At 50.7% G+C, this 57,671-nt stretch carries 47 protein-coding genes and 1 tRNA gene (2 of these 48 only partly in view); 30 read left to right on the top strand and 18 right to left on the bottom strand.

Going from position 1 to position 57,671, the window contains the following annotated elements; translation table 11 throughout:
* From HF324_RS30195 to HF324_RS30180, 4 genes are all read left to right on the top strand, one after another.
* Window positions 1-592 carry the 3' portion of a heme exporter protein CcmB gene (locus HF324_RS30195; protein ID WP_168807186.1) on the top strand. The gene continues 71 nt to the left of window position 1, outside the view, so 592 of the gene's 663 nt are visible here — the last part of the coding sequence; its start codon lies beyond the left edge, outside the window; its stop codon occupies window positions 590-592.
* 145 nt (window positions 593-737) lie between these two features.
* The gene (ccsA, locus tag HF324_RS30190; RefSeq protein WP_168807184.1) at window positions 738-1,400 is read left to right on the top strand and encodes a cytochrome c biogenesis protein CcsA; all 663 of its coding nucleotides are present in this window, start codon (window positions 738-740) and stop codon (window positions 1,398-1,400) included.
* On the top strand, window positions 1,397-1,630 hold the full coding sequence (locus HF324_RS30185) for a CcmD family protein (protein ID WP_168807175.1): 234 nt from the start codon (window positions 1,397-1,399) through the stop codon (window positions 1,628-1,630). The genes ccsA and HF324_RS30185 overlap by 4 nt, the downstream gene beginning before the upstream one ends.
* A gap of 40 nt (window positions 1,631-1,670) precedes the next feature.
* The gene (locus HF324_RS30180) at window positions 1,671-3,089 is read left to right on the top strand and encodes a Glu/Leu/Phe/Val family dehydrogenase (protein WP_168807173.1); all 1,419 of its coding nucleotides are present in this window, start codon (window positions 1,671-1,673) and stop codon (window positions 3,087-3,089) included.
* Between the two features lie 139 nt (window positions 3,090-3,228).
* Here the strand turns inward: HF324_RS30180 and HF324_RS30175 are convergent, their stop codons facing one another.
* On the bottom strand, window positions 3,229-3,675 hold the full coding sequence (locus tag HF324_RS30175; protein ID WP_168807171.1) for a type I restriction enzyme HsdR N-terminal domain-containing protein: 447 nt from the start codon (window positions 3,673-3,675) through the stop codon (window positions 3,229-3,231).
* Window positions 3,676-3,760: 85 nt separating this feature from the next.
* On the opposite strand from HF324_RS30175, the gene HF324_RS30170 reads away from it, so the two are divergent.
* From HF324_RS30170 to HF324_RS30155, 4 genes are all read left to right on the top strand, one after another.
* Window positions 3,761-4,531: an AMP nucleosidase gene (locus HF324_RS30170; RefSeq protein WP_168807169.1), complete on the top strand. Its 771-nt coding sequence runs from the start codon at window positions 3,761-3,763 to the stop codon at window positions 4,529-4,531.
* A 20-nt stretch (window positions 4,532-4,551) separates the two neighbouring features.
* Complete coding sequence (locus HF324_RS30165) at window positions 4,552-6,300, top strand: ABC transporter ATP-binding protein (protein ID WP_168807167.1); 1,749 nt, start codon at window positions 4,552-4,554, stop codon at window positions 6,298-6,300.
* Window positions 6,301-6,402: 102 nt separating this feature from the next.
* Window positions 6,403-7,452, top strand: coding sequence for a tRNA preQ1(34) S-adenosylmethionine ribosyltransferase-isomerase QueA (queA, locus tag HF324_RS30160; RefSeq protein ID WP_078666859.1), 1,050 nt, complete (start codon window positions 6,403-6,405; stop codon window positions 7,450-7,452).
* Between the two features lie 128 nt (window positions 7,453-7,580).
* Window positions 7,581-8,261, top strand: coding sequence for a 2-C-methyl-D-erythritol 4-phosphate cytidylyltransferase (locus HF324_RS30155; RefSeq protein ID WP_168807165.1), 681 nt, complete (start codon window positions 7,581-7,583; stop codon window positions 8,259-8,261).
* Between the two features lie 154 nt (window positions 8,262-8,415).
* Here HF324_RS30155 and HF324_RS30150 read toward each other — a convergent pair whose 3' ends face one another.
* Both HF324_RS30150 and radC read right to left on the bottom strand, forming a co-directional pair.
* Complete coding sequence (locus HF324_RS30150; protein ID WP_168807163.1) at window positions 8,416-9,399, bottom strand: Gfo/Idh/MocA family protein; 984 nt, start codon at window positions 9,397-9,399, stop codon at window positions 8,416-8,418.
* Between the two features lie 55 nt (window positions 9,400-9,454).
* Window positions 9,455-10,162, bottom strand: coding sequence for a RadC family protein (radC, locus tag HF324_RS30145; protein ID WP_168807161.1), 708 nt, complete (start codon window positions 10,160-10,162; stop codon window positions 9,455-9,457).
* Window positions 10,163-10,376: 214 nt separating this feature from the next.
* On the opposite strand from radC, the gene HF324_RS30140 reads away from it, so the two are divergent.
* The 4 genes from HF324_RS30140 (at window position 10,377) to HF324_RS30125 (ending at window position 13,272) form a co-directional block, all read left to right on the top strand.
* Complete coding sequence (locus tag HF324_RS30140; protein WP_078666863.1) at window positions 10,377-11,333, top strand: ribose-phosphate pyrophosphokinase; 957 nt, start codon at window positions 10,377-10,379, stop codon at window positions 11,331-11,333.
* 37 nt (window positions 11,334-11,370) lie between these two features.
* On the top strand, window positions 11,371-11,961 hold the full coding sequence (locus HF324_RS30135) for a 50S ribosomal protein L25 (protein ID WP_168807159.1): 591 nt from the start codon (window positions 11,371-11,373) through the stop codon (window positions 11,959-11,961).
* 65 nt (window positions 11,962-12,026) lie between these two features.
* Entirely contained in the window at window positions 12,027-12,602 is a 576-nt protein-coding gene (gene pth / locus HF324_RS30130; RefSeq protein WP_168807157.1) for an aminoacyl-tRNA hydrolase, read from the top strand.
* 58 nt (window positions 12,603-12,660) lie between these two features.
* Complete coding sequence (locus tag HF324_RS30125; protein WP_168807155.1) at window positions 12,661-13,272, top strand: fumarylacetoacetate hydrolase family protein; 612 nt, start codon at window positions 12,661-12,663, stop codon at window positions 13,270-13,272.
* A gap of 113 nt (window positions 13,273-13,385) precedes the next feature.
* On the opposite strand, the gene HF324_RS30120 is transcribed toward HF324_RS30125, so the two are convergent.
* Entirely contained in the window at window positions 13,386-13,829 is a 444-nt protein-coding gene (locus HF324_RS30120) for a MarR family winged helix-turn-helix transcriptional regulator (protein WP_168807153.1), read from the bottom strand.
* Window positions 13,830-13,910: 81 nt separating this feature from the next.
* On the opposite strand from HF324_RS30120, the gene HF324_RS30115 reads away from it, so the two are divergent.
* Entirely contained in the window at window positions 13,911-16,037 is a 2,127-nt protein-coding gene (locus tag HF324_RS30115) for an alpha-ketoacid dehydrogenase subunit alpha/beta (protein WP_258539331.1), read from the top strand.
* An 83-nt stretch (window positions 16,038-16,120) separates the two neighbouring features.
* Here the strand turns inward: HF324_RS30115 and HF324_RS30110 are convergent, their stop codons facing one another.
* From HF324_RS30110 to HF324_RS30080, 7 genes are all read right to left on the bottom strand, one after another.
* Window positions 16,121-17,410 (bottom strand): DUF4302 domain-containing protein, encoded by a 1,290-nt coding sequence (locus HF324_RS30110; protein ID WP_168807151.1) that lies wholly within the window; start codon window positions 17,408-17,410, stop codon window positions 16,121-16,123.
* 23 nt (window positions 17,411-17,433) lie between these two features.
* On the bottom strand, window positions 17,434-18,747 hold the full coding sequence (locus tag HF324_RS30105) for a DUF4302 domain-containing protein (RefSeq protein WP_168807149.1): 1,314 nt from the start codon (window positions 18,745-18,747) through the stop codon (window positions 17,434-17,436).
* A gap of 36 nt (window positions 18,748-18,783) precedes the next feature.
* Complete coding sequence (locus HF324_RS30100) at window positions 18,784-19,638, bottom strand: zinc-binding metallopeptidase (RefSeq protein ID WP_168807147.1); 855 nt, start codon at window positions 19,636-19,638, stop codon at window positions 18,784-18,786.
* 21 nt (window positions 19,639-19,659) lie between these two features.
* Window positions 19,660-21,117 (bottom strand): RagB/SusD family nutrient uptake outer membrane protein, encoded by a 1,458-nt coding sequence (locus HF324_RS30095; RefSeq protein WP_168807145.1) that lies wholly within the window; start codon window positions 21,115-21,117, stop codon window positions 19,660-19,662.
* A 22-nt stretch (window positions 21,118-21,139) separates the two neighbouring features.
* Window positions 21,140-24,667 carry a SusC/RagA family TonB-linked outer membrane protein gene (locus HF324_RS30090; RefSeq protein WP_246269655.1) on the bottom strand — a complete coding sequence of 1,176 codons (3,528 nt, stop codon included), beginning with the start codon at window positions 24,665-24,667 and terminating at the stop codon, window positions 21,140-21,142.
* Between the two features lie 247 nt (window positions 24,668-24,914).
* On the bottom strand, window positions 24,915-25,892 hold the full coding sequence (locus HF324_RS30085) for a FecR family protein (RefSeq protein ID WP_168807141.1): 978 nt from the start codon (window positions 25,890-25,892) through the stop codon (window positions 24,915-24,917).
* A 116-nt stretch (window positions 25,893-26,008) separates the two neighbouring features.
* The gene (locus HF324_RS30080) at window positions 26,009-26,647 is read right to left on the bottom strand and encodes an RNA polymerase sigma-70 factor (protein ID WP_168807139.1); all 639 of its coding nucleotides are present in this window, start codon (window positions 26,645-26,647) and stop codon (window positions 26,009-26,011) included.
* Between the two features lie 629 nt (window positions 26,648-27,276).
* Between HF324_RS30080 and HF324_RS30075 the strand changes: the two genes are divergently transcribed.
* The 3 genes from HF324_RS30075 (at window position 27,277) to HF324_RS30065 (ending at window position 32,715) form a co-directional block, all read left to right on the top strand.
* Window positions 27,277-27,552 (top strand): hypothetical protein, encoded by a 276-nt coding sequence (locus HF324_RS30075; protein ID WP_168861521.1) that lies wholly within the window; start codon window positions 27,277-27,279, stop codon window positions 27,550-27,552.
* 407 nt (window positions 27,553-27,959) lie between these two features.
* Window positions 27,960-31,118 carry a SusC/RagA family TonB-linked outer membrane protein gene (locus HF324_RS30070; protein ID WP_168861520.1) on the top strand — a complete coding sequence of 1,053 codons (3,159 nt, stop codon included), beginning with the start codon at window positions 27,960-27,962 and terminating at the stop codon, window positions 31,116-31,118.
* Between the two features lie 28 nt (window positions 31,119-31,146).
* Window positions 31,147-32,715 carry a RagB/SusD family nutrient uptake outer membrane protein gene (locus HF324_RS30065; RefSeq protein ID WP_168807133.1) on the top strand — a complete coding sequence of 523 codons (1,569 nt, stop codon included), beginning with the start codon at window positions 31,147-31,149 and terminating at the stop codon, window positions 32,713-32,715.
* Between the two features lie 138 nt (window positions 32,716-32,853).
* On the opposite strand, the gene HF324_RS30060 is transcribed toward HF324_RS30065, so the two are convergent.
* On the bottom strand, window positions 32,854-33,414 hold the full coding sequence (locus HF324_RS30060) for an RNA polymerase sigma-70 factor (RefSeq protein ID WP_168807130.1): 561 nt from the start codon (window positions 33,412-33,414) through the stop codon (window positions 32,854-32,856).
* Window positions 33,415-33,561: 147 nt separating this feature from the next.
* On the bottom strand, window positions 33,562-33,765 hold the full coding sequence (locus tag HF324_RS30055; protein WP_168861519.1) for a hypothetical protein: 204 nt from the start codon (window positions 33,763-33,765) through the stop codon (window positions 33,562-33,564).
* A gap of 161 nt (window positions 33,766-33,926) precedes the next feature.
* Here HF324_RS30055 and HF324_RS30050 point away from each other — a divergent pair, with 161 nt between their 5' ends.
* The 4 genes from HF324_RS30050 (at window position 33,927) to HF324_RS30035 (ending at window position 43,035) form a co-directional block, all read left to right on the top strand.
* Window positions 33,927-34,973: a FecR family protein gene (locus tag HF324_RS30050; protein ID WP_168861518.1), complete on the top strand. Its 1,047-nt coding sequence runs from the start codon at window positions 33,927-33,929 to the stop codon at window positions 34,971-34,973.
* A gap of 254 nt (window positions 34,974-35,227) precedes the next feature.
* On the top strand, window positions 35,228-38,629 hold the full coding sequence (locus HF324_RS30045; protein WP_220101251.1) for a SusC/RagA family TonB-linked outer membrane protein: 3,402 nt from the start codon (window positions 35,228-35,230) through the stop codon (window positions 38,627-38,629).
* A gap of 20 nt (window positions 38,630-38,649) precedes the next feature.
* Window positions 38,650-40,446: a RagB/SusD family nutrient uptake outer membrane protein gene (locus tag HF324_RS30040; RefSeq protein ID WP_168807124.1), complete on the top strand. Its 1,797-nt coding sequence runs from the start codon at window positions 38,650-38,652 to the stop codon at window positions 40,444-40,446.
* 132 nt (window positions 40,447-40,578) lie between these two features.
* On the top strand, window positions 40,579-43,035 hold the full coding sequence (locus tag HF324_RS30035) for an outer membrane protein assembly factor BamB family protein (RefSeq protein ID WP_168807122.1): 2,457 nt from the start codon (window positions 40,579-40,581) through the stop codon (window positions 43,033-43,035).
* Between the two features lie 179 nt (window positions 43,036-43,214).
* On the opposite strand, the gene yiaA is transcribed toward HF324_RS30035, so the two are convergent.
* From yiaA to HF324_RS30020, 3 genes are all read right to left on the bottom strand, one after another.
* Window positions 43,215-43,628 carry an inner membrane protein YiaA gene (gene yiaA / locus HF324_RS30030; protein WP_168807120.1) on the bottom strand — a complete coding sequence of 138 codons (414 nt, stop codon included), beginning with the start codon at window positions 43,626-43,628 and terminating at the stop codon, window positions 43,215-43,217.
* 173 nt (window positions 43,629-43,801) lie between these two features.
* Window positions 43,802-43,873, bottom strand: a tRNA-Met gene (locus HF324_RS30025).
* A 236-nt stretch (window positions 43,874-44,109) separates the two neighbouring features.
* Complete coding sequence (locus HF324_RS30020; protein WP_168807118.1) at window positions 44,110-44,877, bottom strand: NIPSNAP family protein; 768 nt, start codon at window positions 44,875-44,877, stop codon at window positions 44,110-44,112.
* 109 nt (window positions 44,878-44,986) lie between these two features.
* On the opposite strand from HF324_RS30020, the gene HF324_RS30015 reads away from it, so the two are divergent.
* A complete protein-coding gene (locus HF324_RS30015) occupies window positions 44,987-46,102 on the top strand; it encodes a suppressor of fused domain protein (RefSeq protein WP_168807116.1) in 1,116 nt (371 codons plus the stop codon).
* On the opposite strand, the gene HF324_RS30010 is transcribed toward HF324_RS30015, so the two are convergent.
* The gene (locus tag HF324_RS30010; RefSeq protein ID WP_168861517.1) at window positions 46,099-48,003 is read right to left on the bottom strand and encodes a hypothetical protein; all 1,905 of its coding nucleotides are present in this window, start codon (window positions 48,001-48,003) and stop codon (window positions 46,099-46,101) included. The two genes, HF324_RS30015 and HF324_RS30010, sit on opposite strands and share 4 nt — an antisense overlap.
* Before the next feature lie 504 nt (window positions 48,004-48,507).
* On the opposite strand from HF324_RS30010, the gene HF324_RS30005 reads away from it, so the two are divergent.
* The 8 genes from HF324_RS30005 (at window position 48,508) to HF324_RS29970 (ending at window position 56,806) form a co-directional block, all read left to right on the top strand.
* Window positions 48,508-49,101 carry a hypothetical protein gene (locus HF324_RS30005; protein WP_168807112.1) on the top strand — a complete coding sequence of 198 codons (594 nt, stop codon included), beginning with the start codon at window positions 48,508-48,510 and terminating at the stop codon, window positions 49,099-49,101.
* Between the two features lie 192 nt (window positions 49,102-49,293).
* Window positions 49,294-52,011 carry a COG1470 family protein gene (locus HF324_RS30000; RefSeq protein ID WP_168861516.1) on the top strand — a complete coding sequence of 906 codons (2,718 nt, stop codon included), beginning with the start codon at window positions 49,294-49,296 and terminating at the stop codon, window positions 52,009-52,011.
* Window positions 52,012-52,296: 285 nt separating this feature from the next.
* Window positions 52,297-52,974 (top strand): Crp/Fnr family transcriptional regulator, encoded by a 678-nt coding sequence (locus HF324_RS29995; protein WP_168807108.1) that lies wholly within the window; start codon window positions 52,297-52,299, stop codon window positions 52,972-52,974.
* Window positions 52,975-53,001: 27 nt separating this feature from the next.
* Window positions 53,002-53,916: a hypothetical protein gene (locus HF324_RS29990; RefSeq protein ID WP_168861515.1), complete on the top strand. Its 915-nt coding sequence runs from the start codon at window positions 53,002-53,004 to the stop codon at window positions 53,914-53,916.
* Between the two features lie 280 nt (window positions 53,917-54,196).
* On the top strand, window positions 54,197-54,931 hold the full coding sequence (locus HF324_RS29985) for a hypothetical protein (RefSeq protein WP_168861514.1): 735 nt from the start codon (window positions 54,197-54,199) through the stop codon (window positions 54,929-54,931).
* Window positions 54,928-55,767: an SUMF1/EgtB/PvdO family nonheme iron enzyme gene (locus HF324_RS29980; protein ID WP_168861513.1), complete on the top strand. Its 840-nt coding sequence runs from the start codon at window positions 54,928-54,930 to the stop codon at window positions 55,765-55,767. The genes HF324_RS29985 and HF324_RS29980 overlap by 4 nt, the downstream gene beginning before the upstream one ends.
* A gap of 50 nt (window positions 55,768-55,817) precedes the next feature.
* Window positions 55,818-56,291 carry an N-acetyltransferase gene (locus tag HF324_RS29975; RefSeq protein ID WP_168861512.1) on the top strand — a complete coding sequence of 158 codons (474 nt, stop codon included), beginning with the start codon at window positions 55,818-55,820 and terminating at the stop codon, window positions 56,289-56,291.
* Window positions 56,282-56,806 carry a helix-turn-helix domain-containing protein gene (locus tag HF324_RS29970; protein ID WP_168861511.1) on the top strand — a complete coding sequence of 175 codons (525 nt, stop codon included), beginning with the start codon at window positions 56,282-56,284 and terminating at the stop codon, window positions 56,804-56,806. The genes HF324_RS29975 and HF324_RS29970 overlap by 10 nt, the downstream gene beginning before the upstream one ends.
* A 143-nt stretch (window positions 56,807-56,949) precedes the next feature.
* Here HF324_RS29970 and HF324_RS29965 read toward each other — a convergent pair whose 3' ends face one another.
* Window positions 56,950-57,321, bottom strand: coding sequence for a winged helix-turn-helix transcriptional regulator (locus tag HF324_RS29965; protein ID WP_168807100.1), 372 nt, complete (start codon window positions 57,319-57,321; stop codon window positions 56,950-56,952).
* 204 nt (window positions 57,322-57,525) lie between these two features.
* On the opposite strand from HF324_RS29965, the gene HF324_RS29960 reads away from it, so the two are divergent.
* Window positions 57,526-57,671, top strand: the 5' end (the start) of a protein-coding gene (locus HF324_RS29960) for a hypothetical protein (protein ID WP_168859586.1). 1,150 nt of this gene lie beyond the right edge of the window; the window shows 146 of its 1,296 coding nt (coding positions 1-146); the start codon lies at window positions 57,526-57,528; its stop codon lies beyond the right edge, outside the window.

Genomic DNA, 57,671 nt, shown 5'->3' with positions numbered 1-57,671 from the left:
CGCTTTTTACGGCGTGCTGCTGTACATCATCTCCACTGTTTTTGTGATCAACCTGATGATGGGTAAACCGGACGACAAATTATGGAACGCCCTTTTCTGGGTGATACAGTTGTTTGTGGCGGTCAACGCCATTGCCAAAAGTTTTATGCAGGAGAACAGGGGGCGGTTGTTATATTTCTATTCGCTGGTGCCTCCGCGGGTGTTCATCGCGGCCAAACTGATCTATAATGTTATCCTGATGACCCTCATGAGCCTGATAGCGCTGGTATGCAGCTTTACGTTCCTGGGCAACCCGCTTCATAACACCGGGTATTTTGTCGGGATCGTGCTGCTGGGCGGTACGAGCCTCAGCCTGTTGTTTACCGTGCTGGCGGCCATTGCGGCACAGGCCAACCATAATGCGGCGCTGATGGCGGTGATGGGTTTCCCGCTGATGATGCCCATGCTGATGCTGCTGGCCAACGTGTCTTTATCGGCTTTTGTAACGGTATACCAGCCGGGACTGCCCAAGATGTTCCTGCTGCTGGGCGGGATGGACTTACTGACCATCGCCCTCACCATGGTGCTCTTCCCGTTTCTGTGGAAGGACTGATTTTCGAAATATCGAATATTTCTGCTACTTATATAAACGGATTTTAACGGGTAATTCAGGATTTTGGATAAACTTAAAATCGCGTAAAATCTTTGCGATTAAGGATAAAACGTGTAGGTTTGCCCCGGAATATAGCTGTTAAAAAATGGCCAGACATTGGTGGAAAGCATTAGCGATACTGCTTCTGATTTATGTAATTATCGCCGGGTTCACTATCAGGATACCAATCATAGGAACCAATGGACAATCATCCCGTGGATTGTTTTTTCATGTGCCAATGTGGATATGTATGTATACCATGTTCACCATCTCCGTTGTCAATTCTCTCCTTTACCTGTCCAAATATGATCTGAAAAGAGATGTATATGCCTCCAGTGCTGCACGGGTAGGCGCCTTTTTTGGCGTGTTGGGTTTTGCCACCGGTTCCCTCTGGGCTACCTATACCTGGGGCGGCACGCTGACAGACGATCCCAAACAGATATGCACGGCCATCGCCATCCTCATCTATATGGCATACCTGGTACTGCGCATCTCTATCCATGATATTGATAAAAGGGCCCGTATCTCCGCGGTGTTCAACATTTTCGCTTTTGCCCTGCTCATCCCGCTGACGTATATCATCCCCCGCATGGTGGACTCCCTTCACCCGGGAAGCGCCTCTACGCCGGGATTTGCTTCAAAAGATACGGATGGCGGTATGAAACTGGTGCTGTACCCTGCCTTTATTGGCTGGACCCTCCTGAGCGTATGGATCTACAGCCTGCTGGTCCGCTATAAAAAACTTGAGCTTAAAAATATTTTTAAATGATCAATAAAGCGTTTTCATTTTGCCTGACACTCACCCTCCTGCTGGTGTCTGTACTGGCAAATGCACAACAACAGGATACAGAGAAAGGGGCCTTAAACGAGTTCTTCCGCAGCAATGACAAGATATATGTGATCGTAGGCGTTTTAGTGATCATCTTCCTGGGTATTGTACTCTTCCTCATTAACCTGGACAGAAAGATCAGCAAGCTGGAGCAGCGGGACAAAAAATAATCCGTGATAATCTAATCGTTATACCAAAACAATACATATTATGTCGCAAGATCAGCATTATAGCTTTTTCCAGAGCGTGGAAAGAAGTTTCGACAAAGCCGCGGTATTCACCAAGTGGGACAAGGGTATTCTGGAACAGATCAAGGCTTGTAACGCCGTTTACCAGATCAAATTTCCGGTAAGAATCGGCGATGGTGTTCAGGTAATTGAAGCTTACCGCGTACAACACTCTCATCACAAACTGCCTTGTAAAGGTGGTATCCGCTTCAGCGATGAAGTAAACCAGGATGAGGTGATGGCGCTGGCTTCCCTGATGACCTACAAATGCGCGATCGTAAACGTTCCTTTCGGCGGCGCTAAAGGCGGTATCAAAATCAACCCCCGCAACTATACTCCCTTCCAGCTGGAAGCAATTACCCGCCGTTATACTGCGGAACTGGTAAAGAAAAACTTTATCGGCCCCGGTACAGACGTTCCGGCTCCTGACTATGGAACCGGCGAAAGGGAAATGAGCTGGATACTGGACACCTACATGAGCCTCCGTCCGGGTGAAATCGACGGTTATGGCTGCGTTACCGGTAAACCGGTATCTCAGGGCGGCGTACGCGGACGTACCGAAGCTACCGGCCTCGGTGTGTTCTACGGCCTGCGCGAACTGTGCAACATCAAGGAAGACATGGAACGCCTCGGCCTCTCTACCGGCCTCGAAGGTAAACGCGTAGTGGTACAGGGTATGGGTAACGTAGGTTATCATGCTGCCAAGTACTTCCACGAAGCCGGCGCTAAAGTGATCTGCCTCATCGAATGGGATGGCGCCATCTTCAACGAAAATGGCCTCGATCCTGATGCTGTACTGAAACACAAAAAAGAAACCGGTTCTATCATCAACTTCCCCGGCTCTGCCAACCTGAATAAAAATACAGACGGCCTGGAACTGGAATGCGAAATCCTGATCCCTGCAGCCCTGGAAAATGTGATCGACAAACATAATGCGCCCAATGTAAAGGCCAAAATCATCGGTGAAGCCGCTAACGGCCCGCTTACCCCGGAAGCCGATGAGATCCTGAACAAAAAAGGCGTGATCGTAGTGCCCGATATGTTCCTGAATGCCGGTGGTGTAACCGTTTCCTACTTCGAATGGCTGAAAAACCTCAGCCACGTGCGTTACGGCCGTCTGGGCAAACGCTTCGATGAAAACATGAATATCCACATTCTGCAGACCATCGAAGACCTGACCGGTAAAAAAGTATCCGACAAAGAAAGAAAATTCATCGCTCACGGTGCAGACGAAGTAGACCTGGTTTACTCCGGCCTGGAAGAAACCATGCACGCCGCCCTCCACGAAGTGCGCGACGTGATGATGGCCAACCCGCAGATACATGACATGCGTACTGCCGCCTATGTGGTAGCCATCAACAAAGTAGGCGCCGCTTACGAGCAGCTGGGCATCTTCCCTTGATGATTTTGATATTTTGATATTTTGAAATTTAGATATTTAAAAAGCAGCGGAGATTGTAATGATTTCCGCTGCTTTTTTTATTGGCTCCCGCCAACTAAACACTCCAACTAAATACCCCAATACCCAAATATCCAAATTTCTAAATTTCAAAATGCGGAAGCGCGGTGAGGAACAGCCATTGTTTAGAGGCCACGTTGTGCGTGCAGCAAAAGGTATGCGTGCCGTTGGTCATCACGAGGTAGGTAGCCGGGATCACCATATGGTAACGGATAATCTGTTCCAGCGTTTGCTGGCTGATGGGCACATTCATTTCCTTGCACTCCACCAGCATCCAGGGCTCCATGCGGCGGTTGTACACCACAATATCGAACCGCTTTTTCAGTTCCCCGAGCATGATCTCCCGCTCAATCCCTATCAGTGAAGCCGGATAACCCAGGGTTTTGACGAGGTAGTTGAGGAAATTTTGCCGTACCCATTCCTCCGGGGTAAGCCGCACGAATTTTTTCCGGTAGCGGTCAAAAATCAACGCTTTGTCCTGCTCCCGGCTGATCCTGAAATCCGGTGGTGGAAAGTTAATGGTGATCAATACTTTGTCATTTATGCCGGCACGAAGATAGGGGGATAATATGGAGAATAGCGAACAAAACCCTATATTTGCTTGTCAAAAGGCTATGAAGACAAAAGAAGAAATTGTAGCTAATTGGCTTCCCCGCTACACTGGTGAAAAGCTGGACCGCTTCGGGTCGCACATCCTCCTCACCAATTTCAGTAACTACCTTACCATGTTTGCCGAATGGAACAACGTTGAAGTGATCGGCGCAGGTAAACCTATGCAGTGCGCTACTGCCGGCGATATCACCATCATCAATTTCGGTATGGGCAGCCCTGGCGCCGCCACCGTGATGGACCTGCTCAGCGCTATTCACCCCAAAGCTGTTTTGTTCCTGGGCAAATGCGGCGGCCTGAAAAAGAAAAACGCCATCGGCGACCTGATACTACCGATAGCGGCTATACGGGGCGAAGGTACCTCCAACGACTATTTTCCGCCTGAAGTGCCTGCCCTGCCTGCGTTTGCGCTGCAGAAAGCAATCTCCACCACCATCCGGGAACTGGGTTATGACTACTGGACCGGTACCTGCTACACCACTAACCGCCGGGTGTGGGAACACGACGCAGAATTCAAACAATACCTTGAACGCGTTAGAGCCATGGCGGTAGACATGGAAACAGCCACCATTTTCTCCGTAGGCTTTTTTAACAAGATCCCTACCGGAGCACTGCTCCTGGTATCTGACCAGCCGATGGTCCCTGAAGGCGTAAAAACAGAGGAGAGCGATAAGAAAGTGACCACCAAATTTGTGGAACGTCATCTTCAGATCGGTATAGAATCCCTGCAGAAGCTGATCGACAGCCACCAGACCGTGAAACACCTGCGTTTTTAGAATTGTTGTATCTTCCGGGCATGCATGCTACACGCCTGGAGATACAAGACATGGAAGTGACCTTCCATGCACATGATACCACTGTCAGGGCTGTCAACCACCTGAACCTGTCTGTCGGCAGGGGAGAGATCATCGGAGTGGTGGGAGAATCCGGTTCCGGTAAATCGGTGACCTCCCTCTCCGTGATGCGCCTGATCCAGGCGCCCGGAAAGATTTCCCACGGAAAAATCCTCTACCACCATGCCAACGGCCAGGTGACAGACCTGGTGCAGCTCTCCGAAACGGCCATGAGGGCTTACCGTGGCAATGAAATTGCCATGATCTTCCAGGAGCCTATGACCTCCCTCAATCCATTACATACCTGTGGCGCCCAGGTCACAGAAGCTATCCGCCTGCATAAAGGCATTTCGCTGAAAGAAGCCCGTGAACAGGCGAAAGCATTGTTTGCCCGGGTAAAGCTGCCCGATCCCGCTGTTATTATGGACCGTTACCCGCATGAACTGTCAGGCGGACAAAAACAACGCGTCATGATAGCCATGGCCATTTCCTGTGAACCCCGCCTGCTGATTGCCGACGAGCCCACTACCGCCTTGGATGTGACTGTACAGAAAGCTATACTGGAGCTGCTGAAAGAACTGCAGCAGCAGATGGATATGAGCGTACTGTTCATTACGCACGACCTGGGCGTGGTGGCGGAACTGGCAGAACGGGTGGTGGTGATGTACAAAGGGAATATCGTGGAGCAGGGACCGGTACAACAGGTGTTTCTGCATCCGCAGCATCCTTATACAAAAGGACTGCTGGCCTGCCGGCCGCCGTTGGACAGGCGCCTGTCGAGATTGCCGGTTACCCGGGACTTTATGGAGACCGACGCGCAGGGAAATATACAGGAGAAGGCGGGCGCAGTAGCGGAGGTGGTCAACCGGCTGGTGATCAGTGACGGTGAATTAAAGGCCCGGCAGGCGAAGCTGGCTGCCAGTCCGCCGTTGCTGGAAGTACACGGGCTGCAGACCTGGTTTCCCGTAAAGAAAAGCATTACCGGCAAAGTGCTGCAATGGTACAAAGCGGTAGACGATGTGAGTTTTACCGTTGTGCAGGGAGAAACGCTGGGGCTGGTGGGTGAGTCCGGCTGTGGCAAGACAACATTGGGAAGATCTCTTTTAAGGTTGATAGAACCAACCGGGGGGAGTATTGTTTATAAAGGGCAGGACCTGCGTAGCCTGTCACCCGCCGGTATGCGGGCGCTGCGGAAAGATATGCAGCTTATTTTCCAGGACCCTTATGCCTCCCTGAACCCCCGTAAGTCTGTCGGCGCGGCCATTCTGGAGCCCATGCAGGTGCACGGCCTGTACGGCAACGAGCGGAGGCAGCGGGAGAAAGTGCTGGAATTGCTGGAGAAGGTAAACCTGTCGCCGGAGCATTTCAACCGTTACCCGCATGAGTTTTCCGGCGGACAACGGCAGCGGGTGGTGATTGCCCGGGCGCTGGCGGTAGATCCTTCCTTTATCATCTGTGACGAGTCAGTGGCGGCGCTGGATGTCAGCGTACAGGCGCAGGTACTGAACCTGCTGATCCGGTTGCGGGAGGAGTTTGGCTTCAGCTGTATTTTTATCTCGCATGACCTGTCGGTGGTGCGTTTTATCAGCGACCGGATGATGGTGATGCAGAAGGGCAGGATGGTGGAGACAGGACCGGCCGACGAGGTGTATGGTCATCCGCAGCATCCTTACACCCGGCAGTTAATTGCTGCCATACCGAAAGGATTGTAATGCATATATAGCTGATTATTATATTAATAGCTCATTTTTTGATGGAATAGGTAATAATCAGTACCTTTGCACCCACTAAAAAATTCTTATTCATACCGTAATATGAAACTATCACAGTTCAAATTCGATCTCCCTTTAAACCTGATCGCACAGCACCCTTCCAAGACAAGAGATGAATCACGCTTAATGGTGGTAAATCGCACTACCGGAAAAATTGAACACAAGGTATTCAAGGATATCCTGGGTTATTTCAATGACAAGGATGTGATGATTGTCAACAACACCAAAGTGTTTCCGGCAAGGTTGTATGGCCGTAAGGAGAAGACAGGAGCAAAAATTGAGGTTTTCCTGCTGCGTGAGCTGAACAAGCAAAATCGCCTGTGGGACGTAATTGTTGACCCGGCACGTAAAATCCGCGTAGGCAACAAATTGTATTTTGGTGACGATGAGTCACTGGTGGCAGAAGTAATTGATAATACTACTTCCAGAGGCCGTACCATCCGTTTCTTATTTGAGGGTAACGACGAGGAGTTCAAACAGGTGCTGGACACGCTGGGTGAAACGCCGCTGCCTAAGTATATTAAGCGTAAACCGGAAGAAGAAGACAAAGAGCGTTATCAAACCGTGTACGCCAAGTATGAAGGCGCCGTAGCGGCACCTACTGCTGGTCTGCACTTCAGCCGCGAGCTGATCAAACGCCTGGAGATCAAAGGGGTGAAATTTGCAGAAGTAACGCTGCACACCGGTTTGGGCACTTTCCGTCCGATAGAGGTGGAAGATCTGAGCAAACACAAAATGGATGCTGAGTATTTCCACATCGAGGAGCATGCGGTAAAAGTGGTGAACAAAGCGAAGGAAGAAAACCGCAGGATCTGCGCCATTGGTACTACTTCCGTGCGTGCCGTGGAGTCTTCCGTTACTGCGCAGAACCACCTGAAAGCGGCAGAAGGCTGGACCAACACCTTTATCCACCCGCCGTATGATTTCGCTATTCCGAATGCGCTGGTGACTAACTTCCACCTGCCCAAAACCAGCTTGCTGATCATGGTTTGCGCCTTTGCAGGTTATGATCTGATCATGGAAGCTTATCAGCAGGCCATCAAGGAAAAATACCGTTTCTTCAGCTATGGCGACGCTATGTTGATTATCTGATAAGAGAATTACGAATTACGAGTTACGAATTACGAATTGAGGGCTTACTATCGGAGAGGTTATCAGAGTAAACCTTCGGTAAGTAAGCCCTCAATTCGTAATTCGTAACTCGTAATTCGTAATTGTTTATGGGCAATAGAAAAAAAACAGCCATCATTGTTGCAGGCGGCTCCGGTTCCAGGATGCAGAGCGCCATACCCAAACAGTTTATGGACCTTGCGGGTAAACCGGTGCTATACCATACCATTGCCGCTTTCACCACTGCGTATCCGGAGATGGAGATTGTGCTGGTGCTGCCGGAGCAGCATATCAGTTACGCCAACAACCTCCTGCAGGCTTTTGATAATATTCCGGCTATTACGCTGGTGAAGGGCGGGGAAACCCGTTTCCATTCTGTAAAGAACGGGCTGCAGCAGGTACAGGGCGACGCGGTGGTGTTTGTGCATGACGGGGTGCGGCCGCTGGTGTCGCCGGCGTTGGTCCGTACCTGTTATGAAGCTACGTTAAGCCATGGCAGCGCTATTCCGGTGATAGATATGAAAGACAGTATCCGTGAGGTAACAGGAGAGCAGAACAGGGCGGTGGACCGGGAGCGTTTCCGGATTATCCAGACGCCGCAGACCTTTTTGTCGGAGCTGATATTGCCGGCATTTGAATTGCCGTATGATCCGTTGTTTACCGATGAAGCTACCGTGGTGGAGCGCTTGGGCCACCCGGTGCACCTGGTGCAGGGGGAGGAATCCAACCTGAAGATCACGAAGCCGCTGGACCTGGTGATGGCAAAGGCTTTCTTGGATTTACGCGGGTGATTTTCACGCAAAGGCGCTAAGCAGCAAAGGCGCAAAGGATATTAAGCGAGCTAAAAAGCAAAGGAGCGAAGATTACAAGATCTCCGCTCCTTTGCTTTTCTTATTTATCTTAAAAAATCTTTGCGCCTTTGCTGCTTTGCGCCTTTGCGTGAAACTAGGCTTTTGCTGTTTCGTTCAGGCTTTTATTGATCTTTTGCAGGATCTGATGGGCCACGTCGAGTGCCTGCAGGCCATCGATGGCGTTTACGGCCACGGGTTTATTATGCAGGATGGCGTCGCGGAACAGTTCCAGTTCCATCCGGATGGCGTTGGATTGTTTTACTTCCGGGTTATCGATAGCGATGGTTTTTTTGCCGCTGTTGGTTTCGATATCGAGGGTGAAGAGGCCTTCGTCTTCCGGTGTTTTCAGCTTGATAATTTCTGATTTTTTATCGAGGAAGTCGATACCGATGTAGGCATCTTTCTGGAAGAGGCGCATTTTGCGCATCTTTTTCAGGGAGATGCGGCTGGAGGTCAGGTTGGCCACGCAGCCGTTGTGGAATTCGATGCGGACGTTGGCGATATCGGGAGTATCGCTCATCACGGCCACGCCGCTGGCGGATATGCGGCTGACGGTGGATTTAACGATGCTGAGCACGATGTCGATATCGTGGATCATGAGGTCGAGGATCACGCTGACGTCGGTACCGCGCGGGTTGAATTCGGCGAGGCGGTGTACTTCGATGAACATGGGCTTCAGGTCATAACCTTTTAAGGCGAGGAAGGCCGGGTTGAAGCGTTCCACATGGCCCACCTGGAATTTGATATTGGCCTCATCCACCAGTTTTACCAGTGTTTTGGCTTCTTCCATGGTGTTGGTCATGGGTTTCTCCACGAAGATGTGTTTACCGTTACGGATGGCCAGTTCACATAATTTATAATGGAGGGTGGTAGGCGCTACGATGTCGATGGCGTCTACGGCCAGTATCAGTTCTTCGGCTGTGGTGTACCGGGGAATGTTGTATTGTTCTGCCACGCTGGCGGCGTTGGCGTCGCTGGGGTCATAGAAGCCTGTAACTTCCACGTCTTTCATGGTTGAAAGCTGGGAGAGGTGAATTTTACCGAGATGTCCTACCCCGAAGATTCCTATTTTGAGCATATTGGATCGTAATAAATAAATGCGAAAGTAAATACATTTGGTTATTTTTTGATTTTTATATCATGCCTTCTTCCACGAGGCTGCAGTAGCCTGTTTCAGACACGATAATATGGTCCAGTACGTCAATGTCGAAGAGCTGGCCTTGTTCCTTTATTTTCAGGGTGATGCGGATATCGGCCTGGCTGGGGCGCAGGCTGCCGGAGGGGTGATTATGGCAGAGCAGCAGTTTGCAGGCGCCGGCTTCGAGTGCGTCGCGGAAGATAAGGCGGGTATCCACTACGGTGCTGGTCATGCCGCCGGTGCTGACACAGCGGTATTGCAGCACTTTATTGGCATGGTTGAGGAACATGACATAAAATGTTTCGAAGGAGTGGTCTGCCAGGAGGGGTTTAAAGAACAGGGCGGCGTCCGCGCCGGCGCGGATGACCGTTTTTTTATGGATAGGGCTTGCCTGGCGGCGGCGGGCGAGTTCCATGGCGGCCAGCACGGTGACGGCTTTGGCGCGGCCCATGCCTTTGAGTTTCTGCAGCTTCCGGACGCTGATCCGGCCCAGTTCGGGCAGGTTGTGATGTGCCAGTTGCAATACTTCCCTGGCCAGGTCCAGGGCGGATTTGTTTTTATGGCCGGTATGCAGTAGGATGGCCAGCAGCTCGGTGTCTGTGAGGGTGCCGGCGCCGTGTTGCAGCAGTTTTTCTCTCGGTTTTTCGGCATCCGCCCATTGACGGATGGCCACGTGGGGTTGTGGTTTCGGGCTAACAAACATATGGCATCGCATTTCTTCGAATTTCGCGAAAAATCGCTGGAAAAAAAATTCCTCTCCCGGTTTCTTTTTCTGAAAAAATAAAGGAAAACCATTGTAACAAATTAATTTATAAATACTTAAATTTTAAAATTATTTAAAATTTGGCTTTTGATCGAAAAAAAATCACGCCGGTAGCCCTAAAAAATCATAGTTTTGCCACCTCTTTTCTACCAGTATGCAACCTTCAGTAAAAATCTTCACAGGCAACAGTAATCCGGCATTGGCTGAGAAAATTGCCAAAAGATACGGCAACGGACTCAACAGCCTCGGTAAGTTAAAAATTCAGAAGTTCAGTGATGGCGAGTTTCAGCCCGTTTTCCTGGAAAGTATCCGTGGTGACTATGTTTTTCTCGTGCAGGGCACCAACGCCCCGTCAGACAACCTGATGGAGCTGCTGCTGATGATTGACGCGGCCAAACGTGCATCAGCAGGTTACATCACGGCGGTAATCCCCTATTTCGGGTTTGCCCGCCAGGACAGGAAAGACAAGCCAAGGGTAGCAATCGGGTCTAAACTGGTGGCCAACCTGCTTACCTCTGCAGGGGCTAACAGGGTGATTACCATGGATTTGCATGCTCCGCAGATCCAGGCTTTCTTCGATATCCCGGTAGACCACCTGGACAGCTCTGCTATTTTTATTCCTTATATTGAGCAATTAAAGCTGGAAAATCTTACCTTTGCGTCCCCTGACGTGGGTAGCACCAACCGGGTGCGCGAAGTGGCGTCCTACTTCAATGCGGAGATGGTGATTTGCGACAAACACCGCAAAAGAGCCAACGAAATCGCATCCATGGTAGTGATCGGCGACGTGAAAGACAGGGACATAGTGCTCATTGACGATATCTGCGATACTGCCGGCACGCTGTCAAAAGCAGCCAACCTGCTGAAGGAAAAAGGCGCCAGAAGCGTTCGCGCTTTCTGTACCCATCCGGTATTCAGCGGTAAAGCATACGAAAACATCGAGAACTCCGTACTGGAAGAAATAGTAGTTTGCGATACTATTCCCATCCGCCCGGAAAGCTCGAAAATCAAAGTGGTGTCTGTGGCAGACCTGTTTGCGGTAGCTATCCGCAACATGCACGAAAACAAGTCTATCACCAGCCTGTTCGTGCACAGTCATCGCAAACAATAACAGCGTATTTTTATAATTTCTATAAACTGTTTAAACAATGAAAACAATAACCATCGAAGGACAACTCAGGAGCGAATTCGGCAAAAAAGCCACCCGCCAGATCCGTTCTGAGGAAAAAGTGCCTTGTGTTATTTACGGGGGTGCAGAAACTGTAAATTTTTCAGCTCCTGCCAAAGCATTCAAAAACCTGGTGTATACTTCTGCTTTCCAGATCGCAGAAATCAAACTGGGCGCTAAAACTTACAAATGCGTACTGAAAGACATGCAGTTCGACGTAGTGACAGATGAACTGGCACACATCGACTTCATGGAACTGGTTGAAGACAAAAAAGTGTCTGTAACCCTGCCGATCAAACTGGTTGGTTCTTCTGTAGGTGTTAAAGCCGGTGGTAAACTGGTAAGCAAACTGAAAGCGCTGAAAGTTAAAGCCCTGCCTAAAGACCTGGTAGAGAGCATCGAAGTAAACATCGAGAACCTCGAACTGAATGGCAACATCCGCGTTGAAGACGTGAAAGTAGACGGTATCGAAATCACCAACTCTCCGCGTATTCCTATCGCTTCTGTGGTAATGACCCGTCAGCTGCGTCAGGAAGAATCTGCTGCTGAAAAAGAATCTAAGAAGAAATAATCTTTTGGAAATATTTTTCGAAAAAGCCTCTCTACTTGTAGAGGGGCTTTTTAATTTTGAATCATATGAAATACCTGATCGCCGGTTTGGGCAACATTGGACAGGAATACCGTCATACGCGTCACAATATTGGTTTTGACGTGGCTGACGCCTTTGTGGCCAAACATAACGGCAGCTTCGATAACGACCGGCTGGCAGAGGTGGCGGAATGTAAGTGGAAAGGCAAAACGTTTATCGTGATCAAGCCCACCACTTATATGAACCTCAGCGGCCGTGCTGTCAAATACTGGATGGACAAGGAAAAGATCGCCCTGGAAAACCTGCTGGTGATCATGGACGAACTGGCGCTTCCGCTGGACGTGCTCCGCTTGCGCCCCGGTGGCAGCGATGCCGGCCACAACGGGCTGAAAAGCATCCAGGAATCGCTGGGCACCAATCAATATCCCCGCCTGCGCTTCGGTATTGGTAACGATTACGCCAAAGGACGACAGGCCGATTTTGTACTGGGTAAATGGAAACCGGCGGAAGTGGCCGTGGTGCAACAGAAAATAAACGCCTGCTGCGACATTATCGAAAGCTTTGCAGGCATTGGACTGGCCCGCACCATGAATGAGTATAACAAGATGACCTTTCCCCTGTAAAGTAAATTTGCAAATCTGACTGCTATCTGCTTAATTTATCTTCTAAAACTCACGCATTATGAAAATTATTTGCGTAGGCAGGAACTATGCCGACCATGCCAAAGAACTGAAAAATGAGGTGCCCACTGAGCCGGTGTTGTTCATGAAACCCAAGAACGCCCTGCTGCAAAATGGCCACCCTTTTTATTATCCGGAGTTTACCACCAACCTGCATTACGAATGTGAACTCGTACTGCGCGTCAGCAAAAACGGCAAACATATTCAGGAAAAATTCGCAGATAAATATTACGATAAAATCTCTGTGGGGATCGATTTCACAGCGCGCGATTTACAGGATAAACAAAAAGCCAAAGGCCTGCCCTGGGAAATCGCCAAAGCCTTTGATAACTCCGCCATCGTGGGCTCTTTTATCCCCATCACACCGGAGATGGATAAAAAGGATATTAACTTCTGCCTGTATAAAAACAAAACACTGGTGCAACAGGGCAATACCAAAGACCTCCTGTTCTCTTTCGACTTTCTCGTTTCCTATATTTCCAAATTCTTTACCCTTAACATCGGCGACCTGATCTTTACCGGTACGCCTGTGGGAGTAGGCCCTACCGCTATCGGGGACACTTTTGAGGCGTTCATCGAAAACGACAGCCTGCTGGAATTTGCCGTTAAATAATTTACGATTTTTTGATTTTGGGATTTAGAGATTTGAAATGCAGCGGAGATCAAATCAGATAACAAAACATGATCATCCCGCTTTTCAAATCCTCAAATCCCAAAATCCCTAAATCAAACTTTCGTGGGGATATTATTATAGATAGTGTCCAGTATCCTGGTTAACTCCGTATAGTCCGCTTCTGTCAGCGATTTCCAGCCTGTCTTCCGCATTTCATGCACCAACGGCTTCACTTCCTTGTATTTTTCCGTTCCGTCCGGCGTCAGCTGGAGATATATTTTTCGCCGGTCATAGGTATCGGCTTCCCGCTTTACCAGCCCTTTTTTTACCAATAACTCAATAATACGGGAGATGGTAGTAATATCCTTGGAGGTATTACGGGCCAGCTCGTTATGGGTCGTTTTTTTATGCTTGTACAGATTCTCCACCAGCAGCCACTGGTCCACCGTGATGTCCATCTGGCGGGAATCGAACATTTTCTGCCAATAGTTGCGCAGTTTTTTCAGGGTCGCATCCAGCTTAAAAAAAGAGGGATTATTGACAAAAGTATCAGCCATAATGATTAATTTGCAATAGCAACAGTTGTTATAGCAACTATTTTGCTTAAACCACCATCGTCATCACCAAAACAGTTTTACGTGTTTAAAGATAGTACAAGCGTTTCAACTTTAAAAGCCGGTACTAACGGCCAGCACGGGAAGAGGAGCGAGCTGGCGGAGTTACTGGCGGCCTACCGATGGATGTGCCAGGCGGGCCGCATGGCCGACACCTATGAAGCCAACCGGGCGATATGCAAATATGTACATTCCACCTCCCGGGGGCATGAGGCCATACAGATAGCTACCGGCATGCAGTTACAGCCATGGGACTTTGCCAGTCCGTACTACCGCGACGAGAGCATGCTGCTGGCCATGGGCTTCGAGCCGTATGAGCTGATGCTGCAGCTGCTGGCCAAAGCAGACGACCCTTTTTCCGGTGGCAGGTCTTACTACAACCATCCCAACAGCCGGCGGCCCGATAAGCCCCGGATCCCCCACCAGAGCAGCGCCACCGGCATGCAGGTAATACCCGCCACGGGCATGGCGCAGGGGGTACAGTATCTCGAAACCATTCATGCGCAACTGCCTGCAGGCCCCAACGGTGAACTGCCGGTAGTGCTTTGTTCGCTGGGCGACGGCAGCGTAACGGAAGGAGAGGTCAGCGAAGCGTTCCAGTTTGCCGTGCTGAAACAACTGCCGGTCATCTATCTTATACAGGACAACGACTGGGGCATCTCTGTCACCGCCGCGGAAGCCCGCGCAATGGACGCCTACGAATATGCCGCCGGCTTCAAAGGGCTGGAACGCATGCGGGTAGACGGCAGCGACTTTACGGCCAGCTACGCCGCCATGGAAACGGCCATCGGCTACGTACGGCAGGAACGCAAGCCTATCCTCGTACAGGCCCATGTGCCGCTGCTGGGACATCATACCTCCGGCGTAAGAAAGGAGTGGTACCGCACGGCGGAAGACCTGCAAAAACATGCGGCCAACGACCCGGTACCCAAATTAAGGGCGCTGCTGCTGAAACATGGTGTGACGGAAGCTGCGCTGCAGGAAATAGAACGGACAGCGGCGGAAGATATCGAAGCGGCCTTCACGGCAGCGGTGAAAGCGGCAGAACCAGCCCCCGACACGGTGCGGGAGCACGTGTTTGCCCCCACCCCCGTTACACAGGAAACAGGAACACGTACGCCTGCCAACGGTAATAAAGTGGTGATGGTAGACGCAGCGCTGCACGCGGTGGAAGAAATCATGCAGCAATACCCCGAAGCTATCTTCTTTGGGCAGGACGTCGGTAAAAGACTGGGGGGCGTATTCCGCGAAGCGGCTACCCTTGGCGATAAATTCGGGGATCACCGGGTGTACAACACGGCGATCCAGGAAGCCTATATCATCGGCGCAACGGCAGGCCTGTCGGCCACCGGCGTAAAACCCATCGTGGAAATACAGTTTGCAGACTATATCTATCCGGGATTTAATCAGCTGGTAACGGAGATCTCCAAATCCTGCTACCTGAGCCAGGGTAAATTTCCGGTACAGACGCTCATCAGGGTGCCTATCGGCGCCTATGGCGGCGGCGGCCCCTATCATTCCGGCAGTATCGAATCCACCCTGCTGAGCATTAAAGGCATCAAAGTGGTGTACCCTTCCAATGCCGCCGATATGAAAGGCCTGCTCAAAGCGGCATTTCTGGACCCTAACCCGGTCGTGATGCTGGAGCATAAAGGACTTTACTGGAGCAAGGTACCCGGCACCCAGGAAGCCATGACCATAGAACCGGCGGCAGACTATGTGCTGCCACTTGGAAAAGCCAATGTGGTACTACAGGCGCATCCGAAAGACGTACAACGCGGAGAATCTGTCTGCATCATCACCTACGGCATGGGCGTATACTGGGCCAGGGCGGCAGCCCGTGCATTTCCGGGCAACGTGGAAATCGTGGACCTGCGTACCCTCTTCCCGCTGGATGAAGAGCTGGTATTCCAGACCGTCCGTAAACATGGTAAATGCCTGTTGCTGACGGAAGAACAGCTGAACAATTCCTTTATGCAGGCGCTGGCCGGACGTATCCAGAAAGAATGTTTCAGACAGCTGGACGCCCCGGTACATATGCTGGGAGCGCTGGACCTGCCCGCAGTGGCGCTTAACACGGGCCTCGAAGCGGCGATGCTGCCCAACGCCGCCAAGGTAGAGGCCATGATAAAAGAGCTGATGTCCTACTGACAACCAACCGGTACCTTCATGTAAAAGGCCCTGTCAGCGTCCTGACAGGGCCTTTTTTATTGTGAAAGGATAGTACTGGGTGCTTACCAGTAACCGGTAAAGCCGATAGAAGGTTTGTCCGCGCTTTTGAAACTGACAAACACACCGTCCGGTGCATCGAGATAATCGAGGGAAAACCGGTTGGCGGACAACATGCTCGTCAGCGGAACTGCCAGCGATTTCAATGCATTGCCGTTGGCGCCGGGCGTATCATTGGCAAAGGGCTGCATCACAAATGTGTAAACGCCGCCGGCCGTTTTAGTGTATTTGAAAGTATACTTGCAATAGGTGCCGGCAACATAAATATTCATGTTCAGGATACTGCTGCCTGTCTGAAAGTCCATCACCACCTTGCTGATGGGATAGCCCACAGACCCGAACCTGTTAGCAGCATCATCCCAGATAGTCTTGAAGTCTGCAGTCCAGCCGGGCAACGGATATACGGAAGGAGGCAGCAGCGTAAGCTGGCCCGGGATCTCACCCCCCAGCATATAATGGACCGGTATCACAGGAACGTTGGTACGTTCAAGATATACCTTGTTGTTGCCGGTCATTGCATAGAAATTGTTGGCAGTAGCATCCCAGGTAAGCGCGGATACGGCCTGGTTACCTACCAGCACCGGATGATGAAGGGCGATGCCTGTCAGCGTATAGGCGTAACCGGTACCAGCGGATACCCTGCTGTTGTTATTGACAAAAGCGAAGCCGCTTGTTTTATTGTCAGTGTTAAAAAAGACAAATGCCTGCGTACCGCCTGGTTTGAGGGCCAGGAACCCTGGCTGGTTGAAAAAGTCAGCGGCGGCGGCCATCGCTGTTTCCAGCCTGCCGGCGGTATAGTCTGTTTTTACCTGCGCACCGGCTTTTACCAGTTTCAGTTCATCGCTGTATTTATTACCGGTCAGTACCAGCGTATCGCCGTTGGTATAACGGAGCGCATAGGCGGTGTCCACTCCTCTTTTGGCGACGAGTTTAATGCCGGCCAGCTGGGAACCTTCATGGAAGCTGAGCGTGGGGTTGACGGTTTGTGTGATGCCCACTGTGAAACCGCTTTTGGAAGGTGTAGCGGCGGCGCCGGCATCGAGGTCGGTGTACAGGGTAACCTCACTCTTGCCATTGTCGAGCTGGAAGTATACGCTGAACAGTTCGCTGCCATCGCGGGGAGTAAGCGTACCTACCCAGCCGTTGGGAGCGGAGCCCAGCACTGTTTTAAAGGAATCGAGCTGTTGTTTGGGATCGGCGTAGGACTTCTCCACCGGAAGGCTGGTAGTGTCGTCTTTCCGGCAGGAGGCCAGTACTGCGGCGCAGAGCAATGTATATAATGCGAGTTTTTTCATTTGAAGGGATTGCAGATGATGAATTATTGAAGTGAACCACCCATGATGAATGACGGGTCGTCTACCCCGATCAGCTGTGCCATCTGGCTGTTACCCGGCATAGAGAAATAGTCTACCCGGTATTTGCCCACCGCCAGTTTGTCCAGGATCGGTTTCATGGCAGGATAGATGATGTTGGGTATTTCTCCTTTAATGTCCTGCATGGTGAAGCTGAACACGCCGTCTTTTGATTTGGCGTAATCAAAAATGTACATGCCGCTGAAGGAGTTGGCGTTTTGGGTGACTTTCACCTGTACGCCTATCAGTTTTGATTCTGTATCGAAGAGGATGTCGAGGCCTGCCAGCTGCAGGTTAGGAAAACCGAGGTTGGGCATCCTTGTTTTGGCGGCTGTCCACAGCGCTTTATAGGCAGGAGAGAAGGCGCCCTGGGTGGCGTCGGAGGTCTGGATCTGATCGTAACCAACGCCTAACAGCAGATGCAGTGCGAAAAGCGGGCTGCCGGATGCCTGCAGCTCGGTGTTTTTACCATTGCTCTTCAGGTACATTACCTGTTTGGCCGCGTCAAAAAATACTTCCCGGTAGCTGTTGTTGTTGATCGTAAAAGGCTTTTGGGTAAAGAAACCCGTCAGCGTATAGGCGAGATTGTTAGTCTCCGTTTTCAGCTCTCCGTCTTGCTCATATACCAGCGAGAACCCTCTGCCAGTTGGATTTACGACGGTTTGTATTTTTTTGCCGTCGCCGGTGGTGGTATAAAGATTGGGATGGTTGGCCACGTAGTCGGTGATGGCGTCGCGGATGCTGTTGAGGCCGCCTGCTTTATAGGCTGCTTCTTCTGCTGCGCTGGCTCTCACCAGCACCATCTTGCTCTGTTTGGCGTTGCCGGTAAGGAATACGGTATCGTTACGGGTGGAGTCGTAGCCAAATTCAAAATCGGAATCGTAGCCTTTGCCGGGCAGCCCGCCGAAAACTTTCCTGTCCGGGTCTGCCAGCAGATGGAGATAGTTGTAGGTATCGAAGACCAGCGAAGGACGTTGCTGCGCTCCCATGCGATAGGAGCTTTCTGACAGGTCCTGTCCGGTGGCCGGTGTCAGGTCGCCCAGCATATTTACCCGGTTGTTTTCCCCGAATTTAAAGTAGAAGCCGAAGCCCATCCCGCCGTCGGGGAACAGGTAAGCTTTCCAGCCGTTGGACCCGCCGGTGAGTTGTTGTTTATAGGCGGTGAGCGTTGCGTTCATCCGTTCTTCGGGCCTGGTGCCAAATACGGAACCGTCATTATCTTTGCGGCATGATGCAGCGAGTATGCATAACAACGTGCCTGCGATTATATATTTTTTCATATATCCGTTGTAGTTATAATACCTGTTCATAAAAAACTATCTGATCGCTTCTGCAATAGCAGCAGATGTTTTCACCTGCAGGCTGTCGAAATTTATTTTCCAGCTGTTCTGGAAATAGTTCCTGACGATGTCCGCTTTCCGGTGCAGCATTTCTTTGCCGATGGCGGTCTGCGACTGGTTGACGATATTTTCAAAGCCGTCTTTTCCTTCTGTCAGCATGGTAGACACCATCTCCACAAAATCTTCATCGGCCTTGGCGCGTGCATAGGGCGTGATGAAGCCGAGGTCCAGCGCTTCCTGGTCGGTGGTATTGTTCCAGGTGCCGGTATAACCGCCGGGGGTAAGGGCTTTGTATTCCCTTGGATAGAAGATGGTCTGATGCAGGATGTGTGCGAATTCGTGGTGGATGGTATGCAACATGAATTTCACAAAACCCTCGTTTTTCTGGTCGAAGTCATTGAGACGCAGTAACTGTATGGTTTTACCGCCTTCGGCTTCCCCGAGCGTGATGGTCCCGTTGGAATTATACTGGGGGCTGCCTACCAGTATCATCTGCTTGGGACTGTATTTCAGGAAGAAGGGCAGTCCGGCTTCCTTGATATAAGGCTCTATCCAGGTTTTATGTATCAGGTCCATCACCGGTATTACCAGGGGTTCTTTTATAGGCACGAGGGTTTTACTGGTAGATACCGCATAAGGGTCCCATTTATATTTCACCTCTATGTTATAAGGCCTGGTGTAGTTGGTAGTGATCCAGTTATCGAGCGCAGTAGGCTGCTGGTAGTTGTCCGGGAACAGGTTGGAGATGTCCAGGTTTTCTTTTTTGCTGCAGCCGGACAGGATGGCGATCAGTCCTGCTACCAGTATGGGAATGATATATTGACGTTTCATATATACAAGTTTGAGTGGTGTTTATCGAGGGTTTAATTCCAGTCCGGACAGCTGGGCTTCCTGCGGTATCTGTACCATGCGGCGGGGATCGTTGGCGCCCAGCGTCATTTTTATTTTACCGTCGAACGAGGTGTGCACCACCGGTATTTTATGGCGGAGGATATCGAACCAGCGGAGGCCTTCCAGGATAAACTCTATCCGTTTAAAGTGCAGGATGGTTTTGATGATAGCATCGCGGGTGTCCACGGTACCGTAGTAGTCCCTGACTTTATCGATGGTGAGGTGGTGGGCGGCGGGGTTGTAGCGGGTGATACGCTGGCTGAGGAAGTCGTTGATGTCGGCCAGTGCTTCATTGAAGTTCCCGAGCTGGGTATTGGCTTCAGCCCTGTTGAACAGCACTTCTTCTGCGGCGAGCAGCGGCACCATGTCCCAACCGTTACCGATATTGGCGTTCTGGTCTACCCGGATGAACAGTTCATAGAACTTAGGGATGAAGAAGTCTTCCGGCCGCTGGTAATACACGGAATAAGCCATCCTGGCGCCGGTAGGATTGTCGAGGCCATTGATCATGCCACCGAGAACGGGGTCGCAGCCGTAACGGTTGGTCCTCAGGTTCCTGGCCCACCAGGACTGTGTTTCGGCGAGCAGCAGGTTGGCTTTCTGTGTGGCGCGGGTATATTCTTTCCGGAGCACCAGTTCTTCCATGGTGTTATAGATAGTGTTTACCGGCCGCAGGTATGGAAGGGCCCTGCCGGCGGGGAAAGTGAGATTGGCATGTTCCACTACTTTGGCGTAGTTCTTTTTGAACAGGTAGAAGCGGCTGGCGAAAGCATGGGCGGCGGCGGTGGTGAAGTGATAGGAAGGGGCGTTCGCGTAGGAGTTGTCGTTGATCAGCGGCAGTCCTTCGGTGAGGTCTTTTTCTATCTGTTCGTACACGTACGATACTGTTTTCCTTTCATATTTCGCCACGACTACGTTCTCCGGTTTGGTCACGTAGGGGATGCCCGGATCTTTAGCTGCGGTGGCCGGATCATAGGATTTGGAGAAGATGGTGACCAGCATAAAGTGTGCGTATGCGCGGCAGAGCAGTGCCTCGCCTTTGGAGGCGCTGTAGGCGGCTTTGTCGGAAGCTTTGTCTATCACCTCCAGCGCCTGGTTGGCAGCGGCGATGGCGGCATAGGCATTTTGCCAGTAGAAGTCGGGCGTGTCCTGCTCCCTGTCGGAAGACACTTCCCAGAACCAGGGCTGGCGGTTGATACGGGTATTGTCGTCGGTGCCTTTGTCGTTGGCGTTGTCTGACATGGCTTCGAGGAACGGAATATAGTTGGCCCGGGGGTAGGCGGAGGTGAGGAGCTCGGCCACTTTGGCGGGCGTATTAACTTCTGTGCGCTGATCGGGCAGTTGCTCGAGGTATTTTTTACACCCGGGGGCAACCATCATGATTGCTAACGCTGATATATATACGAGATTTCTTTTCATATCCAAAAACTTTTCATTCAGGTTAAAAACCAACTTTTACAGACAGGGTGTATTGCCTGGGAACAGGTAATGCTACGCCGCCGGACTGGAAGAACTCAGGGTCCTGGCCTTTCAGTTTAGGATCGGCATAGATCAGCCAGGGGTTGTTGGCCACCAGGCTGAGGGAGGCGTTGTTAAGACCGATAGCGGAGGTGTATCTCAGCGGCAGGTTATAACTCAGCGATACCTGTTTCAGACGGATGAAGCCTCCGTCAGCAACGCGTGTGGAAGAGTAGTTATAGGTATAATAGGGCGTTGTGCCACTCAGTCTGTTGATCACCCGGAGATCTGACAGCGCGGGGATGTCGGTCTTCTTTTCATCGCCGGTCATCATCCAGCGGTCGAGGAACTCTTTCGGCATGGCCGTGAGGTCGGTGTACCGCTGCTGGAAGGCGGGGTTGAGGCGGATCACGTTTCCTGCGCTGAAGGTGAACAGGGCGGAGAAGGTGAAGTCTTTGAAGCGTACGGAGTTGTAAAGGCCACCGGTTACTTTCGGATCAATGGGCCCGTTGTATTTCAGGTAGTTGATGGCATCGCTCTGGAGGTTGACTTCATTGACTTTCTCTCCTTTTTCATTGACAAATATGGGGGTGCCGTCGAGGGCAGACAGCTCCTGCAGGTCAATGGAGTAGAGGCCTCTGTACGGGCTACCCAGCATGGGGCCGCCATCGGGGCCGATGAGGTCCCATATATTGGGATTGGTTTTCAGGTTAGTGATTTCGTTTTCGTTATAGGCGGCGGTGAGTTGTGTTCTCCATTGCCAGTTTTTCTGCTGGATGATAGTGCCGCCTACGGTCAGTTCCACCCCATGGGATTTCATGTCGGCATAGTTGGCGTTTTTAATGAACTGTCCGCCGATACCGGAGGTGCGGATAGGGCTGATCAGGTCGAAGCCGTTACGTTTATAGCCGTCGAGGGTAATGGTGAGGCGGTCTTTAAACATACCGAGGTCGATGCCTACGTTGGTTTCGTATTGTTTTTCCCAGGTGAGCTCTGAGTTTTCGAGGTCGGTGATGTTGATCACAGATTCGATTTCAGGCAGGTAGGGGCGGTATGTTTTGCCGCTGCGGGTGATCAGGCTGGAGTTGGTGGCTTTACCCTGCAGGCTGGCGGTGAGGCCATAGGTAGCGCGAAGGGTGAGGCGGTTGATGTTCTGTGCCTGTTTCATAAAATCTTCCGTGTCTACGTTCCAGGAGCCGCTGATGTTCCAGGTGGGTAGCCAGCGGGCGTTGCGGGACTTGCCGAGCAGGTTGGAACCGTCGTAACGGATGGTACCGTTGAGGTTGTATTTGCCTTTATAGGAATAAGCGCCATTGGCCATATAAGCGAGGAAGCGGTCGTAGTAGTTTTGCATGCCGTAGAAATCGAAGCCGCTTTCCACTGCCTGTTTGATGATGCGCGGATCTACATAGGGCACGCCGCCTTTATCGAACTGGTAGCCGTAGCCGTTGGAGAATTTGTTCTGTCGGTTGGCATATCGTAGCTCCTGGGAGGCGTAGGCCACGAAGATGTGGGTGTTATTGTACGTTTTATTCCATTCGAGCGCATTGCGGATGTTGTAGCTCACGAGGTAATCGTCGTTGGTGTTGTAGAAACCGCCGTAGGGAAGTATTACCTCCGGGTATGCTTCCGGGTCGTCCGGGTTGCGGTAGAGGAATTTATTGTTTTCTATGACGGTGGCGTTGTCAGCGGCGCGATAGGCCATCGCCATATTGGAGTTCTCTCTTACTTTGTGTTCCCGGTTGGTTTTGGCATAACGCAAAGCACCGAGGAAAGAGTACTTCAGGGTGGGGGTAATTTTATAGCCGGCTTCACCCTGCAGTTTGATGTCTACCATGGTAAGGTCGAGCGTATTGTTGTTCAGTTCATTGATGATATTGAACGGGGCGTAGTTGCGCCGGAAGAATTCCAGGTTGCCTTTTTCGTCATAGGCGGTGAGGGTGCGGCTGGTGTTAAGGGCGTAGCTGAAGGGGTTGATATCGAAATCGCGGTCAAACTTCCCTTCCACGGGGTTGCTGACCCTTCCGATGCTGCCGGGGGCGCGCTGGTCCCTGATAGATCCCTGGGTGATGAGGCCTACGTTGAGCCGCGGCGTAATGTTGAAATTGGCGCGGGCGTTGCCGGTGAAGCGTTTTACGCGGTCGCCGATGGTCCAGCCGTTATCATTGAGGAAGCTGGTGGAGAAGTAGAGCTGTGATTTTTCCGTACCGGAGGAGATACTGAGGGAGTGCTCCTGCAGGAGGGAGTTGCGGAACAATACATCGAACCAGTCGGTATTTGTCAGCGCGTATCTTTTGAGGAATTCATTCCTGGATTTCTCGTCATTGTAAACTGTCCTGTTGTTGATGTTTTCCGCCAGTTTGGTGAAAACGCCGCCATCCTGTCTGGTGGCCAGGTCGCCGTACTGGAGGAATCCCCGGCTTTCCATGGATTTGTAGACAGACATCTGGTCGGCCGAGTTCATGATATTAAAGTCCTTGTATGTTGGCTTGATATAGGTAGAGAAATTACCGGTATAGGAGATGAGGGGTTTGCCCACGCGGCCTTTTTTGGTGGTGATGACCACCACGCCGTTCATGGCGCGGGCGCCATACATGGCGGTGGCGGCGGCATCTTTGAGGATCTGGAAGCTCTCGATGTCGTCGGGGTTGAGGCCGGCTACGGAAGATCCCAGGAGGGTGGTGGGATCTCCGGTGGAGAGCTGTTCGTTGGACACGTTCACTACATCTTCGAGTACGATACCGTCTACTACCCAGAGTGGTTTGTTATCGCCGGTGATGGAGGTAGCGCCGCGGACGCGGATTTTGGGGGCGGCGCCGAAGGTGCCGGACACGTTTTGGATGGAGACGCCGGCTACGCGGCCTTCCAGCATGCGGCTGACATCGGTGATGCCTTCGCGTTTCACGTCGTTGGCTTTGAGGGTAGCGGCCGAGCCGGTGAAGAGTTTACGGTCGATGGTCTGATAACCGGTCACGACCACCTGGTTAAGATTCGTCACATTTTCTTCCAGCGTAACGATGACAGGTTTATCAGCGGTGGCTTTCACTTCCTGTGTTTTGAACCCTACCATGCTGATAACGAGGGTGGCGCCGGGTTTTACACGGATGGTGAATTCACCTTTACTGTCGGTAGCGATACCGTTGCCGGTACCTTTTTCCACGATGCTGATGCCGGGCACAAAGGAAGCATCGCCGTTTTCTGCGCGGGTACCGGCGCGTCCTTTCACGGTGATGACTTCCTGTTGTGGCACGGGTTTTTCGGCGGGGCGTGTGAGCACGATTTTGTCGCCGATCACCTTATAGGCTATGCCTTTGCTCTCGAGCAGATTGAGCGCCTGCTGCATGGATACTTTATCGGGATCTAATTCCACGTTCATATTCTTGTTGATGACCGCGGCATCATACACAAATACGACATTGTATTTCTTCTCCATCCTTCCGAGGATGACTTCCAGTTTCTCTCTGTTTTGCTCGTTGGTAAGCGGGGCGGCCTGGTTTTCCAGGCATGCCACTGTCAATAGGGCCAGGAGTAGCTTCGATTTTGGTCGCTTTTTTTTGTAAAGGATTTCAAACATCGTGTATAAATTATTATAGGTTAAACGGGTCCGGAGCAGGACATGGCCCATAGGCCCCCGACGGGAGCGGTACATAGCCTGCAGTCATGTTGGTTGCATTTCCGGGTTGGCAGAAATTGCGATGATGATTTCAGTTGACACATTGGGTTGCTAAACAACGGAGAAAGGCCGGACGCGGCAGTTGTTACCTGCCGGTGATCGTAATTTCCCGGTTGCGGTGCACTACCGTGATAGGGTAGGTAGCTTGCAGCACCTCCAATACTTCTTCCAGCTTATTGTTTTTAAATGTTGCATTCAGTTTTTTCACAGGGATTTTACCCCGTAGGTTGATCTTCACCTGGTAGAGTGCTTCTACTTTTTTGCATACTTCGGACAGGGGAGCATCCACGAAAACGAGTTCATGGGTGATCCAGGCGTCGGCATTGCTGTTGATGGCATTAAATTGTTCCACGTCGCCGGTGGCCGGGTCGAACCGGATCCCTTCGCCGGCCGACAGGATGGTTTCTTTGGCATTGGTATGCCCGGAGGCAAATTTTATTTTGCCTGTTTTGACGGTCACGCCTATGCGCTGTTCTTCCATCCGGATGTTAAAAGTGGTGCCCAGTACGGTGATACTGGATTTGCCGATCTGGACGATGAAAGGCGTGGCGGTTTGGGTGGCCACATTGAAGAAGGCGGTGCCTTGTTCCATGATGACCGTTCTGTTTTTTTGCATGCTCTCCGGATAGCGTATCCGGCTGTTTTTATCGAGATAGATGCGTGACTGGTCGGGCAGGAACAGGGAATCGATGGCGGCCAGTGTAGCTTTCTCCTTGTAGGAGATGGTGCCGGCGCTGTGGTAGGACCACCAGGCGGCGGCGGCGATGACGGGGACGGCGATGGCGGCTGCGCGGAACCAGCGGTAACGGCGTGCGGGCAGTTGGTGAATGATTTCTTCTTCCGGCAGGGCATCCTGGAGCCGGGCGATAGCGGCGGCGGTGTCCAGCTGCTCCAGTATTTTCAGGTCTGGTGACAGTTGCCACAGTTGCTGTACCTGGAGGAAGGTGGCTTCGTTTTCCGGGGAAGCGGCAGTCCATTGCCGCACTTCCTGCTCAAGGGCAGTATCCTGCGGATTGTTCAGGTATTTTACCAGACGGAGCCAGTTGATTGTTTCTTTTTCCATTGGACAGCGGCCTTTGTGTATTGTTACAATTCACAAAGGGCGATACCCCCAGTGGTCAACCAAAAATTATCACATTATTTTTTATGTAATATGTTTTAGTGATAAAAAAATGGAGGTCAGCGACGTGTCAGCATTTCACCTGCGAGGGCGAGGAATAGTTGCAGCATGCGAAGATGGGCGGTATAATCGCGGGAGTTGTCCTGACGGTAAAAGAGGTTTTCACGGAGGGTTTTGAGGGCGTGGAGGATGTGGTTTTCCACTGTTTTTTCCGAGATCTGCAGTTGTGCGGCAATCTCCCGGTATTTAAGTCCGTCGAAGCGGCTCATCTTAAATACTCTTGCACATTGTTTCGGTAGTTTTTCTATTTCCTGGTAGATGCGCAGTTTCAGTTCCTGTTCTTCCTGCAGGTTATGCAGATAGCTGTCTGTCAGTGATGCTGCGATGACGGAGTGATGGCGCGCGATATTTTTCTCCCGCTTAAGATAGTTAAGGGCATGGTTGATGACCGCCTTGTACAGGTAGGCGCGGAGGGCGCCATTCTCGTCCAGCAGCGCAGGATTTTCCCATATTCTGATGAACACCTCCTGTACCAGTTCCTGTGCGATGCCTGCGTCTTTGCAGTAGCGGTAGGCCGCCATCACCAGTTCCCGGAAGTGACGTTCATATACATAGGTAAAGGCCTGCCTGTTTTTCGCATGAATTTCCCTGATCAATGCAGCCTCGCTCAATTGGGCAATATCGCTGGTTCTCACCATTAGTTTTCCTACTCTTTTCCAGGTATCAGGGTATAAGGTATAAAAAAAATTACGAATTAGGTGAATGTGGGTGAAAGAAATAGAACAGCAGTGGGGCGGGCGGTGGCCGGTTTTTATGGGTTATTTCGTTTTTTCCTGATCTTTTGACAGATCGCGGGTAATTTATCATCAACCTGCAGCCGGCGATAAAAAAAATTGCAAAAACGTTTTAGTTATTTGGAAATAGTTATATTTTTATGACCGGAGCTGCTGTGAAAAAGCCAAAAAAGTACGTGGATAATAAAGTCAGCTCGGGTCTAAATCTAAAAAAATTATTCACTTGTAATGGTAGCACTGTAATGAAAATCTATTGGCAGGTTGGAGTACTAAATCGATTCAGCTCCTTCTGCATTTCACGTTAGGGTTGTAAACCATATTTTTTTGATTCGGGTAACTGCCTCGTCTGGCAGTGTAAACAGGTATTTATTACATTATTAAACCAAATTGTTTTTTGCACATCAGGGAATGATCAATCATTAAACAAAATCGTTTTAGCACGAAATCAAAAGGTATTTGATAATTCCACCATGGTACCACGTTCATTGCTGTACTTTCCTGAAAGCGGGGGAGTAAATATTGTCAACACTCCTATGACCGCTATAGAACAGCTTTCCGTGTACATTTTCCAGGTATCAGGGGTAGTAAAAAGTGTGATTACCCCTGTGGCAGCATCAGCCAGTACAGAAGATTGTCTGCAGGCATCAGAAGGACATTTCTCCTTCATGACAACGCCGGTCAACAGCCAGAGCGGCTGTGTTGCGCAGGATCAGCAGCCGGGCACCGGGAAGACGCATCACTTCCGGGGCAGCGCCAGCTACATCGCAAGGGATCAACAGGCTGTTACCAGGGAGATTTCTCTGCAGTAGCAGCGGCTGTGCCACGAATGAGCAGCGGCCATGTATCATACCAGGAAGACGCATTACTTCCTCGTAAACATTGGCCACATGGCACATGATCCGGCCAGGGACGGTATCAGGAAGACGCATTACTTCCTCGTACGCACCGGCCACATGGCACATGGGCCGGCCAGGGACGGTACCAGGAAGACGCATGGCTTCCTGTGCCTGGTCAGCAGCCCGCGGGCTGGTATGTGTCCGGATACATTGTCTGCAGCAACCTGTATAACAACCGGCAGTGACTGCCCTCTTTACTGTTTTCAAAACTGTTTCCTTTCCAAAAATTATCCGGAGAGGTTATCGGGCTTCTTTTGCAAAATCGTTTTAGCATAAACTTTATCAGCATTGAACCTTTATTAACCAAAAAACAAACATGTATGAAGAAAAAACTGACCTTCCTGGTACGGACCAGTTTGCAGAGCAGCATCCTGCTACTGCTGTCGCTGCTGGCCTTCTCCCAGGGAAAGAAGATCACCGGTAAGGTGTTTGATGCACGGGACAACACGCCGCTTCCGGGCGTGACAGTGCAGATAAAAGGCACCAACACCGGCACCCAGTCCGGCCCCGACGGTAGCTACTCCCTCACAGTACCCGGTAATAACAGTACGCTCATATTTACCTTCGTTGGTTATACTCCCACTGAAAAACTGGTGGGCAACGCCACCACCCTGAACGCAGCACTGGCTACCGACGTGAAATCACTGCAAGACGTGGTGGTGATCGGTTACGGTACGCAGAAAAGATCAGATGTAACCGGCGCCGTAGCCTCTGTGAGAGCCGCTGCCCTGCAGGAGCGCCCCGCCCCGTCTGTAAACCAGGCCCTCAGCGGCCGTATGCCCGGCGTACAGGTAAGTACCAACTCCGGCCGCCCCGGTGGCCAGACAAGAGTGCGTATCCGTGGCTTCAGCTCTATCAACACCACCAGCAACCCGCTATATGTGGTAGACGGAGTAGCACTGCCCATGGGTAACCAAACGCAGAACTCCAACGCGATTGACTACATCAATCCAAACGACATCGAATCCATCGAAGTACTGAAAGACGCCTCCTCTACCGCGATCTACGGTGCGAGAGGCGCTAACGGCGTTGTGCTGGTAACCACCAAAAAAGGCTCCGCCACCGGCGGCCGCGTTACGTACGACAACTACTTCGGCCTCAACACACCCGGCCCGAACCGCGTGAAAATGCTCAATGCCAAAGAATACCTCGACCTGGAAATGCTGGGCTGGCAGAACGCACAGATCTACGATAAAGCCGGCTGGGACAATGGCAACTATGCAGCCAGCAACCCTGCATTGAAAAGAAAAGACTCCCGCTTCTTTGATAAAGACGGTAACCCGCTGTATGATACCGACTGGTTCAAGGAATCCATCCAGCACAAACTCACGCAGAACCATCAGCTGGGCTTCTCCGGCGGTAACCCTGATACCCAGTACGGTCTCTATCTCGGTTACCTCGATGACAACGGCCTGCTGCTGAATTCTTACCTGAAACGTTATTCCGCCCGCTTCACCATCGACACAAAAATCAAAGAATGGCTGAAAGTAGGGGGCTCACTGAGCTATAACAACCAGGAAGAAAACCTGGTAGACATCGGTACCGGCGGCCTCAACTCCGTGCGTATGATCACCGAAGCGCTGCCTTTCCTGCCCCTGAAACTGGCAGACGGCACCTGGACCAACAACAAAATGTATCCCGGCGCTGAAGGCGGTTCCAACCCGGTACAGATCCTGACAGACAGGAAGTACATCCTGAACACGCAGACCACCCTCGGTAACGCCTACGCCAACCTCACCCTGGCAAAAGGCCTCGAACTGCGCAGCACCCTCGGCGCCAACATCGTCACCCGTGGCCGTAACGAATGGAATGGCCGCTCCCTGCTGGATATTTCCGCTTCTCAGAAAGGTATCGCCATTGTTGCCAATGACCGTGAATCCTTCTGGTCCTTTGAAAACTACCTGACCTATAATAAACGTTTTGGTACCGATCACTCCTTCACCGGCATGGTTGGTATGGGCGCTTCTGAAAACAACTATTTCACTATCAATGCAAGGGGCGAAAACTATTCCACGGACTATTTTGAGAACAACAACCTCGGCGCCGGGTCTGTGATCCCCGCCAGCGGCGTAGGTTCCAACCGTACACGGTTTTCGTTCTTCTCTTACTTCACCAGGTTGAACTACGCCTACAAAGAACGCTACCTGCTGACGCTCACCGCCCGCAGAGACGGATCTTCCCGCTTCGGTCCTTCCAACAAATACGCCACTTTCCCCTCTGCCGCACTGGCCTGGAGAGTGTCTGAAGAACCGTGGCTGAAAGGCAATCACATCCTGTCCAACCTGAAGCTGCGTACCAGCTACGGCGTTACCGGTAACTCCGAAATTCCGCCGTACCAGTCCCTCGCCACCCTCGCCGCCAACAGTACCTACGCCGCCGTGATCAACGGGGCCAAGGTACAGGGTATCGGCACCAACAGGCTCGCCAATCCGGACCTGAAATGGGAAAAAACAGCACAGGCTGACTTCGGCGCTGAAATAGGCTTGTTCAACAACCGGATCAACCTCGAAGCAGACGTGTACTACCGTAAAACAACAGACATGTTGCTCGATGCGCCGGTGCCTTCTACCAGCGGTTACACTACTATCCGCAAAAACATCGGCTCCATGGAGAACAAAGGCCTGGAACTGGCATTGAATGCGCTGGTAGTCAACGGAAAAGACTTTACCTGGAACACTACCTTCAATATCTCCTTCAACCGTAACAAAATCCTGTCACTCGCCACGCCGGCAGATATCTTCGGTGTGGGCGGTCCCAACTTTACCAACCAGACCAACATCCTGCGTATAGGCGAACCCGTTGGTTCCTTCTGGGGACTGGTGCGTGAAGGTACCTGGAGTGAAGCCGAGAGAGCAGAAGCCGCTAAGTTCCAGAGCTATCGCGGCGGTAACACCATGCTGCCCGGCGATATCAAATACCGCGACGTGAACGGCGATCACATCATCAACGATGCCGACCGTATGATCATTGGTAACGGTAACCCGAAAGGATGGGGCGGTTTTATCAACAGCTTCAAGTATAAAAACTTCGACCTCACCCTGGAACTGCAGTACTCCTATGGCGCCGACGTGCTGAACATGTCCCACCACTCCGGTGAAGACCGTATCAGCATCGCCAACAGCTTCCGTTCTGTACTGGACTACTGGACACCACAGCATCAGAACACCCCGATCGCTGCGCCCCGTCCGGTAGCTGCAGGTTATGTTACCAACGTAGACACCCGCTGGGTAGAAGACGGTTCTTTCCTCCGTGGCAAAAACTTACTGCTGGGATATACTTTCCAACCTGAAGTGCTGCAGAGAATACACCTGAGCCGCCTGCGTATCTGGGCTTCCGCACAAAACTTCTTCGTTTGGACCAAATACAGCGGCAACGATCCGGAAGTAAGCACCTATGGCGACGCTTTCGCACAGGGACAGACCTTCTTCGACTATCCCCAACCGACCACTTATCAGCTGGGGTTAAACGTGGCGTTCTAATTTGTTCAGTATTCAAAAAGACTTTATCATGAAGAGAAATATCTTTCGTAAAACGATACAGCTGGCGCTCTGCGGCGCTATGCTGATAGGTGCGGGCAGCGGTTGTAAAAAGTTCCTCGAAGAAACGGACCCTTCGAACCTCAGCCCGGATAGCTACTTTACTTTACCTGAACATGCGGACGCGGCTATCTTTGCAGCCTACGCCCGGTTACGCTTCGTGGGAGAAGGCGCAGGTATCTTCACCAACAACTACGCCTTCCTCGATGCGGCTACAGGTACTGTTATCACCAAAACCGCCCAGAACTCCGATCTGAACAACCTCCTGGGCCTGGTGTACGACGGCGACAACCTCCAGATCGGTAACTGGTGGAAAGGCATCTACCGCGAAATTGCCCAGACAAACCTTGTACTGGACAATGTGCCGAAGATCAATCCTATGGACGAAGCAGCGCGTAAAAAGGTAATGGGCGAAGCTTACTTCCTCCGCGCCTGGGCCTATTTCTATGCGGTGAGGCTGTGGGGCGACGTGCCTTTGATCTTAAAATCACAGACACCCACTTCTACCGACTTCTCTCCCAGCCGTACCAGCACAGAAGACGTATATAAATCCATCGTGGCCGACCTGCAGAAAGCAGAAGCCGCCGGCCTTCCCTGGAAAGACAATACCGGCCGCGCCAGTACTGCCGCTATTAAAGCCCTGCTGGCAAAAGTATACCTGACCATGGCCGGTTTTCCGCTCAACAAAGGACAGGCATATTATAAACTGGCTGCAGATAAAGCAAAGGAAGTAATTGACTATGCCAATTCCCATCCTTCAGAGATAGGCCTGTTCACCAGCTATGACGATCTGCACAGCGTAGGCTCCAACAACAAGCTGGAACTGCTGTTCCAGGTACAATACCTGAGCGGTGTGGAAGAAAACCCGGTACAAACCACCATGCTGCCCAACAACGCGCAACCGGATATTTCCGCGAAGGGTAGCGGACAGGGTACCTACGTGCCGTCGCTCTCTTTCTATAATTCCTATAAGAAGTTTGAGCCGACAGACAAGCGCCCTGATCAGCAACAGTTCTTTTACAATTACTACTTCTTTAAAGGTAACGGCGATACCATCAAACTGGGTGCGCCGTACATCTACAAGTTCTTTGATGTCATCTGCCATGGCGCTCCCGGCAGGCCAGGTACCGGTATCAGCAACCTGAACCTGACGCTGATGCGTTATGCTGAAGTACTGTTGACCTATGCAGAAGCACAGAACCGTGCCGACGGGGCCGCTAACGCCGCCGCCTATACGGCATTGAACGCTGTTCGCGTTCGTGCCGGCCTGCCTGCAAAAGCGGGCCTGAGCCAGGCAGAATTTGAACAGACCGTATGGCGCGAACGCTGGCATGAACTCTGTTACGAAGGAGTGGTTTGGTTTGATATGGTACGCCTGCGTAAAGTATACAATGATGAAACAAATGGTTTCGACGATTTCATTGGTCACGTCAACAAAGCCAACAATGGCACGCTGGCTAAAAAACACCTGCTGTATCCGTTGCCTGTATTTGAGATGAAGAACAACCCGAATCTGAAACCACAGAACGAAGGATACTAGTCAATTTTTCAATTTTTTGATTTTCGGATTTTTGATTTTTTGCGGATGATTACACAGAAGACCGGAGCGCTTAAAACCGCTCCGGTCTTCGCTTTTTATCGACATTGGAAATCAAAAAATCTCTAAATCAAAAAATCCCTAAATTTTTTCAAGGGTGAAATTCACAGCGGTGGTAAGTCTTTTCATGGCAATAGCCAGCTGGTTTTCCACTGTTTTAACGGAGAGGTTCAATACGGTAGCTACTTCTTTATAACGCAGTCCGTATTGTTTTACGAGGATGTACACCATTTTACATTTAGGCGGAAGTTGTTCGATGGTGTATTCCATTTTGCGGATCATTTCCGCGGAGATCATCAGTTGTTCGGGATCGCTTTCAAAAGATATTTCCAGTTTATCTTCTTCCGCAATGGCGACCTGCCGGGAGGCGGATTGTTTGCGCATATGATCAATGGCTTTGTTTTTGGCAACGACAAAGAGGTACACCTGCGGATTTTTTATGTCCGTCAGTGATTGCCTTTTTTGCCAGCAATGCATAAAAACATCGTTCGTGATTTCTTCCGCCACCTCTTTGGAACGGGTGAGCGAAAAGGAAAAACGCAGCAGTTTTATAAAAAAATGATTGTAGAAAGCTTTGAAGGCTGTCTGGTCATTGTTCGCTGTGATGTTTTTGAATAGTTCATTGATAATACACTGATCCATCCCTTTTTTGAGCCACTGATATTGGTTGCAATAATAAATAACGCAGATTACGCTAAAGTTAACAAAATAATTTATCCGGTAATTTTTTTTTGCAGTGGTGCTTTTTTGGCGAAAGTTGATGGAATATTACGCTCATTAATATTGGTATCACCTGCCGTAATCGAGGGGCTCAAACGATCGGAACAAGCTTTCAGGCGTCGCTCCGTAGCGGTCGGTGAAGTCGAAAATTTCCACTACCGGCGCCAGCGAGGTGGTATTAACCGAGGCTGTCTTCCGCCGGTACCGGCCCTTTCCGTTCTTTCGGGAAGGCTCTGAGTTACCAGGGATAAACCTCTGCCGTTTGTTTTCCATAAGAGACGGGTTAACGCCTACAAATATATTATTAAAAAAATTATCCGGTTAATCTCCATAAAATGTTAAAACTGCTTTGGGGGTTTTTATTTTTCTTTTCGACCTTATGGTAAACACGGACTAAAAAGTAAATGATCGAGCGTAACCGGATAAATACTTTGATGGCCAGGAAGATATCCGGCGAGGCCACCATGGAGGAATTGAAAGAGCTGGAAATGCTGCTGATGCAGTTTCCGGAGCTGCAATATGCCTTTACCATTGTGGAAGACATCCAGGCTGTCAACCCGGCCAACGGCTTCACGCCGGAAGAAGAAAGCCGGCTGGCCAGTGAAGGACTGGACCGCATGAACCTGTTCCTGCAACAGTCGCAGGATACCGCCGTTGTCAGAAAAATGGCGCCCTGGAAAGTGATGGCCGCCGTGGCTGCGATGGTGGCAGTGTTGCTGAGCGTATGGGCCTTATGGCCCGCATCACCCGACAGGCAGGCCTTTCGTAACGAAGTAGTCACCAAAACAGGGTCCAAAACCAGTGTGGTACTGCCGGACGGCACTACGGTGGTGCTCAATGCCTGCAGCCGCCTGCAATACGACGCTACCCGTTTCCTCAACGGGGATAGGGAAGTAGGCCTTACGGGAGAAGCCTATTTTGATGTAAAACACGATCCCGCACATCCGTTCATCATCCGCACGGGACCTGTCAATATCCGCGTATTGGGGACCGTATTTAACGTAAAAGCCTATACGGAGGATGCCACCGTAGAAACCACGCTGCTGAGCGGCAAAGTGGAAGTGAGCTTTCCGGAAAACGGCAGCGGCCAGAAAGTGGTACAGCTGCAACCCGACCAGAAGCTGGTCATCGCCAATCATAAGCACCAACCGGCACAGGACAGTAAAAAAGCCAACTTTAGCATTACACCGGTAAAGAACACCAACGCCGGCACGGCAGACAGTCCGGATGCGGAAAAACCAACCACCGCCTGGATCAACGACCGGTTCGATTTTGATAACGTCACTTTTGAGCAGCTGTCGCACGACCTGGAGCGATGGTACAACGTAACGCTGCGGTTTAAAAATGACCGCTATAAACACGAAGTATTCACAGGCGCTTTCCGGAAACAGGGCATCGAAGATGTGTTGCAGGCGCTGCAACTGATGTCAGGCTTTCATTACGAAGTGAACACGAAAGAAAATGTCATCTATATATGGTAAAAAACGTATCAGGGAATAAAATGCCGGGGGCGGCATCAGCTATGACATAACTATCCGATAATTTTTTTGCAGACAGCAAAAAAGGGAAATGCGGCAACATTCCCCTTTTATAAATGCTGGCTAAACAATCTAAACCGATTCGAAAGAATCCGGTAATGGCTAATTATTTAACCTAACGAAACAAATTTATGAAAAAAAGCTTTTGGTGGCCTTCTGATATTCCCAGGCGGAATATGAGGAAACTGTTAATGCGTATGAAACTAACCTCCGTATTGCTCTGTGCAGGGTTTTTACAGCTTAGCGCACATGGTTTTTCCCAGGAGCGGCTCACTGTTAATTATAATAATATTAACATTGGAAAGCTCCTGAATGTGATCGGGCAGAAAAGCGACTACACTTTCGTGTATAAAAATGCCAGCATCCCTGACCGGAAGATCTCTATTGCCATGAAAGATGCTCCCGTGCGGGACATCCTGGACAAGGCGCTGGAAGGCACCTCCCTGGGATATAAGATCATGAAAGACAACCTGATCGTGATCCTGGAAGCCGGTGAAACGGTACAGAACGTTCCCATCAAAGGCCGTATTACCGACGAAGCGGGTAACCCGCTGATAGGGGTGACCGTACTGGTAAAAGGCACCACCACCGGCGCTAAAACAGACGCCGAGGGCCGGTTTAAGATAGAAGTCCCTGAAAATGCCATTATCGAATTCTCCTATGTAGGCTACGAGCCGCAACAAATGAAAGCCCATAGCGGCGCCTCCTTTAATATTGCCCTGAAAGCCAATTCCAGCGGCCTGAACGAAGTGGTGGTGGTAGGTTATGGCAAACAGAAAAGAGTGAACCTCAGCGGCGCGGTAGACGCCATTTCCGGCAAGGAACTGGAGAGCCGTCCCATCGCCAATATCAACAACGGTTTACAGGGCCTGCTGCCCAACCTGAACATCACCAACGATAACGGCCGCGTGTCTTCCGCTTCCAAATTCAATATCCGCGGTGTCACCTCCATCAACGGCGGCGATCCGTTCATCCTGGTAGACAACATCCCCTTCACCAGCGAGGAAGTGGCCCGCCTGAACCCCGCCGACGTGGAAAGCATCACCGTTCTGAAAGATGCCGCTTCCGCCGCTATCTATGGCGCCCGTGCCGCCTTCGGCGTAGTGCTCATCACTACCAAATCCGGTAAAGACGGCCGCCTCATCATCAACGCCAACACCAACTATGCGGTACGTACCCTCGGACTGGTCCCTAAGATCGTGACCGATCCGCTGACCACCATGGAATACAAACACGATGCAGCCACCCCGCTGTACGACCTGTATCCCGCTGCTGAAAGGGCTTACGCTCAAAGACTGAAAGACGATCCTTCCCTGCCTAACGTTATTGTCAACCCAACCGATAAAAACAAGTGGAGCTACTACGGTACTACCGACTGGCTGCACGAAGTATACCAGAAATCAGCACCTGCCTATAATGCCAACGTCAGCATCTCCCGCGGAGACGAGAAACTGAACTACTATTTCTCTGCCGATTACTATTCACAGGATGGTATGCTGCGTTATAACCCTGACAAATACGATCGTTATAACCTGCGCGCCAAAGCCACCTACACGTTTAACGACCGTGTCAAAATAGGCAGCAACACCATGTACACCAATACCACGTACGCGCAGCCGTCCAGTACCATGGACTACCTGTTTTTCCACAACTCCAACCGTACGCCGTCACTCAGCGTACCCCGCAACCCGGACGGTACCTGGACTTCCGACGGGGCAGCCCTGCTGGGCAACCTGCAAAGCGGCGGCCGCTCCAAAGACACCTGGAGCGAGTTCATGACCACCCTCAACGCGGAAGTGGGCATCATCAAGGATATGTGGACACTGAAAGGCGATGCGACTTTCCGCAGAGGTAACCAGACAGGCAATACCTACGTGCTGCCGGTAGCCTACCGCAACGGTCCGGGCCAGCCGTTCCTGTATACCAACGGTAACAAATCATCTGCCTCCAATCTCAGCCAGGCCGTGAAGTATAATGTGTATAACATCTATACCGACTTCCATAAAACCTTCAACAAAAAACACTACGTGGGAGCGCTCCTTGGCTTTAACCAGGAATATCACTTCTACGATAAGTTCAACGTTAAACGGCTGGACCTGATCAGTACCCAGTATCCTACTTCCCAGCTGGCCACCGGTAACATTACGCAGGCCCAGGAAATTGAAGACTGGGCGGTAAGAGGTATCTACTATCGCCTGAACTATATCTTCGACGATAAATATATTGTGGAAGTAAACGGCCGTAATGACGGTTCCTCCCGCTTCCGCACCGACCACCGCTGGGGCTTTTTCCCTTCCGGGTCCCTCGCCTGGGTGGTGTCCAAAGAAAACTTCTTCCGTGGGGTTAAAGACCGCTTAGGCATCGATATGCTGAAACTCCGCGGTTCCTACGGCTCCCTCGGCGACCAGCAATGGGACGCCTACGGTTATATGGAGCGGATGAAAACAAGCAACATCAACTCCGTACTCAACGGACAAATTCCGATCGGCGTATTCTCCCCGGCTCCTGTAACAGCTACCTACACCTGGCAGACAGTCAAGACCGTCAACGGTGGTATCGACATCTCCGTGCTGAAAGAAAAATTATCGTTCAGCTATGACCGTTATGTACGCTATACCAACGGTATGTTCGCCAAAAGCCAGGAACTGCCGGCCGTTTTCGGTGCAGACGCTCCAAGGACCAACTCTGCCGACCTGAAAACCAGAGGATGGGAGATGACCCTGTTCTGGCGCGACCAGTTTAAAATCGGCAGCAACGATTTCAGCTACGGTGTAAAACTCCTCCTGGCAGACAGCCGTTCTTTCATCACCCGTTACACCAATCCTACCGGTACCCTCGCCAACTACGACAACGGTGATATCAAAAGACGCAACTATTATAACGGACAGGAAATCGGCGATATCTGGGGCCTCGAAACAGAAGGTTTCTTCCAGAATGCAGAAGAGCTGAAAACGCATCCGAACCAGGCAAAAGTAGGTTCAGATGACCAGCAGTACCTGTTCTATGTAGGCGACCTGAAGTTCAGGGACCTCAACGGCGATGGTGTGATCGACTACGGTGACAATACCGTTTCCAATCCCGGCGATCGCAGGATCATCGGTAACAGCGCTCCCCGTTTGCCTTACAGCATCGATCTGACCGCTTCCTATAAAGGATTTGATTTCCGTGCGCTGATTCAGGGCATCGGTAAAAGAGACTGGTACCCCGGTGCCGGCAACCACTACTTCTGGGGCGTATATGCGCAACCGTGGACAAACGTACAGGTGCATAACATGGACAGGTGGACACCGGAAACACCGAATGGTTACTTCCCGCGCCTGAAGTCCTATATCGCGGAAGACGCTACCGAACTGGGCGCACCGCAGACAAGGTATCTGCAGAATGCCGCTTACACCCGCCTGAAGAACGTTACGCTGGGTTACACCCTGCCGAAGTCTCTCACCGGAAGAGCGAAGATCAACCGGTTACGTATATACGTAGCGGCTGAAAATATCTTCACCATCTCCCACCTGAAAGCCAACATTGATCCGGAAGGCCTGGACGGGTCGGTATATCCTTATCAGAAAACGTATTCGTGCGGATTGAACCTGAACTTTTAATTAAAGCAAAAAAGTGCAACATGAAAAACAAGCGGCTTATTATACCATTCCTCATATTGGGTTGTGCGGCGGTCTCCTGCAACAAGGATTTCCTGCAAAGGATGCCACAGACGGAAATCACACCGGATGCTTACTTTAAGACACCGGGCGACCTGCAGACGTACATCAATGGGTTGTACGACGATAACCTGTCTGCCCCTTATGAAGACAACAACTCAGACAACGTTTCCGGCAACACCGGCAGCGAAATAGATAAACTGATACACGGCACCCTGGATGCAACCACCGTAGGCGGCTGGGACACCTGGAAGCAGCTGCGTAATATCAACTACCTGCTGGACAATGTGCATAAAACACAAGGTGACGCCGTTGAGATAAAGCACTATACCGGTGTGGCGCGTTATTTCCGTGCCCGCTTTTACGCGGACATGATCGCCCGTTATTCCGATGTGCCTTTCTATGGCCATGTGATGAGCGATATTGACCCCGATATGTATAAAGGGCGCGACCCCCGGGCCAACGTAGCGGATTCGGTACTGGCCGACCTGCAGTTTGCCGTGGATAACATTAAAGCGGACAATAAAGACAATGGCACGCTGGTGAACAAATACACCGCGTTGGCGCTGATGTCCCGCTATTGCCTGTTTGAAGGCACTTTCCGCCGCTATCACCCGGAACTGAAGCTGCAGGCTACTGCCGACGTATGGCTGAAAAAAGCGGCATGGGCTTCCGCGCAGATCATGGCCAGCAGCCGTTATGACATCTATAATACCGGTAAAGGCGGCGCCGATTACCGCGCGCTGTTTGCCAGCACCACCCTGGCCAATAATAAAGAGATGATCCAGTGGCGTGATTATCCGCAGAGCCTCGGCAAGGGTAACAATACCCACAGCGTACTGGGCTGGACATGGTCACTCAGCCAGAGCCTGGTGTACAGCTACCTGATGACAGACGGTACGCCGTTTACTTCCCAGCCGGGCTATAACAAGATGGATTACACCACCACCTTTAAAAACCGTGACCCGCGTCTGGCGGAAACCGTGGCCTATCCCGGTTTTAGCACCACGCAGGATAACAACCCCTATATCGCTAAGCCTAACCTCGGCGGCTACGATCAGCTGAAATTCTATCCCCGTGATCCGAAACAACGGCAGGGATGGGACGCTAACTATACTGCACTGCCGGTATACCGTTATGCAGAGGTATTGCTGAACTACGCCGAAGCGAAGGCCGAGTTGCTGGAGCTGTCACAGGCAGACCTGGACCAATCCGTGAACCTGCTGCGCCGCCGCGTGCAGATGCCGGACCTGAGCATGGTAGCCGCTAACGGCAACCCCGACCCGGTAATGAGCAGTCAGTATAACGTGACCAGCGCCAACAAAGGCGTGATCCTGGAGATCCGCCGCGAGCGCAGGGTGGAGATGGCCTGTGAAGGACAACGTCTCAACGATATTAACCGCTGGGCTGCCGGCTCACGCCTCAAAGAGGCCCCGGCTGGCATGTACGTGGCCGGCATGGGTGGCATCGATATGACCGGCGACGGTGTGGCGGATATCGCTATCCTGCCCAATACCACCGATACCTCTTCCATCGCCGGGCTGCCCGCAGATGTAAGAGCGCGTCTGAACCGTTTTTACCTGGTGGACAAAAACGGTGGTCAAAACAACTTCTACCTGGAGAATGGCAACAACGGTCATATCCTCTTTACGGCAGACCGCGCGGGACGTACTTTTACAGAACCTAAGTTTTACTATCGCCCGATCCCTAAACAGCAACTGGTACTGAATAACAAGTTGCAGCAGATCATGGGCTGGTAATCTCACACCGTAAAACACGAATTACAGATAGCGAATTTTGCGGAAACGCCTGTCAGTCCTTATTGTTTCATATTGACAGGTATCCGCGGTTCGCCATCTGTAATTCGTATTTTTTTTATATAAACACTGACGATGAAAAAGATTTTGTTTGCTTTCCTGTCCTGTTGCTCCCTGCATACCGCCATGGCGCAAAGCTTTTCGGGAGCCGTATTCCTCGATGGCAACGCCAACGGCAAACAGGACGCTGCCGAAACCGGTCTTCCCGGCGTAAGGGTATCTGACGGCCTTTCTGTAACCATTACTGACAAAGCAGGCCGGTTCCGGCTGCCGGGACATGCACGCGCCCGTTTTGTATTTATCACTACGCCCGCCGGCTACCGTACCACGAAAGAATTTTATATCCCTGCAGACAGCAGCCGCACAGCCTATGAATTTGGCCTGCTGGCCAGCGGTAAAGCAGCAGGGGATAAAGCAAAGTTTGTCAGGCTGGCAGATACAGAAACCACACAGTTCAACAACTGGATGACGGAGGCTAAAGAATATGCCCGCAACGAAAACGCCGACTTCATGATCCATACCGGCGATATCTGCTACGAGAAAGGGATGGCCTTTCACGCACAGCATGTTAATACCCGCACCATGGGACTGCCGGTCTATTATTGTATCGGCAACCACGATCTTGTAAAAGGGCCTTATGGCGAAGCGTTGTATGAATCCCTGTTCGGACCGGTGTTTTATTCCTTTGAAGCGGGGCCTGCCCACTTTATTGTAACACCCATGCGTTATGGCGATTATCAGCCTTCGTATACGGCGGAAGACGTGGTGAAGTGGCTGAAGAACGACCTGGCGCATGCAGATCCGGCCAAACCGGTGATTGTGTTTAACCACGACCTCCTCACTTACGACACGCTGTTTGCCGTGCGTGCCGGCAATGACAGCATCAACCTGAACGAGCATAACCTGAAAGCCTGGATTTACGGTCACTGGCACATCAATTTCGCCCGTACCCATGGCAATACCGGCATCCGGTCGCTCTGTGCAGCCCCGCCGCCTGATGGCGGTATCGATAATTCCGCCTCCAACTTCGACGTGGTGGACATCGATAAAAACGGTATTTCGTTGGTGCAACGCCGTTATACCTATGTAGAAAACCAGCTCACGCTGGTATCGCCGGCGGCCAACGGGACCGCTTTTGATCAGGATAAGATGGTGGTGAGCGTGAATGCCTATCATACCGCTTCCCCGGTGAAGGCAGTGCGCTTCCGTATGTTCGATAAAAAAGGCAACCTGTTGAAGGAGCTGCCGTTGCAGCAGCGGACTGACTGGAACTGGGGCGCAGCCGCCGCGGTACCCGCCGCCGGTAAAAACGACGTATATACTGCCACGGTAGAGGCCACCCTCGGCACCGGCCGTATTCTTTTCACCCGCGATACTTTCCGGCTGATAAAAACAGTGTTACCTGCCGTTAAAAGCGCCGAATGGCCGGAGGTACTTGGGAACGCCCAACGTACAGGCGCTGCCCGCCTTCCCGGTACGGGAACACTGTCCCTGAAATGGACGGCCAACATCGGTGGTAACATCTGGAAGTCATCACCCATCTGTGCCGAAGGCAAAATATTTGTGGGCACCATCGACGACGAAGGCAATAACCATAGTTACATTACCGCGCTGGACGCGGCTACCGGCCGTTTGCTGTGGCAATTCACTGCGGGTAACTCTATCAAGCACAGCATGAGTTACAGCGAAGGGAGCATCCTGGCCACCGACGCAGAAGGCGTGACCTACGCGCTGAACGCGGCTACGGGGAAAGTACGCTGGAAGCACCAGGGACTCCAGCAGTCACTGCCCGGGTATAATTCCGGAGGCGTGGCACAGCACGGGGTTTATTACACCGGCGCCGGCCGTAACCTGCAGGCGCTGGATATCCGTACCGGCGAGGTGAAATGGACCAACCGCGACTGGACCGGCGGCGAAGGAACACCCGCGGCCATGGCCCTGCGTAACGGTCAGCTGATCACCGGTTCCAACTGGAGCCACCTCTATGCCCATGATGCGGCTACCGGCCGCGTACAATGGAAACGCAGCGATGAAGGTATCCGCTTCCGCAGCGGCACCCCTGCCTTCTTCGATGATAAATTATACGTGCACGGGATCAACAAACTGCACGTGCTGGAACCCGCTACCGGCAAAACGATCGACAGTATCCCGGTGGCCGCCGAGCTGAAAACCATGACGGCGCCACTGGTGACGGCACAATACATCATCACCTGTACCGCCTCCGGCGGGATGATCGCTTTCGATAAACACACCAAAGCGCAGGTATGGCAGTTTGTGCCGGGAGAAGCACTGTTTTATACCGCTCCCTACACCTCTCCGGCTTCCGCTACAATAGAGTCCACACCGCTGTTGGCTGGCAACAGCCTGCTGGTAGGGGCTTCCGACGGGTTTGTATATGCAGTGGACCTCGCTTCCGGGAAGATGCTGCGCCGTATTGCAGTGGGAGCGCCGGTATTTGCCGATATGGCTGTTTACAACGGGATGCTGTATGTGGCGGATTTTTCAGGTAATGTAAACGCCTATACGTTGTAACCCGCCTGCTCGCTGGTATCACGTAAAGACGCGAAGCAACAAAGAGCGCAAAGATCATATAAGCGAGCAGAGAAAGCAAAGGAGCGGAGATCAAATTTGATCTCCGCTCCTTTGCTTTCTTATAATTCTTAAAAAATTAATTCTTTGCGCTCTTTGTTGCTTCGCGCCTTTGCGTGATACTACTCGTTGGTCCTGATAGCTTCTTTATTAGCAGCCTGGCTGTCGCGGGTATTTTTCTGCACAGCGATGGCGCCGAAAATGCTCAGCAGGAAAGCGAACGCATAGAACCCTTTTTCGCTGGGCAGGAGCGTGGCGTTCCATAAACCGATGATCAGCAGCACGATGGCGATCAGCATAGATACCCAGCTGATGCCGTAGTACATGTCCGTTACGGGAATATTCTCCAGCCTGTCGCGTACGCATTTCTGTACGGATACCGCCGCAAACAACGCATACATCAGTATGGTGAAATAATAGCCTTTTTCGTTCAGTTGCATCGTAGCGTTCCACAGTCCGATAAGGTATCCCACAACCCCGGCGAGCAGTCCTACCCAGGATGTGGCGATAAATGCCATTGATGGTTTTTGTTTCATGGATTAATTGTTGTTAATAAAAAGGATGAATGTTTGTGGTGATAAGGATATCTCCGTTGATATATTTTACAATATAATAATACTATTTATTTCTGATACCGGGAGGTATGTTGAGGAGAAAGACGGTTGGGTCACCAAATAAAAATCCCGGGTGTTACCCGGGATTTCTTTTGTAGCGAGGAGCGGATTCGAACCACTGACCTTCGGGTTATGAGCCCGACGAGCTACCTCTGCTCTACCTCGCAATGAGGTTGCAAATGTAGGCAATAAAATCAAACTACAAAATTTAACACAAAATTTTTTTGTCGTTAACGGTCAGGAAATGTGTGCCTCCTCCTGAAAAAATGAAATGATGGTCTGCGGTATGGCTTGCTGGTAAAGCATTTGAACAGGGTGTCCTGCTGGCGCCTGTGGAGTGGCAAGTACGCTGAAAAAACTTTTTTATTTTTTTTAGCGTGGACCAGGCAACCGCTAAATTGCTTTATATGTCGGAATAATCTGTTGGATGCAAAAAGATGATTTCAGATTTTGACACGTTGTGTGCGTACTCCGGCATGGCTGACAGTTTCTTCCAGCCGGGGTCTGCGGAAAAGGATTTCCAGTGTGCGTCGCGATCGGCCTTATTGTTGAACGTGGTCATATACATCAGGTTGGGCATACGGCTGCCGGAGAGCACGGAGCCATAGAATACCGCGTTGAAGCCCAGCTGCCGGAAAATATTGATTTCTCCGCCTTCGTTAAACATCTTCACTTTGCTGACATGATATTGTTCGGTAGGACTTTCATAGCTGCGCAATTCGTATACCCGTTCGGTTTTGGGAGATGACAATGCCGGCATCGTCATTACCGGCGCGTCGGGGAATGCCTGTAGCAGTATGGATTCCAGCCGGCTGTAGGGAACATCGTTCCAGGCAGCGTCCAGGTAAGGCCGGCCTGATTCGCGGAAAGCTTTGTCTGCAGCCAGCTTCTTATCGAGTTGTAATAACTGGTCGATATTCCGGAGGGGCACCAGTACATAAATACGTATATCGGCGGTGTCTGTCGTTACCGGCTTAAAGACACCCACCGTGCTGATACCGGCACGATGCATCGCCGGAAGGTAAGCGGTTTGCAGAAAACTATCTACCCGCGCTTCCTGGGCGGCTGTTTTCAGGTGATAGATTTTAATCTGATAGAGTTGCCTTTCTTTGGCCATCAGCTGTATGCAGCCCAGCAGGAGGGCTGTCAGCAGGAACGTGGAAAATTTCATATTCGATGGTTTATGTTCAACAAAATAATCGATTTCCTGCTGGAATACTAATGACAACGATGAATACATTATTTTTGGGGAATTCTGTATTACTATAAAAGTTGATGTTATGGCAGATCCGGTTATGCTGATAGAAGAAACGAACAGCCGCAATACCATGTATGCGGTGGTGGAACAGGACGACAGAGTAGCCTATTTTTACCTGTATCCTTCAGAGTTGCTGGCAAACAAATATTCCCCGCGCCCCTGCTGGCTGCGCAACCTGAAGCCGGCGCCGGCAGACAAGGATGTGCAGGCGATGGAAGAAGGCCTGGCCCCTATGCTGGAGGCCCGTTATTGTAACCACCCGGAAGGTAAAGCACCATTAGATCCCGAACGGATCCGCATCGTATGGATGGAAGAAGGCGACGGCGCCGCTGTGCTCTACGATGATGAGCTGATGGCCGTTATCCCCGGCTGGACGCTGTACACGCAGGAGCGTGCCGTAGGGTATGCGGCAGACTGCACCGGTGGTGGAGACGACAGCCTGATGTTCCCGCTCGGGACGCCCGCCACCAACCAGCTGCATAAAAAAGTAATGGGCGCCATGGCCTTCTGGGACGACTGGTCCGATGAAACCAGCCAGACATGGAGTATCCTGCAACAGCAATATCTCGATACCTATGAAGCGCAGCTGGGGCCGACAGAAAAATATTACGCCATCGACGGCGGTAAGTGGCCACCCATTGGCATGGCCCGTTTTGAGAAAGATGACGTGGTGTATTTCATGACGCTGGGCGTGAGTATCCGGCCCATGCCATGGGTGGAAATGCTGTATAATGACAAGGCGGCTGGTTTCCGTCGTATGGAACTGGGTATTGCCATCAATAAAAAAGATTTCGACGAAAAGACGATGATGAACCTTGCCGGTATGGTCTCCGGACTGGCCGACAGGCCCTGGAGGCAGGTCACCTGGCTGGGAGAGGGGCATACCATCAGCTTTAATGAACTGCCGGCGCCTTATGAAAGCCTGGTGCTGTCTGCCGCGCTGTACAACGGCCCTTCTTTTGAGATGCCCCTCATTTACAATGACCCTGTTAATTTGTACTGGGCGTCGCCGATCACCAAAGCGGAGCGGCTGTTTGCGCATGAACAACCCAACGGCGGCTATGTGCTGCTGGAAAAAATGATCAACAACGGTATCAATCACATTATTCAACCCCGGGAGGAAGTAGTGGCCGGTTAACGGCCACTATCCGCTCCGGCGAAAATGCCGGGCGACAGTTTTTTCAACGCCGCAGCTGCGGCAGGTTTTAGCAAAATATAACGTTGATATCTATACAAATCTTCCCTGTATGCCAGCTGGTATAGGCGGAAGGGCGACCCCTGTTTGCCCAGCGCTCCGTTGACAACAGAGAGCGCATCCGCCTTTTCAGGAGGATTGGTCACCGTTAAACGGAACTGGCGTGTATGCAGTTCTCTTAACGCCGTCTCCGTACGTGATACAAGGCTCTGCAGGTCTGCTGCACTGTTGAAGCAGGCAGGGGAGAAGGTCAGCGCGTCTTCATAAGCGACGGGGTTTTGTTCCCGTATGGAAGCCTGTAACAGGGCGGTATCCTGTTGAGGAAACAGGCTGTGTTTTTGGCAAAGCGCCACAAAAGCGTCGATCTGCACTTTATTTAACCGGCTGGTGGTGTCAAAATACTGATGGGGGTATACGGCGTAATCGTAATCGCCGGGGCTGCCGTTGTAGCAGCCTTCTATGCGGTCAAACAGGTAGGGCGACTGCAGCAGTTCCGCCTGTCGCTGGTTGAGCAAGGCGAGGTAGACGGTGTCGGGCTGCAATGGCTCGTAGCCGGTAAAGCGGTTGGGCGTAATATAATAAAAGCGCCGCAGGTCATGCTGATCTTCCAGGTAGTGATTGAGGAACTGCAAATTCTCCGGCCGTATCCATGATTCAAATTCTTTTTCGTCGATCGTTTCCCGGTACAGGCGGCCGTTGAGCTGCAGGGTGGCGGACAGTATTTTGGCCGACCGGCCGAGGGAAAGCTCTTCCTGGTAAGGATATAACCCGTTGGCGCCAGGCGCTGCTTTTTGTACCCGTATATCCGTTGCCGTTAAAGGAAACAGCTGCCGGGACACCTTATCGGTCACCCGCTGGTACAATGCCCGGATGGCTGCTACCGGTATCTGGCCGTAGGTATGCTGCGGTATCAGGTCGTACGGCTGGATGTCGGTAGCGGTATAGAGCGGCACGGCGGTTTTGCAGGCAGAGAGTATGTCATCGGAAGACAGCAGGGTGTAAGGCTTATAGCGGGCGATGACCTGCTGTTTCCCTGCGTCGTCGATCAGCCCTGCTTGTTGCAGTGTATCGAGGAGCAGCAGCTGCTGTTGTTTCAGATAAGGGTACTTATCCAGATAGGTGATGTATTTTCCCAGGTCCCGCAGGGCATTTGTGTGGCTGACAGACCCGTAGATATTTTTCCCGTTGTGATAATAAACATTGATCACCGAATCGGTTTCCGGGAGGAAACCTGCCTGGCGGAAAAGATCGGCCCAACGCAGGTAAGGAGCATAGATCGCTACCCTTTCCTGTTGGGCTGCCGGCGTATCTGTCTGATCGTTGACCGCCAGTTCGACGGTGCTGTCTTCCAGGTAGGGCGCCATTGCAGGGCCGAACCAGTTTCGCAGGCGGGTGGTGACGGTGTCGCTGCTGTCGTAATTAGACCGGAAGTAGTCGGCCGAATAGACCAGAAAGTCGAAAAGATCGTGACGGCCGGGGAACTGCGCGGAAAGGAACCGGGCTTCGGCAAACTCCTTGTCATGCCCGGACCACGGGTACTGCCGGATGGCGGCCAGGGAATCCAGCATGGCCGGTGGTATCCGGGTTTGACCCGGAAGGATGTCCAGAAAGTCGGCTCCCGCCACAAAGACGGCCTGCGTCGGTACCTGCGTTTTATCGAGTCCCTGGTACAGCTGGAGGGGCTGGCCTTCAGCGAAGCGGACCAGCTCTTCCTGCCCGGCAGGTGTTAAAATCTCCAGTTGCCCCAGTTTACGGGCCATATCGGCGACGGTGGAAGGTGGCAGCTGTTGGGCGCTGGTGGTAATCTGGCTAACAAATAACAATACAAACAGCAGGTATCTCATACTTACGATGGTAAAAAATTACGACCGAAGATAATGCTTTAACAATATCTATGCTGATGAAGCCGGGATTTATTCATGCGGCAGATGCAGCTGCCGGCATATGGACAGTGTAAAATAGCGGCTGTTTTTATCGTGTTTATCGGGTGGAGCATAGGGCAACGGAACTATGGACCGGGCTGCGCTGTGGCAGGTATCTGAAAGCGATAAAAAAGATAAAGGAGGAGTGGAGGGAAGATATTCAAACAATCGGTTGCGTTAGTATTTACCCGTTAATCATCGGTTAACGGGATGTTTTTTTAAATGGCTGTATTGTTTACTGGTGGCTGATCTTTGGTGCATGTGACCGGATGATATGACAAGATGTTAAAAGAATTTTGAAATGATGATGGTGGTCATCACTACGAAATTTAAATAGCTCTAATATTGTGTCACAAACCTTGATAAAAGAATGCGCATTTCATCATTCAGGTTGCTGTTTTCTCAAAACTTTTAAACCCAAAAAAAATGAAAAAGCTATTATTGTCTGCAGCTTTTGCAATCGCTGCTTTAGCAGGTTACGCGCAATCAGGATCTGCTCCTGTTTCTCCCAACAACAACTCATACCCCAATCCGGGCCCTGGTCTCTCTGATTGTGCAACAGTGCTCGTTTGTCTTGAACTGAAGAATATCATTGAAATTTGCCCTCCCATTGATGTGATGTGTGCAAAATTCGACTGCAAGGAAGATTATAACTGCGGTGAAGAACTTGAAGATTTCTATGGTCACAAAACCAGCAATTTCACTGTTAGCTCCAACAGGGATTTTAATGTTACCATCAAATCTTCTTCTCCCAATTTCCTGTATGTAGGTAGCGGCGTTGGCAACACTATCATGCCCAGCACTGTACTGAAATACAATCTTCACAGCAATGGCACCGGTGGTACCAATGCCACTCCGATGACCTGGAATCCGCTGACAGTAGCTGCTGCTCCGCTGATCAACTCTGGTACACATGGCTGCAACAAGCCTTTCTCCCTGAAGTTCAAAGCTGATCCGGGATGGGACTTTGCTGCAGGTAGCTATGGTATTGGTGTAATTCTGACTGCAACACAGTTATAATACCTGAGACAGGACACTCAAGTAAGCCTTTTCAACGGAGAAGGCTTACTTGCTCCCAGGCTCGCCGCCGGATATTTGTTAGATGTTTTTTATGTTGGATGTTACCTCAGATAATCGGATGTTACCTCAGTAAGTTGGATGTGCCCCGAAAGATATTATGTTGGATGTACCCCTTTTTACCCTGTCAGTCAGATGAAAACCATGTTGTGCATTTTATGGCATCTCTGTTGTAATGCTTACAGCCCGTTTGTTTTCGGGCAGGGAACTGCCGGTTTTGTTGTAACGCTGAAGGATTCGTTGGCTGCCGGTAAAGATAGCCGCTTCCTGTATAATCATATCCGGATTACCAATAAGTACCATCAGGCACAGTCCTTTCAGTTGTCGGTGACGGTCCCGGAAGGCTGGCGGTTGATGTCTCCTGCAAAATCGTTATCCAAAGTGCTGGAGCCGGATCAATCGGAGGTAGTGCCTGTAGTGCTGATGCGACAGCAGAATGCGCCGGCGTCCTGGAGGCCGGTACAGCTGCAGATAGACGCAAAGGCTTACCGTTTTTTCGTGAAAGCGGAACCCATCTGTGAATTTTCTGTTACCCCTATCACCAGTGTTATCCAGTTGAGAGGCCAGGAGAAAGACTTTAAGGTCACGCTCCGGGTGAGGAACACCGGTACCGTTCCCGGAGCTTACCTGGCCAATATAAGGAACCGAAATCTTGATATCAACAGTACCGAAAAATTTTGGTTAAAGCCCGGTAAAGACACCGTATACTCTTTTTCCTGCCGTTTGAAGGACAAGGCGCTGAGCATGCTGAAAACGGAGAAGTTGCAGATCAATGTAGAAGATACGGCCGGCGTGGGATATATGCACTACGCTACCCTGGAGAGAGTGCAGCATGAAAGAAGGGAAAAAGAGTCCCCCTATATTACCTTTCCGCTCTGGCTTGAGACAGGCGTCATGATATGGGGAAAGCAGGTTAGTTACTATGGTGGTATGCACGGTGAGATCCCCATTGGTGACAACAGGCTTTCCTTCTTTTATCGCACCAAACAATATGGTCTCGGTAACAATCTCGAACAAAACGTGCTCGGGTTCAATTACCGGACAAAAAAATGGGACCTCTGTATCGGACACATGAGCGATATCAAATATTTCTTTTCCTACGGCAACGGCGGCAAATTTACCTATCGGCCCAAGGCCAATATGGAATTCTCCATCAGCGCCACCAAACACAGTAATGTACTGACATCATTTACCAACGACAATATTATGATGACAGCCAGGTACCCGGTCGGAAAGATGGTCATGCTGCAAGGGATTGCCGGGGATGTGGACCGCCTGCAGCGGCGGCAGTCTTATCTCTTCAATAACGAATTACAGTTGTTCAACACCCCCAGGCTGCTGCTGTCTGTCAGTGCCGGCGCCGGTATGGATTTTTTCGCGGCGAAGGTGCCGGGCTTTCCCGACAAACCGGGGGCGGCGCTGGGCTACAACTTTGCGTGGCACGCCAAAAGAATCGATTTCTCCAGCCTGGCACAGTATTACAGTGACTACTTCCCCGGTCTGAACAAAGGACTGATGTATCACTTTCACGATTTCAGCTGGAAATTCGGCAACAACGCACTGGGTGCTTTTTACCAGTACAACCGTTCCGGTGTTAACACCCTCCGGGATACGGTCTACAGCTCTGATGCGTTTAAGTTCAATATCGATAAGTATGGCCTGAAGTACAGCCATGGTTTCAGAAATGGCTCCTTCTCCCTCAGCGGCGGCCTGTTGCGGCAAAGTATAGCGCTGGGCAGCACGATGCCTGACTATATTTTCGGCGAGATGTATGTGAGACAACAAGCAGGCAAAAAATTCAGTTTCTACCTGAATTCCATTAGCGGATATAACGGATCATACGGAACAGACAAAAAAGCGGTTTTCCTGACCAATACAAACATGTCGCTTGCTTACCGTTTCATTGGCCTGAAAGGTAATTACATGCAACAACCCGTGTTTGACCAGACCTCCGGGAAGAATTTTCTGCGGTATATACAAACGATGCTGGCAGGCCCGTATATGGCATTTACATTGTGGAAAAAGGTAAGAACAAATGTCTATTATAATTTCTCCAGGTCGTTGTATGATGGCAGGGTATATCACCAGGTGGGCGGCAATGTGATGTACAATAATTCCCGGAATGGCCTGGACTTCAGCGCATCTGCGATGGTCCCCCTGGAGAGCGGCAGCCTTACGCCCAATGGGCTGAGCGAAAAGTACGTAAGCATATCAATGACTAAAAAGTTTAATGTGCCTTTATTTTTCAGAAAAAAATATTTCACCCTGAACCTTTTACCATTTTTCGATGTTAATGCTAACGGAACCAAGGAAGCCGGAGAACAGCTTATCCCTGATCTGCAGATCAATATCAACAGTATTCCCTTTATCTCAGATGAAAGAGGCGCTATCTCCTATCGCAATGTCACCCCAGGCAATTACAAACTGGATTTCGGTAGCGCTAATAACGTACGAGGCGTAGTACCCGCTTCCGGCTTGTCCCAGACCGTTCCAGTGAACAAAGACCGGACTGTTTTCATCCCTTTTAAGCGAAGCCGGGTGATAACAGGGAGAATCGTGATCAGCTCTGATTCTCTGGCCAGGAGTAATTTCCCTCGCAGCAATATAAAAGTAATCGCAACAGACAGTACAGGCATGCTGTATAGCACCCTGACGGACGATATGGGCAGTTATTTTCTGAACGTGCCCGCCGGTAAGTATGCAGTATCGCTGAACCCGGAGGCGTTCAATGACAAGATAAAACCCAGGGTGATGTCCTGTTCGGTGGACGTAGGGCTTCGCCTGGAAGGCACGGCGGATTTTGAGATTGTTGACAGGAGCAGGGTTGTGAGGATGTTTAAAACACGTAAATAAAGTTAAACCCCAAATACCATGATTATGAAAAAGCTGAGATTAATTTGTTTAAGTATACACCCTATTTAGGTATACCCCCAGGTCTTGATAGCTCTATCCTGATGATAACCCCGAAAGAAAACACCATCTCTTTCAAGAAAATTTAGCCATATCCTTTTACCTGACCGTTTCCCCAAAACGAGTTAGTATGTATGTCATTGTCATGTCCTAATTAATTGCAGAAAGATGAAAAAGGTAATGTTCATTGAAGAGGAAGCTGATTGTAAACATTCATTAACCCCGGTTATGCATGCTTTTAACCCTGTTACTACTGTGGACGAGCTGCTGAAAGCGCAGATCGACGACGGCAACGTAATCAGCATTAAAAAGAAACGTATCATTTATGCAGAAGGGAAAACCGCAGCCTCCATTTTTTATATCCTTAAAGGCAAAGTGAAAACCAGTAAATGGAATGAAGAGGGAAAAGAACTCATCACCGGCCTGTATCACGAAGGCGATTTTATCGGGTTCAACGCCCTGCTGGATGGCGGCAGGTACCGTGAAACAGCCGAGGTGATTGAAGATGCTGAACTCGTTATTATTTCCCGCACCGACCTGGAGCTCCATTTCGAATACAACAGCGGCTTTCTGCGCAAATTCCTGGACATTCTCGCCGGCAACATCGCCGAAAAACAGGAACAGATGCTCCGGATGGCCTATAGCCCTCTCCGCAAGAAGGTAGCAGAAGCGCTGCTGATCACCTGCAAAAAATACAATCCGTCCAACCAGGGTGAGTTCAGTATGAACATCAGCCGCTGTAATCTGGCCGCACTGGCCGGCGTGGCCAAAGAATCCCTGATCAGGACACTCAGCGACCTGCGTGATGAAAATATCATCAGTATCAGGGATGGGAAAATTATTATCACCGATATCAGAAAACTGGAACACCTGATTTATTGCTCAGACGGAAAACCAGGTATCTAACCTGACATCATCAAATACTACCGTGCTATGAAACATTTGATGCTATTATTATTCCTGCTATTCAGCGTATTATTATTAAAGGCCCAGGATACTACCGGTAAAAAAAACAGGTTCGCGCCGCCGGCTGTTGACACCGGTAAAATACGAATGCCCGCCGGGATGCCCTCCGCGCTGGGAGGCGCCAGGGCCACCGCCGATACGGTTAAAAGAGGGCTGTCGATAAAACCGTCTACGATTGACTTTAAACTGAACAGCGGACAAACGGGCACCGCCCACGTGTATATCGTCAACCGGCTGAACAAGAAAAAACAGTTTACGCTGTACCTCTCCGACTGGGTGAGGGATTCGCTGGGCGCCCATGTTTACACCGCGCCGGGATCTATAGATCGATCCTGCGCCCGGTGGGTGAAGCTGGACAGAACATTTGTGGAGATAGACACCGGGCAGACCGTGGATATCCCGATCAAAATGCAGGTACCCGATTCAGCCGGCGCCACCGGTGAAATGAAGTGGACCATGCTCTTCCTCGAAACCACGGAAGAACAGGTGGTGGAATCTGCCAGCGGGCTGAAGACCAATGTGAATAATAAAGTCAGGGTAGGGGTACATCTCTACCAGACGCCCCCGTCCCTGACTTATAAAGACGTTAAGATACTCTCCTTCGACCGCGCCGATACCAGCGCCCGGGTATGCCACATCGTGTGTCAGAATACCGGGACGGTGCAACTGGAATGCACCAGCTACCTGGAGCTGTCCAACATCGTCACGGGCGATAAAACAAAGATCGATGCACCAATATTCCCCCTGTTTCCCGAACAGCGACGCGTGGTGGAATTTGTAATACCCGACAATGTACCCAAAGGAAAATACTCACTCATAGGAGTGATCGACGCAGGAACAGACGTACCTATGGAAGCTGCACAGGAAATGATAGATATCTGAACTGTATCCACTTAGAATCTGATCCGGCACTATTCTTAGTGCCGGAAAATTTTTTTTTGAGAAAACTGTAATGAAAGTTTATCTGCAGCAACTAATACGGTCATTAAACCTTTTTAACGATGAAACAGTTGCGCTACTTCGCCATTATTTTGATATGTTCCTTTACGGCCGCCAAAGCAGCCACGCAGCGGTTCGGGAACGCACCTCCGGACCGGAAAGTGCATCGCGAAGGTTTAAATAATACGGAGATGTATTATTTTAGCAGTCTAAACACGAATACATGAAATATCTGATGTTTGTAACCGCCATTTTAGGATGTTTACACCTGTCCGCCCAGGAACAAGGGCCGGAATGGAGAGAGCCCAGTAACACCAGCAAGGCCTATGGAGCTTACAGAAACAAGTTAACGGTACCGCCCTATGGTCTGGCCAGGGTAAAAGCGCTGATCGAGAAGATCCCTTATAAAGAGGACGACAGCTCCCCTATGGGTAACAAGGATTATATGTCCCTGTCTTTCCGGGAGAAGTTTACCTACCATATGATCCACCTGGAAATCAACGCCCAGAACTGTGATATACGCCCACCTATTCAGGACGAAGACAAAAAAATATTCGGCATGATGGCGGATGGTTTCAGTGAAAGCGTGTGGAGCGACCGGCAGGTCAAGTTTTTGATCAGCAACCGCGACTCCGTGATGGCGCTGATCAAAGAGTCCAGCGGCCGTAGCAAGAGAATGGGCGCCAACTATAAAATGGCCATCGTGGAAATCAATGGAAGAGAGATGATTCCCTATATCATTGAACTGTATAACAGGGACCAGAAAGACCGTGATCTGCTGACGCTGCTGATGTTACTAATGAAGAACAATGAATATAAGCCGTTTATGGAGTCGCAATCCTTCCGTAAGTTATATGGACCGGATGCCAGCTACCAGTCTTACATCGACTACAACAAGGCCAATGAAGACCTGATCATCAAAAGAGCCACTGATTATTATAATACCATCCGTAAATGAGCGGCTTTTTAACATATTGCCTGCAACGATTTACCCCGGTCCTGCTGCTGCTGGCCGGGGTAAATGCTGTTAATGCCCAGTCGAAACGTTTTGTGCATGTGGCGGCCGGCGACTATTCACTCGGCAGGGAGGGGTATATCAACAATCCGCAACGGACCGTGCATACCAACGGTTTTGACATCGCCGCCACCGAACTGACCAACGCCGAATTCGAAAAATTTGTACAGGCCACCGGCTATGTGACAGATGCAGAGCGAAGGAAAAATGCACTGGTATTCACTCCCGGTCTGCGCGAGTTCCGCTGGCTGGAAGACAGCACCGCCTGCTGGCGTTATCCCAATGGTATTACCCGGGGCGGCATAGAAGATAAAATGGACCATCCGGTAACGGCCATTAGTTACCGCGACGCCGTTGCTTACTGCGACTGGGCGGGGGTAAGACTGCCTACCCTCGACGAATGGGAAATAGCCTCCCGTGCCGGTGCGGCCACCACCTATTTCTGGGGAAATGAAATGACGCCGCTTTCTGCCTATGCCAATATATGGAAAGGGCGCGACCACCTTCAGGCCGATAGCACCGACGGATATATGTATACTTCTCCCGTAGCCAGCTTTAAACCCAATCCATGGGGATTGTATGACGTATATGGGAACGTCTTTGAATACTGCGAAGGCCGCCTGCCAACGGACAAGGCCGGCAGCAGGGCAGTGCACGCCCGCGGCGGTTCCTGGTGGTGCAGCAAAAACTCCTGCAGCTTTTTTAACTCTGTGGATATCGGCAGCGTGAAACGCGGGGCATCGTTTAGTAACCTGGGTTTTAGGGTGGTGAAGCGGTAAAAAGCAAAGAAAAGTTTACGTTTTTTGTAAAGTTTTTTGTACCTTCAGCAATGGAAATTATCGAACTTGCTTCAGGCGAAAGAAAAAGTGTCATAATAGCCAGAACGCTAAAAAAGGACCTTAAAAACCTGACAGAAGACAGATTCTTTTTTAATTGGCAAACACTGGAGGGGAATCCGGTGGTATATCAATTACAATTGAAGGAAAAAGGTGGCATTTTGGGAGTAATGGGACTTGTTCATTTTCCGGATGAAGCCAGGATAGAGATAAAGCTGATTACTTCATCGAAAGAAAATATCGGAAAAGGAAAAAAATATGAAGGAATAGTGGGATGTTTGATAGGATATGCTTGTCAATTGAGTTTAACTAAATACGGAGATATGGCCTGTGTTTCCCTGGTACCTAAAACAGAGATCAGACATCACTATATCGAAAAATATGGAATGCTGGACGCGGGTTGGCAGTTGTTTCTTGACGGATGGAGATTATTGAATATTGTAAAAAAATATGTTTTATGTATGTGAAGAAAGGGTTTTCAAAGAGAAAAGTGAAAGAGCTTGCGAATGATATATTAATGACTGAAAAACTTTCGCCGCAACAGGAGGTAGAAGCGAGAAGGCAGCTCGCCGCAGCCCGGAAAAAGACACAGTCAGCGATGACAGAGCGGGAACGATTGATTGCTAATTTGTTACAATTGAAATTTCGTCTGGAAGAATACATCAATAAAAAGGAATACGATGAGCAGCTGACGTTCGGATATTTTCTGAAAGAATACCTCCAGCTGATTCATAAGAAAAGAAATGAATTTGCAGCCGAGATAGATATTCACGAAACTATGCTCAGCCAATTGATTAATAATCATAGAACACCTAATGAAAGTATCGTCATTCGCCTGGAACTCCATTCGAATAATACGATTCCTGCTACCTATTGGTACCGGCTCGTTGAAAAACAAAAAGAGCATATTATCGGTACCAGTAAGGAATTGAGAAAAGCGGAAAAAAAATTTGTTAGAAATCGCCTCAGCGTCTCTATTTGACCTTCTCCTTCCGCAAACGGTAACCCTATTCCCTTTTTCGTTGATACCGATGAGTGGATCGATTTTATGCACCTGGTAAAGCTCAACGGACGATTGTCAATGTATTGTGGCTGTTCAATAACCCGGAAAAGCACGGCTGACACTCACGATTCTTCACAGCGCGCAGCGCCTGGTTGCGGCAGGCTGTCGCAGTAATGGTGCAGGTAGGCGTTGCCCCATTCGTTCATAGCTACGATAACAGGCCACAGGGACTCACCCCAGCTGGTAAGATAATATTCCACCCGCAGCGGCACTTCCGCATATACCTTTTTGTAAACGATATGACAGGCTTCCAGCTCTTTTAACTGCTGGCTCAGCACCCGGAGGGAGGCGCCGGGGATATTACGGCAAAGCTCACTGGGACGGCGTATGCCCAGATGGATACAGTCCAGTATGCACGCTTTCCACTTGCCGCCGAGGGCTTTGATGGTGGTGGCTACGCCATAGTCCAGTTCGGGTAACTTTTTGACATACATAAGGCACGGTTACATTTGGTGTTTCAAATATATCCATTTCAGCCGGGGCGGCCTATAATGATAAATTTATCACTATGGACGCGAGAGGGGCAACCTGTTACTGCAAAACGCCATTAAATAGTACACGATAATTTGGAGATTTGTTAATTTATATATCCTTCCTTTATCTTTACGGGCAAATTATAACCCATACCTGTCATACCTATGAAGAAACTATTCCTGGCTGTCCTTGCCTTGTTGGCAACAGCATTTGTCTACGCCCAGAAAGTCGTTCTCCTTACCACTGGCTCGCGTGTCCCTGAGGGAAAGAAGTGGGTTGTTCCGCTAAAACGAAGTATCCTGGTAAAGAT

The organism is Chitinophaga oryzae (assembly GCF_012516375.2).
Taxonomy (GTDB): domain Bacteria; phylum Bacteroidota; class Bacteroidia; order Chitinophagales; family Chitinophagaceae; genus Chitinophaga; species Chitinophaga oryzae.
The sequence above is the reverse complement of the archived record's forward strand: the minus strand, read 5'-3'. Positions and strand labels throughout refer to the sequence as shown.

What these genes read in the sequence shown, in the direction of transcription:
- ccsA (WP_168807184.1), top strand. Translation starts at nt 738, where the DNA reads ATGGCCAGACATTGGTGGAAAGCATTAGCGATACTGCTTCTGATTTAT.
- HF324_RS30185 (WP_168807175.1), top strand. Translation starts at nt 1,397, where the DNA reads ATGATCAATAAAGCGTTTTCATTTTGCCTGACACTCACCCTCCTGCTG.
- HF324_RS30180 (WP_168807173.1), top strand. Translation starts at nt 1,671, where the DNA reads ATGTCGCAAGATCAGCATTATAGCTTTTTCCAGAGCGTGGAAAGAAGT.
- HF324_RS30170 (WP_168807169.1), top strand. Translation starts at nt 3,761, where the DNA reads ATGAAGACAAAAGAAGAAATTGTAGCTAATTGGCTTCCCCGCTACACT.
- HF324_RS30165 (WP_168807167.1), top strand. Translation starts at nt 4,552, where the DNA reads ATGCATGCTACACGCCTGGAGATACAAGACATGGAAGTGACCTTCCAT.
- queA (WP_078666859.1), top strand. Translation starts at nt 6,403, where the DNA reads ATGAAACTATCACAGTTCAAATTCGATCTCCCTTTAAACCTGATCGCA.
- HF324_RS30155 (WP_168807165.1), top strand. Translation starts at nt 7,581, where the DNA reads ATGGGCAATAGAAAAAAAACAGCCATCATTGTTGCAGGCGGCTCCGGT.
- HF324_RS30150 (WP_168807163.1), bottom strand. Translation starts at nt 9,399, where the DNA reads ATGCTCAAAATAGGAATCTTCGGGGTAGGACATCTCGGTAAAATTCAC.
- radC (WP_168807161.1), bottom strand. Translation starts at nt 10,162, where the DNA reads ATGTTTGTTAGCCCGAAACCACAACCCCACGTGGCCATCCGTCAATGG.
- HF324_RS30140 (WP_078666863.1), top strand. Translation starts at nt 10,377, where the DNA reads ATGCAACCTTCAGTAAAAATCTTCACAGGCAACAGTAATCCGGCATTG.
- HF324_RS30135 (WP_168807159.1), top strand. Translation starts at nt 11,371, where the DNA reads ATGAAAACAATAACCATCGAAGGACAACTCAGGAGCGAATTCGGCAAA.
- pth (WP_168807157.1), top strand. Translation starts at nt 12,027, where the DNA reads ATGAAATACCTGATCGCCGGTTTGGGCAACATTGGACAGGAATACCGT.
- HF324_RS30125 (WP_168807155.1), top strand. Translation starts at nt 12,661, where the DNA reads ATGAAAATTATTTGCGTAGGCAGGAACTATGCCGACCATGCCAAAGAA.
- HF324_RS30120 (WP_168807153.1), bottom strand. Translation starts at nt 13,829, where the DNA reads ATGGCTGATACTTTTGTCAATAATCCCTCTTTTTTTAAGCTGGATGCG.
- HF324_RS30110 (WP_168807151.1), bottom strand. Translation starts at nt 17,410, where the DNA reads ATGAAAAAACTCGCATTATATACATTGCTCTGCGCCGCAGTACTGGCC.
- HF324_RS30105 (WP_168807149.1), bottom strand. Translation starts at nt 18,747, where the DNA reads ATGAAAAAATATATAATCGCAGGCACGTTGTTATGCATACTCGCTGCA.
- HF324_RS30100 (WP_168807147.1), bottom strand. Translation starts at nt 19,638, where the DNA reads ATGAAACGTCAATATATCATTCCCATACTGGTAGCAGGACTGATCGCC.
- HF324_RS30095 (WP_168807145.1), bottom strand. Translation starts at nt 21,117, where the DNA reads ATGAAAAGAAATCTCGTATATATATCAGCGTTAGCAATCATGATGGTT.
- HF324_RS30085 (WP_168807141.1), bottom strand. Translation starts at nt 25,892, where the DNA reads ATGGAAAAAGAAACAATCAACTGGCTCCGTCTGGTAAAATACCTGAAC.
- HF324_RS30080 (WP_168807139.1), bottom strand. Translation starts at nt 26,647, where the DNA reads ATGGTGAGAACCAGCGATATTGCCCAATTGAGCGAGGCTGCATTGATC.
- HF324_RS30075 (WP_168861521.1), top strand. Translation starts at nt 27,277, where the DNA reads ATGACCGCTATAGAACAGCTTTCCGTGTACATTTTCCAGGTATCAGGG.
- HF324_RS30070 (WP_168861520.1), top strand. Translation starts at nt 27,960, where the DNA reads ATGAAGAAAAAACTGACCTTCCTGGTACGGACCAGTTTGCAGAGCAGC.
- HF324_RS30065 (WP_168807133.1), top strand. Translation starts at nt 31,147, where the DNA reads ATGAAGAGAAATATCTTTCGTAAAACGATACAGCTGGCGCTCTGCGGC.
- HF324_RS30060 (WP_168807130.1), bottom strand. Translation starts at nt 33,414, where the DNA reads ATGGATCAGTGTATTATCAATGAACTATTCAAAAACATCACAGCGAAC.
- HF324_RS30055 (WP_168861519.1), bottom strand. Translation starts at nt 33,765, where the DNA reads ATGGAAAACAAACGGCAGAGGTTTATCCCTGGTAACTCAGAGCCTTCC.
- HF324_RS30050 (WP_168861518.1), top strand. Translation starts at nt 33,927, where the DNA reads ATGGCCAGGAAGATATCCGGCGAGGCCACCATGGAGGAATTGAAAGAG.
- HF324_RS30045 (WP_220101251.1), top strand. Translation starts at nt 35,228, where the DNA reads ATGAAACTAACCTCCGTATTGCTCTGTGCAGGGTTTTTACAGCTTAGC.
- HF324_RS30040 (WP_168807124.1), top strand. Translation starts at nt 38,650, where the DNA reads ATGAAAAACAAGCGGCTTATTATACCATTCCTCATATTGGGTTGTGCG.
- HF324_RS30035 (WP_168807122.1), top strand. Translation starts at nt 40,579, where the DNA reads ATGAAAAAGATTTTGTTTGCTTTCCTGTCCTGTTGCTCCCTGCATACC.
- yiaA (WP_168807120.1), bottom strand. Translation starts at nt 43,628, where the DNA reads ATGAAACAAAAACCATCAATGGCATTTATCGCCACATCCTGGGTAGGA.
- HF324_RS30020 (WP_168807118.1), bottom strand. Translation starts at nt 44,877, where the DNA reads ATGAAATTTTCCACGTTCCTGCTGACAGCCCTCCTGCTGGGCTGCATA.
- HF324_RS30015 (WP_168807116.1), top strand. Translation starts at nt 44,987, where the DNA reads ATGGCAGATCCGGTTATGCTGATAGAAGAAACGAACAGCCGCAATACC.
- HF324_RS30010 (WP_168861517.1), bottom strand. Translation starts at nt 48,003, where the DNA reads ATGAGATACCTGCTGTTTGTATTGTTATTTGTTAGCCAGATTACCACC.
- HF324_RS30005 (WP_168807112.1), top strand. Translation starts at nt 48,508, where the DNA reads ATGAAAAAGCTATTATTGTCTGCAGCTTTTGCAATCGCTGCTTTAGCA.
- HF324_RS30000 (WP_168861516.1), top strand. Translation starts at nt 49,294, where the DNA reads ATGAAAACCATGTTGTGCATTTTATGGCATCTCTGTTGTAATGCTTAC.
- HF324_RS29995 (WP_168807108.1), top strand. Translation starts at nt 52,297, where the DNA reads ATGCATGCTTTTAACCCTGTTACTACTGTGGACGAGCTGCTGAAAGCG.
- HF324_RS29990 (WP_168861515.1), top strand. Translation starts at nt 53,002, where the DNA reads ATGAAACATTTGATGCTATTATTATTCCTGCTATTCAGCGTATTATTA.
- HF324_RS29985 (WP_168861514.1), top strand. Translation starts at nt 54,197, where the DNA reads ATGAAATATCTGATGTTTGTAACCGCCATTTTAGGATGTTTACACCTG.
- HF324_RS29980 (WP_168861513.1), top strand. Translation starts at nt 54,928, where the DNA reads ATGAGCGGCTTTTTAACATATTGCCTGCAACGATTTACCCCGGTCCTG.
- HF324_RS29975 (WP_168861512.1), top strand. Translation starts at nt 55,818, where the DNA reads ATGGAAATTATCGAACTTGCTTCAGGCGAAAGAAAAAGTGTCATAATA.
- HF324_RS29970 (WP_168861511.1), top strand. Translation starts at nt 56,282, where the DNA reads ATGTATGTGAAGAAAGGGTTTTCAAAGAGAAAAGTGAAAGAGCTTGCG.
- HF324_RS29965 (WP_168807100.1), bottom strand. Translation starts at nt 57,321, where the DNA reads ATGTATGTCAAAAAGTTACCCGAACTGGACTATGGCGTAGCCACCACC.